55 protein-coding genes (2 of these 55 cut by a window edge) are annotated in these 54,769 nt (G+C 71.7%); 23 read left to right on the forward strand and 32 right to left on the reverse strand.

Going from position 1 to position 54,769, the window contains the following annotated elements; all coding sequences use genetic code 11:
* The 4 genes from ACTMTF_RS08115 to ACTMTF_RS08130 form a co-directional block, all read left to right on the forward strand.
* Nucleotides 1–107: the 3' portion of a DUF2945 domain-containing protein gene (locus tag ACTMTF_RS08115; RefSeq protein ID WP_441110007.1), read on the forward strand. It extends 139 nt beyond the left edge of the window; only the last 107 of its 246 coding nucleotides appear in the window; its start codon lies beyond the left edge, outside the window; it ends in the stop codon at nucleotides 105–107.
* Nucleotides 104–433, forward strand: coding sequence for a DUF3140 domain-containing protein (locus tag ACTMTF_RS08120; protein WP_441110008.1), 330 nt, complete (start codon nucleotides 104–106; stop codon nucleotides 431–433). Before ACTMTF_RS08115 ends, ACTMTF_RS08120 begins: the two co-directional genes overlap by 4 nt.
* Nucleotides 434–537: 104 nt before the next feature.
* Nucleotides 538–1,458: an NAD-dependent epimerase/dehydratase family protein gene (locus tag ACTMTF_RS08125; RefSeq protein WP_441110009.1), complete on the forward strand. Its 921-nt coding sequence runs from the start codon at nucleotides 538–540 to the stop codon at nucleotides 1,456–1,458.
* 152 nt (nucleotides 1,459–1,610) lie between these two features.
* A complete protein-coding gene (locus tag ACTMTF_RS08130) occupies nucleotides 1,611–3,074 on the forward strand; it encodes an MDR family MFS transporter (RefSeq protein ID WP_441110010.1) in 1,464 nt (487 codons plus the stop codon).
* Between the two features lie 12 nt (nucleotides 3,075–3,086).
* On the opposite strand, the gene ACTMTF_RS08135 is transcribed toward ACTMTF_RS08130, so the two are convergent.
* From ACTMTF_RS08135 to ACTMTF_RS08145, 3 genes are all read right to left on the reverse strand, one after another.
* Nucleotides 3,087–3,917 (reverse strand): carbohydrate deacetylase, encoded by an 831-nt coding sequence (locus ACTMTF_RS08135; protein ID WP_441110011.1) that lies wholly within the window; start codon nucleotides 3,915–3,917, stop codon nucleotides 3,087–3,089.
* Nucleotides 3,914–5,332, reverse strand: a complete 1,419-nt coding sequence (locus tag ACTMTF_RS08140) for an MFS transporter (RefSeq protein ID WP_441110012.1) — start codon at nucleotides 5,330–5,332, stop codon at nucleotides 3,914–3,916. Before ACTMTF_RS08140 ends, ACTMTF_RS08135 begins: the two co-directional genes overlap by 4 nt.
* Nucleotides 5,333–5,545: 213 nt before the next feature.
* Nucleotides 5,546–7,567, reverse strand: coding sequence for a SpoIIE family protein phosphatase (locus tag ACTMTF_RS08145; protein WP_441110013.1), 2,022 nt, complete (start codon nucleotides 7,565–7,567; stop codon nucleotides 5,546–5,548).
* Between the two features lie 281 nt (nucleotides 7,568–7,848).
* Between ACTMTF_RS08145 and ACTMTF_RS08150 the strand changes: the two genes are divergently transcribed.
* From ACTMTF_RS08150 to ACTMTF_RS08160, 3 genes are all read left to right on the forward strand, one after another.
* Nucleotides 7,849–8,859 carry an SDR family NAD(P)-dependent oxidoreductase gene (locus ACTMTF_RS08150; RefSeq protein WP_441110014.1) on the forward strand — a complete coding sequence of 337 codons (1,011 nt, stop codon included), beginning with the start codon at nucleotides 7,849–7,851 and terminating at the stop codon, nucleotides 8,857–8,859.
* 1 nt (nucleotide 8,860) lies between these two features.
* Nucleotides 8,861–9,022, forward strand: coding sequence for a hypothetical protein (locus ACTMTF_RS08155; protein ID WP_441110015.1), 162 nt, complete (start codon nucleotides 8,861–8,863; stop codon nucleotides 9,020–9,022).
* Nucleotides 9,023–9,157: 135 nt separating this feature from the next.
* Complete coding sequence (locus ACTMTF_RS08160; RefSeq protein WP_441110016.1) at nucleotides 9,158–10,006, forward strand: M24 family metallopeptidase; 849 nt, start codon at nucleotides 9,158–9,160, stop codon at nucleotides 10,004–10,006.
* A gap of 31 nt (nucleotides 10,007–10,037) precedes the next feature.
* Here the strand turns inward: ACTMTF_RS08160 and ACTMTF_RS08165 are convergent, their stop codons facing one another.
* Together ACTMTF_RS08165 and ACTMTF_RS08170 are read right to left on the reverse strand one after the other, a co-directional pair.
* Complete coding sequence (locus ACTMTF_RS08165) at nucleotides 10,038–11,267, reverse strand: cytochrome P450 family protein (protein WP_441110017.1); 1,230 nt, start codon at nucleotides 11,265–11,267, stop codon at nucleotides 10,038–10,040.
* A 169-nt stretch (nucleotides 11,268–11,436) separates the two neighbouring features.
* Complete coding sequence (locus ACTMTF_RS08170) at nucleotides 11,437–12,057, reverse strand: TetR/AcrR family transcriptional regulator (RefSeq protein ID WP_441110018.1); 621 nt, start codon at nucleotides 12,055–12,057, stop codon at nucleotides 11,437–11,439.
* A 165-nt stretch (nucleotides 12,058–12,222) separates the two neighbouring features.
* Between ACTMTF_RS08170 and ACTMTF_RS08175 the strand changes: the two genes are divergently transcribed.
* Nucleotides 12,223–13,047: an SDR family NAD(P)-dependent oxidoreductase gene (locus ACTMTF_RS08175; protein WP_441110019.1), complete on the forward strand. Its 825-nt coding sequence runs from the start codon at nucleotides 12,223–12,225 to the stop codon at nucleotides 13,045–13,047.
* 156 nt (nucleotides 13,048–13,203) lie between these two features.
* On the opposite strand, the gene ACTMTF_RS08180 is transcribed toward ACTMTF_RS08175, so the two are convergent.
* A complete protein-coding gene (locus ACTMTF_RS08180; RefSeq protein ID WP_441110020.1) occupies nucleotides 13,204–13,569 on the reverse strand; it encodes an SgcJ/EcaC family oxidoreductase in 366 nt (121 codons plus the stop codon).
* Nucleotides 13,570–13,640: 71 nt separating this feature from the next.
* Here ACTMTF_RS08180 and ACTMTF_RS08185 point away from each other — a divergent pair, with 71 nt between their 5' ends.
* From ACTMTF_RS08185 to ACTMTF_RS08195, 3 genes are read left to right on the forward strand one after another with little or no spacing between them, the layout of a single operon-like run.
* Entirely contained in the window at nucleotides 13,641–14,276 is a 636-nt protein-coding gene (locus tag ACTMTF_RS08185) for a TetR/AcrR family transcriptional regulator (protein WP_397012817.1), read from the forward strand.
* Nucleotides 14,273–14,980, forward strand: coding sequence for an SDR family NAD(P)-dependent oxidoreductase (locus tag ACTMTF_RS08190; RefSeq protein WP_441110021.1), 708 nt, complete (start codon nucleotides 14,273–14,275; stop codon nucleotides 14,978–14,980). Before ACTMTF_RS08185 ends, ACTMTF_RS08190 begins: the two co-directional genes overlap by 4 nt.
* Before the next feature lies 1 nt (nucleotide 14,981).
* Nucleotides 14,982–16,007 (forward strand): nitronate monooxygenase, encoded by a 1,026-nt coding sequence (locus ACTMTF_RS08195; RefSeq protein WP_441110022.1) that lies wholly within the window; start codon nucleotides 14,982–14,984, stop codon nucleotides 16,005–16,007.
* 26 nt (nucleotides 16,008–16,033) lie between these two features.
* Here ACTMTF_RS08195 and ACTMTF_RS08200 read toward each other — a convergent pair whose 3' ends face one another.
* Nucleotides 16,034–16,903, reverse strand: coding sequence for a sigma-70 family RNA polymerase sigma factor (locus tag ACTMTF_RS08200; protein WP_397012823.1), 870 nt, complete (start codon nucleotides 16,901–16,903; stop codon nucleotides 16,034–16,036).
* Nucleotides 16,904–16,984: 81 nt separating this feature from the next.
* Here ACTMTF_RS08200 and ACTMTF_RS08205 point away from each other — a divergent pair, with 81 nt between their 5' ends.
* Nucleotides 16,985–17,365 carry a DoxX family protein gene (locus ACTMTF_RS08205; protein WP_441110023.1) on the forward strand — a complete coding sequence of 127 codons (381 nt, stop codon included), beginning with the start codon at nucleotides 16,985–16,987 and terminating at the stop codon, nucleotides 17,363–17,365.
* Between the two features lie 26 nt (nucleotides 17,366–17,391).
* On the opposite strand, the gene ACTMTF_RS08210 is transcribed toward ACTMTF_RS08205, so the two are convergent.
* From ACTMTF_RS08210 to ACTMTF_RS08220, 3 genes are all read right to left on the reverse strand, one after another.
* Entirely contained in the window at nucleotides 17,392–18,996 is a 1,605-nt protein-coding gene (locus tag ACTMTF_RS08210) for an ABC-F family ATP-binding cassette domain-containing protein (protein ID WP_441110024.1), read from the reverse strand.
* Nucleotides 18,989–20,614, reverse strand: coding sequence for an ABC-F family ATP-binding cassette domain-containing protein (locus ACTMTF_RS08215; protein WP_441110025.1), 1,626 nt, complete (start codon nucleotides 20,612–20,614; stop codon nucleotides 18,989–18,991). Before ACTMTF_RS08215 ends, ACTMTF_RS08210 begins: the two co-directional genes overlap by 8 nt.
* A 222-nt stretch (nucleotides 20,615–20,836) precedes the next feature.
* Nucleotides 20,837–21,379, reverse strand: coding sequence for a TetR/AcrR family transcriptional regulator (locus ACTMTF_RS08220; protein ID WP_441110026.1), 543 nt, complete (start codon nucleotides 21,377–21,379; stop codon nucleotides 20,837–20,839).
* 154 nt (nucleotides 21,380–21,533) lie between these two features.
* Between ACTMTF_RS08220 and ACTMTF_RS08225 the strand changes: the two genes are divergently transcribed.
* Nucleotides 21,534–22,376, forward strand: a complete 843-nt coding sequence (locus ACTMTF_RS08225; protein ID WP_441110027.1) for an oxidoreductase — start codon at nucleotides 21,534–21,536, stop codon at nucleotides 22,374–22,376.
* Between the two features lie 156 nt (nucleotides 22,377–22,532).
* Here the strand turns inward: ACTMTF_RS08225 and ACTMTF_RS08230 are convergent, their stop codons facing one another.
* From ACTMTF_RS08230 to ACTMTF_RS08275, 10 genes are all read right to left on the reverse strand, one after another.
* Nucleotides 22,533–23,255, reverse strand: coding sequence for an alpha/beta fold hydrolase (locus ACTMTF_RS08230; RefSeq protein WP_441110028.1), 723 nt, complete (start codon nucleotides 23,253–23,255; stop codon nucleotides 22,533–22,535).
* Nucleotides 23,252–24,277 (reverse strand): alpha/beta hydrolase, encoded by a 1,026-nt coding sequence (locus ACTMTF_RS08235; protein ID WP_441110029.1) that lies wholly within the window; start codon nucleotides 24,275–24,277, stop codon nucleotides 23,252–23,254. Before ACTMTF_RS08235 ends, ACTMTF_RS08230 begins: the two co-directional genes overlap by 4 nt.
* A gap of 101 nt (nucleotides 24,278–24,378) precedes the next feature.
* On the reverse strand, nucleotides 24,379–27,150 hold the full coding sequence (locus ACTMTF_RS08240; protein ID WP_441110030.1) for a helix-turn-helix transcriptional regulator: 2,772 nt from the start codon (nucleotides 27,148–27,150) through the stop codon (nucleotides 24,379–24,381).
* A gap of 155 nt (nucleotides 27,151–27,305) precedes the next feature.
* Entirely contained in the window at nucleotides 27,306–28,244 is a 939-nt protein-coding gene (locus tag ACTMTF_RS08245) for a hypothetical protein (protein ID WP_441110031.1), read from the reverse strand.
* The gene (locus ACTMTF_RS08250) at nucleotides 28,241–28,732 is read right to left on the reverse strand and encodes a hypothetical protein (protein WP_441110032.1); all 492 of its coding nucleotides are present in this window, start codon (nucleotides 28,730–28,732) and stop codon (nucleotides 28,241–28,243) included. Before ACTMTF_RS08250 ends, ACTMTF_RS08245 begins: the two co-directional genes overlap by 4 nt.
* 3 nt (nucleotides 28,733–28,735) lie before the next feature.
* Nucleotides 28,736–29,950: a macrolide family glycosyltransferase gene (locus ACTMTF_RS08255; RefSeq protein WP_441110033.1), complete on the reverse strand. Its 1,215-nt coding sequence runs from the start codon at nucleotides 29,948–29,950 to the stop codon at nucleotides 28,736–28,738.
* On the reverse strand, nucleotides 29,947–30,954 hold the full coding sequence (locus ACTMTF_RS08260; protein WP_441110034.1) for a patatin-like phospholipase family protein: 1,008 nt from the start codon (nucleotides 30,952–30,954) through the stop codon (nucleotides 29,947–29,949). The genes ACTMTF_RS08255 and ACTMTF_RS08260 overlap by 4 nt, the downstream gene beginning before the upstream one ends.
* 91 nt (nucleotides 30,955–31,045) lie before the next feature.
* Nucleotides 31,046–31,885, reverse strand: coding sequence for an aldo/keto reductase (locus ACTMTF_RS08265; RefSeq protein WP_441110035.1), 840 nt, complete (start codon nucleotides 31,883–31,885; stop codon nucleotides 31,046–31,048).
* A gap of 159 nt (nucleotides 31,886–32,044) precedes the next feature.
* Entirely contained in the window at nucleotides 32,045–33,094 is a 1,050-nt protein-coding gene (locus ACTMTF_RS08270) for a radical SAM protein (RefSeq protein WP_441110036.1), read from the reverse strand.
* Complete coding sequence (locus ACTMTF_RS08275; RefSeq protein ID WP_441110037.1) at nucleotides 33,091–33,396, reverse strand: hypothetical protein; 306 nt, start codon at nucleotides 33,394–33,396, stop codon at nucleotides 33,091–33,093. Before ACTMTF_RS08275 ends, ACTMTF_RS08270 begins: the two co-directional genes overlap by 4 nt.
* 269 nt (nucleotides 33,397–33,665) lie before the next feature.
* Here ACTMTF_RS08275 and ACTMTF_RS08280 point away from each other — a divergent pair, with 269 nt between their 5' ends.
* Nucleotides 33,666–33,944, forward strand: coding sequence for a hypothetical protein (locus ACTMTF_RS08280; RefSeq protein WP_441110038.1), 279 nt, complete (start codon nucleotides 33,666–33,668; stop codon nucleotides 33,942–33,944).
* Nucleotides 33,945–33,982: 38 nt separating this feature from the next.
* Here ACTMTF_RS08280 and ACTMTF_RS08285 read toward each other — a convergent pair whose 3' ends face one another.
* The gene (locus ACTMTF_RS08285; RefSeq protein WP_441110039.1) at nucleotides 33,983–34,642 is read right to left on the reverse strand and encodes a hypothetical protein; all 660 of its coding nucleotides are present in this window, start codon (nucleotides 34,640–34,642) and stop codon (nucleotides 33,983–33,985) included.
* Between the two features lie 146 nt (nucleotides 34,643–34,788).
* On the opposite strand from ACTMTF_RS08285, the gene ACTMTF_RS08290 reads away from it, so the two are divergent.
* The 5 genes from ACTMTF_RS08290 (at nucleotide 34,789) to ACTMTF_RS08310 (ending at nucleotide 40,525) form a co-directional block, all read left to right on the forward strand.
* Nucleotides 34,789–36,825 carry a sensor histidine kinase gene (locus ACTMTF_RS08290; protein ID WP_441110040.1) on the forward strand — a complete coding sequence of 679 codons (2,037 nt, stop codon included), beginning with the start codon at nucleotides 34,789–34,791 and terminating at the stop codon, nucleotides 36,823–36,825.
* The gene (locus tag ACTMTF_RS08295) at nucleotides 36,818–37,498 is read left to right on the forward strand and encodes a response regulator (RefSeq protein ID WP_441110041.1); all 681 of its coding nucleotides are present in this window, start codon (nucleotides 36,818–36,820) and stop codon (nucleotides 37,496–37,498) included. The genes ACTMTF_RS08290 and ACTMTF_RS08295 overlap by 8 nt, the downstream gene beginning before the upstream one ends.
* A 119-nt stretch (nucleotides 37,499–37,617) precedes the next feature.
* Nucleotides 37,618–38,745 (forward strand): alpha/beta hydrolase family protein, encoded by a 1,128-nt coding sequence (locus ACTMTF_RS08300; RefSeq protein ID WP_441110042.1) that lies wholly within the window; start codon nucleotides 37,618–37,620, stop codon nucleotides 38,743–38,745.
* Nucleotides 38,746–38,843: 98 nt separating this feature from the next.
* Complete coding sequence (locus ACTMTF_RS08305; protein ID WP_441110043.1) at nucleotides 38,844–39,827, forward strand: permease; 984 nt, start codon at nucleotides 38,844–38,846, stop codon at nucleotides 39,825–39,827.
* A 5-nt stretch (nucleotides 39,828–39,832) separates the two neighbouring features.
* Nucleotides 39,833–40,525, forward strand: a complete 693-nt coding sequence (locus ACTMTF_RS08310; protein ID WP_441110044.1) for a TIGR03943 family putative permease subunit — start codon at nucleotides 39,833–39,835, stop codon at nucleotides 40,523–40,525.
* A 6-nt stretch (nucleotides 40,526–40,531) separates the two neighbouring features.
* On the opposite strand, the gene ACTMTF_RS08315 is transcribed toward ACTMTF_RS08310, so the two are convergent.
* From ACTMTF_RS08315 to ACTMTF_RS08330, 4 genes are read right to left on the reverse strand one after another with little or no spacing between them, the layout of a single operon-like run.
* Nucleotides 40,532–41,746, reverse strand: coding sequence for an MFS transporter (locus tag ACTMTF_RS08315; RefSeq protein WP_397012854.1), 1,215 nt, complete (start codon nucleotides 41,744–41,746; stop codon nucleotides 40,532–40,534).
* On the reverse strand, nucleotides 41,743–42,738 hold the full coding sequence (locus ACTMTF_RS08320) for an ABC transporter substrate-binding protein (protein WP_441110045.1): 996 nt from the start codon (nucleotides 42,736–42,738) through the stop codon (nucleotides 41,743–41,745). Before ACTMTF_RS08320 ends, ACTMTF_RS08315 begins: the two co-directional genes overlap by 4 nt.
* Nucleotides 42,735–43,529: an ABC transporter ATP-binding protein gene (locus tag ACTMTF_RS08325; protein WP_441110046.1), complete on the reverse strand. Its 795-nt coding sequence runs from the start codon at nucleotides 43,527–43,529 to the stop codon at nucleotides 42,735–42,737. The genes ACTMTF_RS08320 and ACTMTF_RS08325 overlap by 4 nt, the downstream gene beginning before the upstream one ends.
* A 2-nt stretch (nucleotides 43,530–43,531) precedes the next feature.
* Nucleotides 43,532–44,644, reverse strand: coding sequence for a FecCD family ABC transporter permease (locus ACTMTF_RS08330; protein ID WP_441110047.1), 1,113 nt, complete (start codon nucleotides 44,642–44,644; stop codon nucleotides 43,532–43,534).
* 100 nt (nucleotides 44,645–44,744) lie between these two features.
* Here ACTMTF_RS08330 and ACTMTF_RS08335 point away from each other — a divergent pair, with 100 nt between their 5' ends.
* A complete protein-coding gene (locus tag ACTMTF_RS08335; protein WP_441110048.1) occupies nucleotides 44,745–45,875 on the forward strand; it encodes a CobW family GTP-binding protein in 1,131 nt (376 codons plus the stop codon).
* Nucleotides 45,876–45,929: 54 nt separating this feature from the next.
* Here the strand turns inward: ACTMTF_RS08335 and rpmF are convergent, their stop codons facing one another.
* Together rpmF and ACTMTF_RS08345 are read right to left on the reverse strand one after the other, a co-directional pair.
* Nucleotides 45,930–46,088, reverse strand: a complete 159-nt coding sequence (rpmF, locus tag ACTMTF_RS08340) for a 50S ribosomal protein L32 (protein ID WP_441110049.1) — start codon at nucleotides 46,086–46,088, stop codon at nucleotides 45,930–45,932.
* A gap of 2 nt (nucleotides 46,089–46,090) precedes the next feature.
* Nucleotides 46,091–46,360: a 30S ribosomal protein S14 gene (locus ACTMTF_RS08345; RefSeq protein WP_441110050.1), complete on the reverse strand. Its 270-nt coding sequence runs from the start codon at nucleotides 46,358–46,360 to the stop codon at nucleotides 46,091–46,093.
* A gap of 12 nt (nucleotides 46,361–46,372) precedes the next feature.
* Between ACTMTF_RS08345 and ACTMTF_RS08350 the strand changes: the two genes are divergently transcribed.
* Complete coding sequence (locus ACTMTF_RS08350; RefSeq protein ID WP_441110051.1) at nucleotides 46,373–47,200, forward strand: class I SAM-dependent methyltransferase; 828 nt, start codon at nucleotides 46,373–46,375, stop codon at nucleotides 47,198–47,200.
* Between the two features lie 56 nt (nucleotides 47,201–47,256).
* Here the strand turns inward: ACTMTF_RS08350 and ACTMTF_RS08355 are convergent, their stop codons facing one another.
* Nucleotides 47,257–47,616, reverse strand: a complete 360-nt coding sequence (locus ACTMTF_RS08355; protein ID WP_397012870.1) for an ArsR/SmtB family transcription factor — start codon at nucleotides 47,614–47,616, stop codon at nucleotides 47,257–47,259.
* Nucleotides 47,617–47,668: 52 nt separating this feature from the next.
* On the opposite strand from ACTMTF_RS08355, the gene ACTMTF_RS08360 reads away from it, so the two are divergent.
* On the forward strand, nucleotides 47,669–49,735 hold the full coding sequence (locus ACTMTF_RS08360) for a heavy metal translocating P-type ATPase (RefSeq protein ID WP_441110052.1): 2,067 nt from the start codon (nucleotides 47,669–47,671) through the stop codon (nucleotides 49,733–49,735).
* A gap of 33 nt (nucleotides 49,736–49,768) precedes the next feature.
* Here the strand turns inward: ACTMTF_RS08360 and ACTMTF_RS08365 are convergent, their stop codons facing one another.
* Together ACTMTF_RS08365 and ACTMTF_RS08370 are read right to left on the reverse strand one after the other, a co-directional pair.
* Entirely contained in the window at nucleotides 49,769–50,611 is an 843-nt protein-coding gene (locus tag ACTMTF_RS08365) for an alpha/beta fold hydrolase (protein ID WP_441110053.1), read from the reverse strand.
* Between the two features lie 34 nt (nucleotides 50,612–50,645).
* Complete coding sequence (locus ACTMTF_RS08370) at nucleotides 50,646–51,488, reverse strand: alpha/beta fold hydrolase (RefSeq protein WP_441110054.1); 843 nt, start codon at nucleotides 51,486–51,488, stop codon at nucleotides 50,646–50,648.
* Between the two features lie 166 nt (nucleotides 51,489–51,654).
* Between ACTMTF_RS08370 and ACTMTF_RS08375 the strand changes: the two genes are divergently transcribed.
* On the forward strand, nucleotides 51,655–52,113 hold the full coding sequence (locus tag ACTMTF_RS08375; protein ID WP_441110055.1) for a MarR family winged helix-turn-helix transcriptional regulator: 459 nt from the start codon (nucleotides 51,655–51,657) through the stop codon (nucleotides 52,111–52,113).
* Between the two features lie 159 nt (nucleotides 52,114–52,272).
* Here the strand turns inward: ACTMTF_RS08375 and ACTMTF_RS08380 are convergent, their stop codons facing one another.
* Both ACTMTF_RS08380 and ACTMTF_RS08385 read right to left on the reverse strand, forming a co-directional pair.
* Nucleotides 52,273–53,322: an LLM class flavin-dependent oxidoreductase gene (locus ACTMTF_RS08380; RefSeq protein ID WP_441110056.1), complete on the reverse strand. Its 1,050-nt coding sequence runs from the start codon at nucleotides 53,320–53,322 to the stop codon at nucleotides 52,273–52,275.
* On the reverse strand, nucleotides 53,319–54,769 hold the 3' portion of the coding sequence (locus tag ACTMTF_RS08385) for an APC family permease (RefSeq protein ID WP_441110057.1). It continues 34 nt past the right edge of the window; only the last 1,451 of its 1,485 coding nucleotides appear in the window; the start codon falls outside the window, past its right edge — the gene reads right to left on this strand; it ends in the stop codon at nucleotides 53,319–53,321. The genes ACTMTF_RS08380 and ACTMTF_RS08385 overlap by 4 nt, the downstream gene beginning before the upstream one ends.

Consider the following 54,769-nt stretch of genomic DNA (forward strand, 5'->3'; position numbering starts at 1 on the left):
CCGACGACCCCCAGTACGTGGTGCGCAGCGAGAAGAGCGGCAAGAAGGCCGTGCACAAGCCGTCGGCCCTGCGCAAGGACAAGGGGAAGGGCAAGGGCTCGGGATGACCGAGGAGGAGCGGGCGGTCGCGGCCGAGTTCGGCGAGGCGGTGAACATGACCGCCAAGGAGCTGGAGCGCTGGCTGGCCACCGATGAGTCCAAGGCGGCGGGCCAGAAGAGCGACGGCGGCGAATCCACCGGGCACGAGTCAGGCCGCAGGATCGTCGGGCTGCTCCAAGCGGAGAAGTCTTCCCTCACCGAGGAGGACTACGCGCACATGCGCAAGGTGATCGGCTACGTACACCGGCACCTGGCACAGCGCCCCGCCGGTGACGTCCGGGAGACGAAATGGCGTTATTCGCTGATGAACTGGGGTCACGATCCCCTTAAATGAGCCTGCCGGCGTTCGGAAGGCGCGGCAGCGCAGCGGTGACCACCTTCGATGTTATCCTGAGTAAGTCAATTAGTTTCTCAATGAATAGGAACCGGACAGCCAGGGTGGTTCCGAATGATGACTCGTTCGTTCTGGTCACCGGGGGCACCGGATACCTCGCCTCGTGGGTTTTAACCGGCCTGCTGGAGCGCGGCCACCATGTCCGGGCCACCGTCCGTGACCTTGCCCGCGCCGGCCGGGTCCGCGACGCCGTAGCCGAACGGGTCGATCCCGCGAGGCTGTCCTTCGTCCAGGCCGACCTCACCGCGGACCACGGGTGGGATGCCGCCATGGAAGGCGTCGGCCACGTGCTGCACGTCGCCTCCCCCCTGGTGACCGACCGCTCCCAGGATCTCGTACGCACCGCGCGCGAAGGCACCCGCCGGGTGCTCGGCGCGGCCCACAGGGCCGGAGTACGGCGGGTGGTGCTCACCTCCTCGGCGGCGACGGCGCTGCCCGACCGCGACGGCATGGTGGCCGACGAGACCGTCTGGGCGAACCCGCCCGACGAACCGGCCCACCGGTACGCCCGCTCCAAGACACTGGCGGAACGCGACGCGTGGGACTTCGTGGCGACCACCGGGACCACGCTGGAACTCGTGACGATCCTGCCCTCGATGATCCAGGGGCCGACTCTCGGCCAGGACGGCGGCGGGTCGTCGGTCGAGATGGTCCGGCAGCTGCTCGCCGGCAAGATGCCCGGTCTGCCGAACATCGGCTGGTCCATCGTGGACGTTCGCGACCTGGCCGATCTGCACATCCGGGCCATGACGGCTCCGGAGGCGGCCGGCGAGCGGTTCCTGGCCGCCGGCGAGTTCCGCTGGATGCACGAGATCGCCGCGCTGCTGCGCGACCGCCTCGGCGACCGAGCGGCCAAGGTCCCGACCCGCCGGCATCTGACGCGGCCGGCGCGAGCAGCGCCGCGTGGACGCGTGCCCAGGTCACGGAGCGACTTCCCTACCCAGCCGCCGGTGAAAATCTGGTGACATTTCGCGTCACTTGCCGCAATGTGGGGCGCGGTCGATGAGTTTTGTCAGTGGGGCAGGTCAGTCTGTCCATGACCACAACGCCTTGTGCGACCGAAGGCCGGCACCCCAGCCGTGATCACGCTCCGCCCACCAACCCCGATCGAGGTACCGTGTCCAGCCCTCAGCTCGACTCACCCGCCAAGCCCGCGGCCACGCCCGCTGCCAAGGGTCGCACTCCGGCCGTGATCCGGCTGCTCGTGCTCGCCGCATTCGTGGTCATCCTCAACGAGACGATCATGATCAACGCGATCCCGGGGCTGATGAGCGCACTGCACATCAGCGAGCAGACCGCGCAGTGGCTCTCGACCGCCTTCATGCTGACCATGGCCGCGGTCATCCCGGCCACCGGGTGGTTCCTGCAGCGGGTGACCACCCGCCGCGCGTACGCCACCGCGATGGGTCTGTTCCTGCTCGGCACGGCGCTGGCGATCGTCGCGCCGTCGTTCGAGGTGCTGCTGGGCGCGCGCATCATCCAGGCGGCCGGGACGGCCGTGATGATGCCGCTGCTAATGACCACGCTGATGCGGGTGGTGCCCGAGGAGGACCGGGGCCGGGTGATGGGCAATGTCACCCTGGCCATGTCGGTCGCGCCCGCGATGGGCCCGGCGGTCTCGGGAGTGATCCTCCAGTTCGGGTCCTGGCGGATGCTGTTCGTCGTGGTGCTCCCCATCGCCGCGCTGATCACGTGGGGCGGTCTGAAGCGGCTGGAGAACATCGGCGAGCCCCAGGCCAGCAGCATCGACTGGTTCAGCGTGCTGTCGGCCGCCGCCGGCTTCGGCGGCCTGGTCTACGGGCTCAGCCGATTCGAGGGCGGTGACGTCCGCGTCGCCGTAGCGATCGTGGCGGCCGGGCTGGTCACCATCGCCGTCTTCGTCGTCCGCCAGCTGTCGTTGCAGAAGCGCGGCGTGCCGCTGCTGGACCTGCGCACCCTGCGCCAGCGCACCTACACGGTCGCGCTGATCCTGATGTCGCTGGCCTTCATGGCGATGCTCGGCTCGATGATCCTGCTGCCGCTGTACCTGCAGAGCGTCCGCGGGCTCAGCGCCCTGGAGACCGGGCTCCTCGTGATGCCGGGCGGTCTCGCGATGGGGCTGCTGGGCCCGACCGTCGGCCGCCTGTTCGACATGTACGGCGGCCGGGTGCTGGTCATCCCCGGCGCGATCGGGATCATGCTCGCGCTCACCGGCTTCACCCAGGTCTCGATGACCATGCCCTACTGGCAGATCCTCGGCCTGCACGCGCTGCTGATGGTGAGCCTGGCGGCGACCTTCACACCGGTGTTCACCCTCGGGCTCGGCGCGGTCCCCCCGCACCTCTACTCCCACGGCAGCTCGATCCTGAGCACGCTGCAGCAGGTCGCCGCGGCCTTCGGCACCGCGCTCGTGGTGACCGTCATGAGCGCGCGGGCCGACGCCCTGACCTCCGCTGGAGTCGCCGACACGCTCGCCACCCTCGACGGCATGCGGCTGGCGTTCATCATCGGCGCGGTGCTGTCCGTGGCCGTGGTCATCACGGCCCTGCTCCTCCCGGCCCGGGCGGCCAACGCCGGCGAGTTCAAGGGCATCGGTCACTGACGGGCTGACGGGTCAGGGCCACCAGCCTCCGACGACCTCGACGCCCTCGCTCTCCAGGGCGTCGAGCCACACCGGGTCACGCAGCAGCCGGGCCTCCCAGGTCCGCACGACACCGTCCGGTCCCGTGACCGCGTCCTCACTGGACGGGTGCAGGAACAGCTCGCTCGTGCCCTCGGGGAGGGCGGCGAGCCGGCGGAGGTAGTCGTCCCGGAGCCGCTCGTAGGCACCGAGTTCGGACGCCGTGCGCCTGTTCGTGGCGATCGTCTGCGGGATGGACACGCCCAGTGCGTCGGCGAGGGCCACGGCGCGCTCGTGCGCCGCCGCGAGCCCCGGCGGGAGCGGTGCGCCGACGTACGGCTCCGGGTCACGGGGTAGCCGGAAGGCGAAGCCGTGGCGCGCGCACCAGTCAAGCGCCTCGGCGAGCCAGGACCTGCCGTGCAGGCCGTAGAGGGTGCCGGCGTGGGAGTCGGCCGCCACGGGCACGAGATTCCGTTCGCGCATCCAGTGCAGCTGCGCGTCGGCCTCCCGTACGACATCGTGGGCCTCGCCGCGGGCGCCGAGAGCGAACGGATCGTCGCTGAGTGTGCCGTCCGGATCGACGAGGCTCGCCGCGCCGTCGAGGGGCCGCCAGCGTGGCAGCCCGCGCTCGCTCGTGAGCGTCACGTGCAGGCGCGGCACCACGCCGAGCTCGCGGACCCGGCTCGCGGCTCGCTCCGCGGCGGGCGAGACGCAGATGAGCGTGGTCGCGGTGACATGTCCCTCGGCGAGCAGGGCGACGATGACCTCGGTCGTCCCGGCTTCGCGGCCGAGATCGTCGGCGGTGATCACGACGCGGCGGGTCATCGGGGGCGCTCCCCGACCTGCTCGTCCACCGGGCCCGCAGGCTGCGGCCCGACCGGCTCGTCGGCGGGGCCCGGGGGTGGCGGCTCGGCGGCTTCGGGCGGCGGTTCGAGCGGGACCGAGACGAGTCGCGCGGCGACCGCGCCGATCGCCGTCAGCACGAACGGGTACACGCACAGGTACACCCGGAACGCGAGCCCGGGGTCGGTGCCGGGGTCGTCGCCCGAGTTGTAGCCGAAGAACACGCCCAGCGAGGTGAGCGCGAGTCCGGTCACGATCCCGTTGAGCCGGCCGAAGAAGCCGAACGCGGACAGGAAGAGCCCCTCGCGGTGCTCCCCGTTGCGCGCCGCGTCGGCGTCCAGCACCCGCGCGACGATGAGATCGTTCGTCGCGAGCATGCCCGACCAGCCGGCCCCGACGAGCACCCCCGCGGCGATCGCGGTGACGAGGTCGGTGGCGAAGAACAAGGCGGCGAAGCCGGCCGCGAGGACCGTGAAGGCGAGCCGCCAGGCCCACAGGGCGCCGCGGCGGGCGACGACGCGCGTCCACACCACGAGGCCGCCCGCCGTGACCAGGATGACGATGCCCTGAAGGTAGAGCGCGTTCCCGACGGGCAGCCCGAGCGAGTAGCGGACGTACAGCTGGATGCCCGAGAGCACGAGCGCCATGGCGATCCCGTAACAGGCGCCGGTGAGCCCGACCGTCCAGAACATCGGGTTGCGTACGATCGACCACACGCTTCGCAGCAGCAGCGGCCGCTCCCGCGTGGAGTAGCGGGGGCGCTCGCGCGCGCCGAGCGCCATGAACACGATCACGACGAGCGCGATCGCGCCATAGATGATCGCCGTGATCTGGAAGCCCCGGGTGGAATCCTCGGTGCCGAACACGCTCGTCGTGAGCAACGGGGTGACCGCGAGCGAGATCACCAGCGCCACGAGCTGGAAGCCCTGGCGCAGCCCATTGGCGACGGCGCGGTCGCGCTCCCTCGGGTAGAGCTCGGGGAGCAGCGCGCCGTAGTTCGCGTTGAGCATCGAGTCGAAGGCCTCGCACAGGATCGCGAACACGGCGAACCAGAGCAGAAGGCCGATGCCCTCCAGCGAGGCCGGCGCGGAGAAGAAGGCGACCATGCAGGCCACGAGCATCGGCGCGCCGACCAGCAGCCACGGGCGGCGCCGGCCGAACCGGGTTCGGGTGCGGTCGGAGAGGTGGCCGAGCAGCGGGTTGTCGATCGCGTCGATGACCGCGTAGATCACCATGACCACGCCGTACGCGCGGACGTCCAGTCCGAGGATGTCGACGTAGAAGAGGATCATCGATCCCTTGATCATGTTGATCGGGATGGACGTGCCCAGCATCCCGATGGCGTAGCGCCACGCGGGAGTGCGCCCCTGGGTGGAGGCCGTATCCGGCTGGGACACGCGATCACCTTCCTTGCCGATGCGGACGCTGTACGCGGCGTCACCTTCGCACTCGAAAGGGAACAGCGGGTGACGCGGAGCCTCGGCGCGCCTAAGAAGATGCCGACAAATGTCACATGATGTCAATGGTCAAGAACGTGTCAGTACCGGCCGGTGGTGCCAGATCGGAGGCGGGCACGACTCACGGCCGAGCCGGAGGCGATCATCGCCTGATCAACGGGTACGGGCCACCAGCAGCGCGACGTCGTCCTCGGCGCCGGTGTCGCCCACCATGCCCCGGATGATCGTCCTGCAGATCCTGTCCAGCGGGAGCGCGGCGGCGCGGGCCAGGACGCCGCCGAGACGGTCGATGCCGGCTTCGATGTCGGCCTCGCGGGTCTCGATCAGGCCGTCGGTGTAGAGGGCGATCAGGCTGCCTTCGGCGAGTTCGAGGTCGAGGGATCCGTAGGAGCCGAGCCCCAGGCCGATCGGGGTGCCGCTGGGCGGCCGGTGGAAGGTGACCGCGCCGGAAGGGGTGACGGTCGCGGGGGGCGGGTGCCCGGCGGCGGCCATGGTGCAGCACCGGGTGGCCGGGTCGTAGACCGCGTACAGACAGGTGGCTCCCGCGGCGTCCGGGAAACCGTCGGGGCCTGCGTCCTCCTCCGCCAGCCGTACCACGAGGTCGTCCAGGTGGGCGAGCAGCTCGTCCGGCGGCAGCCCGAGGTACGCGAGGGTACGTACGGCGGTGCGCAGCCGCCCCATGGTCGCCGCGGCGTTGATCCCGTGCCCGGTCACGTCCCCGACGACGAGCGCGACCCGGCCGTCACGCAGCGGGATCGCGTCGAACCAGTCACCGCCGACGCCGTCGTGCGCATCGGAGGGCAGATAGTGCGAGACCACGTCGACGGCGTCGCCGCCTGTCAGGTTGCTCGGCAGCAGGTTGCGCTGCAGCGCGAGCGCGGCGGTGCGCTCACGGGTGTACTGGCGCGCGTTGTCCAGGCTCAGCGCGGCGCGGGCGCCGAGTTCCTCCGCGAGGATCAGGTCGTCCCTCGTGAACGACTCCTGGTTGTCGGTGCGGACGAACACGGCCACGCCCAGGATGTCGCCGCGGGCCTGCAGCGGGACGATGATCAGCGTGTGCATGCCGGTGTCGTGAATGACCGCGGCCCGGTCCGGGTCCTGCTCGAGCCAGGTGCCGGAGGAGGTGTTCAGCACCGGCTCGAAGTGGGCGCGGCCCGAGGAGAGGACCTCGGTGAAGGGCGACGACGGGGGCACGAACACCGCTTGCCCCAGCGGCCAGAGGGATTCGGGGTTCCCGTCGTGGATCGAGGCCACGCCCGCACGGCGGAACACGGGGATGCTCATCTCCGTGGCGGCCAGCCGCTGCAGGGGTTCGGCGTGCGGGAAGACCGATTCGGCGAGGTCGACGGTGACGTAGTCGGCGAGGACGGGCACGGCCAGGTCGGCCAGCTCCTGCGCCGTCTTCCTGACGTCGAGCGTGCTGCCGATGCGGACGCTGGCCTCGCGGAGCAGGGCGAGCCGGTCGCGCGACCGGCTGTGGCTGATGTCCATGGTCAGCGTGCAGACGCCGAGCGACCGCCCGTCCACGCCTTCGAGCCGGAACAGCGAGGTCGACAATGTACGGTCCTCGCGCCGGTCGGGAGAGGTCCAGCGAGTTTCGCGGTCGAGGTGCGGGACACCGCTGGCGAGCACCTGGCGCGCCGTCTCCTGCATGGCCTCGGTGTGCGTGCCCGGCAGCGGTTCGGTCAGGGATCGGCCGAGCCGGTACCAGGGGAAGACCGTCCGCAGGCGCTCCGCCGCCGTGTTCAGCCATACGCAGCGCAGGTCGTGGTCCCAGATCGCCATGGCCACCGGGGTACGCCTGATGAGCGGCTCCACCCAGGAGTACGCCCGTCCCGAGGCGCCCGCGGTGGCCGGTGTCACCGCCACGAGCCAGGCGGGCTCCTCCCCCGGCGTGACCAGCCGGGTGCCCTCGACGTGCCCGAGGATCCTGGTGCCGTCGCGATGGCGGAACTCGGCGAATCCCGACCAGGTCTCCTGGCCGCCGTATTCCGCGTCCCAGGCCGCCGCGCGCTCCGGCATGATGAGCAGCGCGCCGGAACGGTTGAGGACCTCGGCCGCGCGGTAGCCGAGAAGCTCCTCCGCGCCCGGCGTCCAGCCGATCACGTCGCCCCGGGTGTCGATCACCAGGACCGCCGTGGGGGCGCTGATCGGCATGCTCTCAGATGTGGTCATGACGACATCCATCCTGCGTTCAGCGAGCTCTTTCCGGTCAGGATAAGCACCGCTGACCTGGGACGATTCTTGACCATGCCGACTCTCGCCCGCCTGCGCGCCGACGCCGGCGGCCGGGTCGTCGCCGAGGTGGGCGGGCACGAGATCGGCCAGGGCATCGGATCGGGGACGGACCCAGGGACGGATCGTCCGGGGATGAGCTGGATCTGGTTCAGGCGGGCGGCGGCGCGCACAGTTGCTCCTGATTCCGCCAGTCGGCGACAGCGAAACAGGAGCCACGCATGTCATCTTCATCCACGGGCAGCGGCACGGCCCGGACGGTCGTCATCACGGGGGGAAACAGCGGCATCGGTCTCGGCTGCGCCGCCGCGATCCTCGGTTCGCGCGACGGGCCGTGGCACGTCGTCATCGCCTCGCGGGACGCGAGCCGTTCGCGGGCGGCCGTCGACCGGCTGGCCCGCACGGCGGGTGCGGCTCATACGGTCGAGGCGATGTCACTGGACCTCGCGTCCCTCGCCTCGGTCCGCACCTTCGGGGCCGAGCTCACCGGCCGGCTGACCTCGGGCGGGCTCCCCCCGCTGTACGCCTTGGTGTGCAACGCGGGAGTGCAGGCCGGGACCACCGTGACCAGGACCGCCGACGGCTTCGAGTCCACGTTCGGCATCAACCACCTCGGCCACTTCCTGCTCGTCAACGAGCTGCTGGCGGCCCTGAAGGCGCCCGCCCGGGTGGTCGTGGTGGCCAGCGGCACCCACGACCCGGCGGAGACGGCCGGGCTGCCCGCTCCCGCGTGGAACGGCGTGCCCGCTCTGGCCCGTGGCGACCTCGGGCCCAGTGCCGCCTCCGACGGGCCCTTCGCCTTCGGTCAGCGCCGCTATGCCACGTCGAAGCTGGCCAACGTCTACTTCACCTACGCCCTGGCCCGCCGCCTGCCCGACGGCGTCACCGCCAACGCCTACGACCCCGGTCTCGTGCTGGGGACCAGCCTGCAACGCAACCACTCCGCCCCGGTCCGATTCGCCGCCACGTACGTGCTGCCCCGCGTGCGGCCGTTGCTGCGCCGGTTCCTGACGGACAAGATCTACACCATCGAGGAGTCGGGCGGCGCGCTCGCCTGGCTCGCGACCTCCCCCGAGCCGGCCGGCATCACGGGCAAGTACTTCCACCAGCGCGAGGCCATCCCCTCGTCGGACGAGTCCTACGACACCGCCCGCGCCGAGGAGCTGTGGGACGACAGCGTGAAGCTGACCGCCCTGTCCGGGTCCGCGTCATCCGAACCGGCAGGAGAGTGACATGGCGGGCCCGGCGCCGTTCGCCTACGACCTGTGGTTCACCAACGGCCGGGCCGGGACGACGGTCCTCTTCCCCCGGGACGGCGAACCGATCGCGCTGTTCCCCATGGAGATGTTCGCGATGGACCACCTCGAGTCCACGCGCAGGGGTGACATCACCTGAATCCCGCCGCAGAGCATCCGATCGCGGCGCGACTCCCGCGCGGTCGCCGACACGCTCGACCAGCTGGGCCTGGCCAAGGGGACCATCGGCGTCCTCGGCCTGGAGGCCTCTCCGCCGTGGCACCCCGAGGGCATCGTGCCGTACCGGCTGTGGGACACCGTCCTGCGGGAGTTCCCCGGCGTCGAGTTCAGGCCGGTGGCCATGGCTCTGTCCCGGCTCATGATGGTGCTGGGCCCCGAGGAGATCGCCGTCGTACGTCACTCGGCCGGCATCGGCGACGCCATGGCGCGGGCCATGGTCGACACCGCCGCCGCCGGGGTCCCCGAGAGCGAGGTGTACGCGGCCGGCATGGCCGCGGGATACGCGCGCGGAACGACTCCCGCGGCCATGCACTTCTGGTCGGGCCCCGATCCACTCGCCTCGGGCCTGCCGCAGTGGGGCTACCGCCCGCAGGCCCCCCGCGTCCTGCGGGACGGCGACATCATCTCCGCCGAGGTGTTCTGCGCCTTCGGCGGACGCCACACCCAGCACCAGGTCACCATCACCATCGGTGAGCCGCACGCGAACCTGCTGCGCGCCGCCGAGGTCGCCCGCGCGGCCTACGACGCGGGCCTGCGCGCGCTGCGTCCCGGGCGGACGTTCGGCGACGTCGTCGAGGCCATGCGCGAGCCGCTGGACGCGGCCGACGGCTGGGAGTTCGGCCCGGCGGTGCACGGGCTCAATCCGGCGATCACGCTCAGCGGCTTCCCCGCCGACGCCCGTCGCCGGGTCGCCGGCGCCGAGGCGTACCCTCCCGAGGCCGACCACCCCACCGTCAACGGCGACTTGGCACTCGAACCGGGCATGACCTTCGCCTTCGAGCCCAACTACGTCTTCGGCCGCCACCTGGCCTACCTCGGCGGCACGGTGATCGTCGGCGAGGACGAGCCGATCGAGCTGAACCCGTACACGGCGCGGATCCTGCGGGCGACCGGCCCGAGGTGATCCGCCGAGGGCCCGGGGTCGCGGGACCGCCCTACCCGACGGCGCGCAGGCGCACGGGGAGTTCCTGATGACCGTTGCTGATGAGGGTCGGGATCGGGCGCAACGCGTCGGCCGGCACCGCGAGTGACATGGCGGGGAAACGCTCGAACAGCTGGCGCAGGACCTCCGCGACTTCGAGGCGGGCCAGGGGGGCGCCGAGGCAGAAGTGCATGCCGTAGCCGAACGTCAGGTGGTCCTTGACCCTGCGGGTGACGTCGAAGGTGTCGGCGTCCGGGCCGTGCCAGTCCGGGTGCCGGTTGGCGGCCCCGTAGGCGGCGAGGATGGCGTCTCCGGCGGAGATGATCTGCCCGTCGGGCAGCTCGATGTCGGTGACGGCGAAGCGCAGCGGCAGATACTTGATGGCGGGCTCGTGGCGAAGGGTCTCCTCCACCACGTCCTCCCAGGTGGCCTGGCCGGTCCGGACGAGGTGGAGCCGGCCGGGGGACGTCAGCATCGCCACGACGGCCTGGTCGATGACGTTGACGGTCGTCTCGTACCCGGCGTTGATCATCAGAATGAGCGTGTCGCGCAGTTCGTCGTCGGTGAAGCCGGCGCCGTCCGACTCCTCGTCGCGCGCCGCGATGAGGAGGGAGGTCATGTCGTCGCCCGGGTCGCCGCGCTTGGTGGCGATCAGCTGGTCGGTGCGCTCGAACAGGCGCGCGGTGTTGGCCTTGGCCTCCTCCGGGGTGAGCGTACTGTCGAAAACGCGATCGACGATCTCCCGGAAGTCGTTCCGCTGGTCTTCCGGCACGCCCATCAGGTGGCCGATCACGTTGATGGGCAGCGGGTACGCCAGGCGCTCGCGCAGGTCCACCACCTGGCCGGCGGGCACCTCGGCGAGGTCGTCGAGCAACTCGGTCACCATGGCCTCGATGGTCGGCCCCAGCCTGGCGATGCGGCGCGCGCTGAAGGCGGGGGCGACCATCCGCCGTAACCTGCGGTGGTCGACGCCGTACGCGGTGAGCATGCTCTTCACCTCGATCCACAGGGCGAGCGGCCACGTGCTGGTCGTCTGCTGGAAGGCCGGATAGTGAGTGCGGCCGTCCTTGGAGACGTCCGAGCCGGTGAGCATGGTCTTGAGAACGGCGGGATCGGTGACCGCCCAGGCGCGCAGGCCGAGGATGTCCACGGGGGTGGCCGGACCCCGAGCCCGTAAGGCCCGGTATTCGGCGTGGCGGTCGGCGCCGGTGGGATCGATGACGAACGGGAGGGGCTGGGACATGAGTCTTCTCCTTCAGGTCACGGGCCGCCGGGCAGTGCGGTCGCAGGCGTTGAGGGACGTCAGGGCGTGATCGAGGATGCACACGGTTGACCGGGTAGCCACGCTTCGCGTGACAGGAAGCCGGATGTGACACCGGATGTGACGTACGTCTCAGCGGCTGGGCCGGCTCTCAGGCGCGGCGGTGACCGAGGGCGAGCAGGAGCAGGGCGGTGTCCGCGTCGACGTCGGACGGCGCCATCGCGCCGCTGCTCGTGGGTTCGCTGAACGCGGCTCGGGCGAGGATGAGCCCGGCCAGAAGGCGGGCCGCACTGTCGGCGGTGACGCCGGCGTCGACCTCGCCACGCGCGATCGCGCGGTCGAGCACCTTGGCCAGATGCTCCCGCATCGGGGTGAGAACTCCCGCGCGGATCATCTCCGCGAGCTCCGGGTCATGCACCGCCTCGCCCAGGAGCGCAATCAGCGTGGCGCCCGGCTTGCCGGACATCGGCAGCTGTTTCCTGGTCAGCAGCTCGCGGATGTCGCCGTCGAGGGAGCCGGTGTCGATGCCGTCGGTCTCCGACGAGGCCGCCTGCTCCGCGGCCGCCAGGATGAGATCGCGCTTGGAGGGCCAGCGCCGATAGAGGGTGGCCGTGGAGACCCCGGCCCGGCGGGCGACCGCCGCGGTCGTCAGGCGCGCGTAACCGGACTCGGCGAGCTCGTCGAGCACGGCCTCGATGATCACGGGCCCCAGACTGGCGTCCACGGGCCGGCCCGGCGGACGCGGGGTCTCGCCCGTCGATCCTCTGCTCATCGCGCCCTCGCGTATCCCGCACTGCCGGCCTGCCCCATGGTCAACCGTAGCCGGTGCGCCGGGTGGACCGGCACGAGCGGCACTTGACGAATAGATACGAAATGCTTTCGTTTCGTATTATGCTGAAGGCTCACTGACGACGCGGCCCTGTTGTAGGAGGCACACATGAAAACCATCGTCATCACCGGCGCGAGCGACGGCATCGGCGCCGCCGCGAGCGAGCTTCTCTCCCACGATGGGACGCGGCTGATCCTGGTCGGGCGCAACCCTGTCAAGACGAAGACGGTCGCGGAGCGGATCGGCGCCGAATATCACGTCGTCGACTTCGAGCGACTCGATGAGGTACGCGATCTCGCCACCGCCCTGCTGGACACCTGCGAGCGGATCGACGTGCTGGCCAACAACGCGGGCGGCCTCTTCTCCGGCCCGACCCGCACCCAGGACGGCTTCGAGAAGACCTTCCAGGTCAACCACCTCGCCCCGTACCTGCTGACGAACCTGCTGATCGAGCGCCTGCTGCACAGCCGGGCGACAGTGGTGAACACCAGCAGCGTCGGGGCACGGCTCTACGGCCGGATCGACTTCGACGACCTGAACAGCTGGCAGACCTACGACGCCAACAGGGCGTACGGCAACGGGAAGCTCGCGAACATCCTGTTCACCAAGGGGTTGCACGAGCGGTTCCACGCGCTGGGGCTGTCCTCGGTCGCGTTCCACCCGGGAGGGGTGGCGACGAACTTCGCGTCCGACACCACGAGCTACTTCCGCTGGTTCAACCACACCTTCCTGAAGCGACTCCTCGCCACCCCCGAGCAGGGCGGCGCGATCCTCGCCCACTTCGCGGCGGGAGCCCCCGGCGTGGCGTGGATCTCAGGCGAGTACTACAACAACCGACGCAGGATCGGGCGCACCAACAGGCAGGCGTACGACCCGGAGATCACCCGGCGCCACTGGGAGCTCAGCGCACAGATGCTCGGCATCCGATGGTGATGTCCGCCGCTTTCCCGGGCATGGATGGAGGTGCCGAAACTCTCCCCGGCGCACGACAGCGGACCGGTGACCCGAAGGCCACCGGCAACGGACGGGGAGTCGCCGTGGACATGAAGCCGGAGGTCGTGTCGGCGCCGGTCGCGGGCGTCGAGCCGGTCAGTGCTCGGCGCTGATCCGGGACACATGGTACTGATGGATCCGCCAGGCGCCCTCGTCCCGCCGCAGGACCAGCGACAGGTGCACCGGGGCCGCCCACCCCGTCGGGTCACGGAAGACGACGTCCGCGAACCCGCCGGCCACCTGGTCACCGATGGCGTAGGTGGTGAGGACGGTGACGTCGGCCGTGCGGTCGTCCGGCACGGCCTCGTAGTACGCGCGCACCGCGTCCCGGCCGGCGTGGACCTCGGGACCGAAGCCCTGGAAGAGGGCGTCGGGCGTGAACAGGTCGGCCATCGCGTCCACCTGATGGCCGTCGAACGCGGCCTTCCATCGGTCCAGGGTCTCGCGCATCGGGTCGGTCATGGTCTGCGGCTCTCACGGAGAAGGAATCGGCTAGTAGCCGACCGGTCTAGTAAAAGCGTACACTTGCCGGCATGGGACGCACCAGTGACGCCCGGCAGAAGATCCTCACCGCCGCGCAGGCGCTCATCGAGCTGCGCGGATACTCCGCGCTGGGCGTGGCCGAGATCTGCAAGGCCGCCGGCGTGCCGAAAGGCAGCTTCTACCACTTCTTCGAGTCGAAGGAGGCGCTCGCCCTGGCCGTCATCGACCAGCACTGGGCCGTCCAGCTCCGCGACTGGACGCGCGTCCTGAGCGGCGACGCCGAGCCTCTCCAGCGGCTGCGGCAGCTGTTCGAGGAGACCGCGGCCGCCCAGCGCGCCGGGCAGCAGAGCTGCGGCACCGTTTCCGGCTGCCTGTTCGGCAACCTGAGTCTGGAGTTAAGCAACCAGACCGAGGCCATCCGCGACCGCCTGCAGCAGATCTTCGACGCGCAGGTCGGCCTGGTCGACGAGGTCGTCGCCGAAGCGCTGGCAGCCGGCGCGGCCGACGTCCCCGACACCCGCGAGGCCGCCCGGTCCGTCGTCGCCCAGCTGGAGGGCCAGGTCCTGTTCGCCAAGCTCTACAACGACACCCGGCCGCTCGACGCCCTCTGGACCAACTGCCTGGCCCTGCTGGGCGCCCGCACCGAGGAGCGGGATCTCCCGCCTATGAGAGAGAAGACATCATGAGCACGCAGAAAGTCGCCGTCATCACCGGGGCATCGCAAGGCATCGGCGCCGGTCTTGTCACCGCCTACCGCAAGCTCGGCTACGCCGTCGTCGCCAACTCGCGCACCATCGCCGTGTCGCAGGATCCGGACGTCCTCGTCGTACCGGGCGACATCGCCGACCCCGCCACCGCGGAGCGGGTCGTCAGCGCCGGCGTCCAGCGGTTCGGGCGCATCGACAGCCTCGTCAACAACGCCGGGCTGTTCGTGGCCAAGCCGTTCACCGACTACACCGAGGAGGAGTTCGCCACGATCATGGGCGTGAACGTCGCCGGCTTCTTCCGCATCACGCAGCGGGCCATCCCGCACATGCTCGAGCAGGGCTCCGGCCACATCGTCAACATCACCACCAGCCTGGTCGACCATGCCAACTCCAGCGTGCCGTCCGTGCTGGCCTCGCTGACCAAGGGCGGCCTGCAGTCCGCGACCAAGTCACTGGCCATCGAGTACGCGACACGCGGCATCCGGACGAACGCCGTCTCCCCCGGCACCATCAAGACGCCGATGCACTCCGCGGAGCAGCACGCCATGCTCGGCGCCCTGCACCCCGTCGGGCGCATGGGCGAGGTGAGCGACGTCGTCGACGCGGTGATCTACCTGGAGACCGCCCCCTTCGTCACGGGCGAGATCCTGCACGTCGACGGCGGCCAGAGTGCCGGCCACTGAGATGACGTCCCCACTGACGGCTCTCGGGGTGAGCGCCCCGATCCTGGCCGCGCCGATGGCAGGCGGCCCCAGCACGCCCGCCCTGGTCACCGTGGCGGCCCGGGCGGACGGCCTGGGGTTCCTCGCCGGTGGATACCGGACTGCCGACGCGCTGGCCCAGCAGATCGCCGAGGTCCGCGCCGAAGGCGTGAGCTTCGGCGTCAACCTGTTCGCGCCCAACCCCGTCCCGGTCGATCCCGACGCCTTCCGCCGCTACGCCCGGGCCATCGAGCCGGAGGCCCGCGCCTACGACATCGACGTCCAGGCCGCCGGCATCGTCGAGGACGACGACCACTGGCCGGACAAGATCGACCTGCTGCTGTCCGACCCGGTGCCGATCGCCGGCTTCACCTTCGGCATCCCGCCGGCGGCGGTGATCGCCGCCCTGCGCGCCGCCGGAACCCTGGTCGTCCAGACCGTCACGTCTCCCGTGGAGGCTCGTCAGGCCGTGGAAGCCGGCGCCGACCTGCTGACCGTGCAGTCCTCCGACGCGGGAGGGCACTCCGGCACGCTCACCCCGCACCGCCTGCCGGCGTCCATCCCCCTGCCCGAGCTGGTGCGGCAGGTGCGGCAGGCGGTATCGGCGCCGCTGATCGCCGCGGGCGGGCTGGCCACCCCGGCGGCCGTGCTCGCGGCACTGCGCGCCGGAGCCGCGGCCGTCATGGTCGGCACCGTCCTGCTGCGGGCGGACGAGGCCGGCACGTCGCCCTCCCACAGGGCCGCGCTGGCCGACCCGGCACGACACGGGACCGTGGTCACCCGGGCGTTCACCGGCCGGCCGGCGCGGGCGCTGCGCAACGACTTCACCGACCGCTACACCGGCCTCGCCCCGGCCGGCTATCCCGCCCTGCACCACCTGACCAGCCCCCTGCGCAGGGCCGCAGCCGCCGCGGGCGACCCCGAACGGCTCAACCTCTGGGCCGGTACGGGCCACCGCCACGCCACGGCGGAGCCCGCCGGGCAGATCTTGCGACGACTGACCCCGTAACCGGCCGAGGCGCGACCGCACGACGGCTAGCCGGGACGTCCCGGGAGGTCCATCTCCGCGAGGCGTCCCGGATCGGTCACCGACAGGATCTCGGTGATCCGGCCGTCGACCACGGTGCACGCCATCACGCTCGCCGGCCTGCCGCTCGCGTTCCACGCCACGATCCCCGGCTCCCCGTTGACGAGGACGGGGCGGGTGGTCGCCCTCGCGTGCATCGCGTGCCTGGCCTTACCGGCCACCTCGGTCGCCCCCAGCCTGACGACCACGCCACGCGCGGTGTGGCTGCGCCAGGTCACGTCCGGGTCGAGTACCCGCAGCAGCCCCTCGAAGTCGCCGCTCCGCGCCGCCGCGAGGAACGCGTCGACCACCGCCCGCTGCCGCCGCGGCTCGTCGGCCGGACGACGCGTGCCCTGCACCTTCCGGCGGGCCCGGCTGGCGAGCATCTTGGTCGCGTCCGCGGACCTGCCGATGATCTGACCGATCTCCTCGAAGGGCACCGCGAACATGTCGTGCAGCACGAAAGCCAGCCGCTCGGCCGGCCGCAGGCTGTCGAGCACCACGAGCAGTGCGAGCCCGACCGAATCGGCGAGCAGCGCGTCCTCCTCGGGCGCCCCGCCGCCGTCCCCGGTCACCACCAGCTCGGGCAGCCGGTCGTCGTACGACGCCTCGGGCCTGGCCTTACGCGAGCGCAGCAGGTCCAGGCAGACCCGGCCCACCACGGTGGTCAGCCAGCCGGCGAGGTTGTCGATCGCGTCAGCGTCCTGCCGCGCGAGCCGCAGCCAGGCCTCCTGCACCGCGTCCTCGGCGTCGGCCCGCGATCCGAGCATCCGGTAGGCCACCGCGACGAGTCGCCCGCGCTGCTGCGCGAAGGCTTCGTCGATATTTGGTGCGGTCATGTCGTTACCTTCCCCGAGCGAGTTCCGTCATGGGTTGATGACGGGCCCGGAAGGGCCAAGGTAACCGGCAAGGAGAAACTCATGAACCTCGCTCTGTGGATCAGCACCGGCCTGCTGGCCGCCGTCTTCCTCTTCGCGGGCGCCAACAAGCTTCTCATCCCCCGGGAGAAACTGGCCAAGGCTCCCGGCGGCGGATGGGCCGGCGACTTCGGCGCCGGCTTCATCAAGGCCCTCGGAGCGGTCGAGATCCTGGGCGCCATCGGTTTGATCCTGCCCGCCGTGCTCGACGTCGCGCCGGTTCTGGTGCCGCTGGCGGCCACCGGGCTAGCGATGATCATGGTCGGGGCGGCGGTCGTGACCTTCCGCCGCCGAGAGCCCGGGCACGCGCTGCTGAACCTCGCCTACCTCGCCCTGGCCGTCTTCGTGGCGTGGGGCCGCTTCGGTCCCGGGTCGTTCGGGTGATCTCGCCTGCCGGGACCCGCACGGGCTCATGGCAGGCGGATGTGGCGGCCCTGCCAGCGGGCACGCAGCCAGCGGTCGTGGCTGGCGATCACGATCGCACCTGGACCGGCGGCTCCCAGGGCCTCTTCCAGCTCGTCGGAAAGGCGGGGTGAGAGGTGGTTGGTGGGCTCGTCGAGCAGGAGCAGCCCAGGTGGGTCCGCCATCAGCAGCGCCAGCGCGAGCCGGCGGCGCTGGCCGACCGACAGCTCCCCCACTCTCAGGTCCAGGTCACGCCGCCCGATCAGGCCGAGCGAGCGCAACGGTACGGACGCGGCACGCTCGGGACCGAGCGCCCGCTCGTACGTCTCCCGCACCGTGCGGTCCGGCCGCTCGAACGCGGTGTCCTGGGCCAGCAGGCCGACGGTCAGTCCGGGCCGTCGCCGTACCTCTCCCCGCGCCTCCAGCCGTCCGGCCAGCACCGACAGAAGGGTGGACTTGCCCGCGCCGTTCGGGCCGGTGACCAGCAGCCGCTCCTCCGGCGCCACATCGAGCCGGTCGATCGCGAGCCGTCCACGCACCCGCACCTCCCGCAGGGACAGCAAGGGCTCGTCGCGGGGCTCGCCGGAAACGGCGGCGAGCGGCGAGCGGAAGCGGAGCGGGGGCGGCGGGGCGGGGACCTGCTCGCGTTCGAGCTCGGCGAGCCGGCGGGCGGCGTTGCGCACCCTGCGGGAGATCTGGTGCTGCACACGTCCGCCGCGGTGTCCGTACCCCATCTTCTCGTTGTCGCGCCGCAACCCGTCCAGCGCCACCTGCCGCGCCGTCACCGCGACGGCGCGGCGCAGCTCGCCGAGCTCCTCCTGCTCCTCGGCGTGGCGGCGCTCCCAGCGCGCACGTTCGGCGCGCTTGTCGGCCAGGTACGCGCCGTACCCTCCCCCGTACCGGACGGGCCCGTCCAGCGACGGGTCGAGGTCGACCAGGTCGGTGCAGACCGCGTCCAGGAACGCCCGGTCGTGGCTCGCCACGACCACCACCCCGGTCATGCCGCGCAGCTGCTCCTCCACGAACCCGGCCGCGTCGTCGTCCAGGTGGTTGGTGGGCTCGTCCAGCAGCAGCGCGGCGGGCCGCCTGATCAGCAGCGCCGCCAGGGCGAGCCGCCCACGCTGCCCGCCCGACAGCGACGCGAGCGGGCGGCCGTGCGGCACGCCACCCAGGCCCAGCCGGTCGAGAACGATCTCCGCGCGCCGGTCGGCGTCCCAGGACTCCCGCTGTCGCGCCTGGTCGAGCCGGGCCCCGTACGCTTCGAGCAGCGCGGCGTCGTCCGGGGCCTCGGCGAGCGCGCGGGTGAGCCGGTCGAGCTCGGCCAGGTCCGTACGGGCCTCGCGCAGCGCGTCGTCGAGCACGTCGGCGAGCGTGGCGTCACCCGCGAACGGCATCTCCTGATGCAGGAAGCCCAGGTCGGCGGGCCGTGCGACGGTCCCGGAGTCCGGCTCGTCCGCTCCGGCCAGCAGCCGCAGCAGGGTGGACTTGCCCACGCCGTTCTCGCCGATCAGCCCGATCCGGTGGCCGGGCGCAGCGGTGAGCGAGACGCCGTCGAGCACGCGCCGCGTGCCCAGCGTCCGTACGAGATCGCGGGCGAGCAGCGCGTCACTCACCGGCGGGCCCTCCCGTCTCCAGCAGCCGCCCGCCGGACAGCTCCAGCCAGCGCTCCACCCCGATCTCCACCAGGAACCGCTCGTCGTGGCTGACCACCACGAACGCCCCCTCGTACGCGGCGAGCGCGCTCTCCAACTGCGCCACGCTGACCAGGTCGAGGTTGTTGGTCGGCTCGTCCAGCAGCAGGAGCTGGGGCGCCGGCTCGGCGCACAGCACGCAGGCCAGCGTGGCGCGCAGCCGTTCGCCGCCCGACAGCACGCCCACCGGCAGGTGGGCGCGGGCGCCACGGAACAGGAAGCGGGCGAGCAGGTTCATCCGCTCCGCCTCCACCATGCCGGGGGCGAAGGCGGCCAGGTTCTCGGCCACGGTCCGCTCGACGTCGAGCAGGTCGAGCCGCTGCGACAGGTAGGCGACCCGGCCGTCGGCCCGCCTGGTCGTGCCGCCGTCGGGCTCCAGCTCGCCGCTGATCAGGCGCAGCAGGGTGGACTTGCCGGCGCCGTTGGGACCGGTCAGCGCGATGCGCTCGGGCCCGCGGACCGTCAGGTCCAGGCCCGGCCCGGCGAACAGGCCACGGGCCTGAAGACTCTCGCCCTGGAAGACCGTGCGCCCGGCGGGCACGTTGGTGCCCGGCAGCTCCAGCGCGATCCTCTGGTCGTCGCGCAGCGCGCGCCCGGCCTCGTCCAGCCTGGTCTTGGCGTCGCTGACGCGGGCGGCGTGCATCTGTCCCGCCCGCCCGGCTGACTCCTGCGCGCCCCGCTTCATGTTCCCGGCGAAGATCCGCGGCAGCCCGGCGTTCTTGAGGTTGCGGGCGGCGTTGCCCGCCCGGCGCTCGGCCCGCTCGCGGGCCTGCTGCATCTCCCGCTTCTCGCGCTTGAGCTCCTGCTCGGCGCTGCGCACGCTCCGCTCGGCGGCCTCCTGCTCGGTACGCACGGCCTCCTCGTAGGCGGTGAAGCCGCCGCCGTAGAAGCGGATCTCGCCCCGGTCGAGCTCGGCGATGCGGTCCATCCGGTCGAGCAGGGCCCGGTCGTGGCTGACCAGGAGCAGGCAGCCGGTCCAGTCGCCGAGCACGTCGTAGAGCTTGCGGCGGGCGGCGAGGTCGAGGTTGTTCGTCGGCTCGTCGAGCAGCAGCACGTCGGGCCGCCGGAGGAGCTGCGCGGCCAGGCCGAGCGAGACGACCTGGCCGCCGCTCAGCGTGCCCAGCACACGGTCGAACGCGAGCTCGCCGAGCCCGAGCCGGTCGAGCTGGGCACGGGTGCGTTCCTCGATGTCCCAGTCGTTGCCGATGGTGGTGAAGTGCTCCTCACCGGCGTCGCCCGACTCGATGGCGTCCAGCGCGGCGATCACCGGGGCGATGCCGAGCACCTCCGCCACGGTCAGGTCGCCGGTGAGGGGCAGGCTCTGGGGGAGATAGCCGAGCACGCCCTCGACGGTGACGCCGCCGCCGGTGGGCCGCTGCTCGCCGGCGATCAGCTTGAGCAGCGTGCTCTTGCCAGCGCCGTTCGGCGCGACCAAACCGGTACGGCCACCGCCCACGCTGAAGGACAGGTCATGGAAGACCGGGGTGTCGTCGGGCCAGGAAAAGGACAGGTGGGAACAGATGATGAGGGAGTCAGACATGTGAGAAGACCTCGTAGGAACGCACGGGCGCGCCGAAGCCGCCCAGTCAAGGGAACAGGGATTCGGGGAACGACGAACAGGCCACATTGGCGGCGGTCATCCGCGCCTGCCGGGGCCTGTCAACTTCCGGTATCACCCGGAGATGTCGTCGTCGCCTACCACGTCTGGTCTCCTAGTTCGGTCTCAAGCGTCTTTCACCCTAGCAGCTGCCGGGAGCAGCGCTCAGGGGGCGCCGACGCCTCGCAGGAGGGTGTCGACCACCACGTCGGCGGCCTGGGCGGCGGTCAGGTCGGCCAGTCGTTCGGCGGCGTGCAGCATGAGCGGCGGCAGCAGCGCGGACACCCAGCCGGGCGGCAGGTCGGAGCGCAGCAGACCCTCGTCGGTGGCGCGCCGCAGGAAGAGGTCGACCTCGTCGATCAGCTGCCGGCGGCGGTCGCGGATCGCCTCCTCGGCCAGCATGCGGCTCTTTTCCACCGGCCATTCGCGGTTGACCGCGATGATGCCCTCGACGTAGCGGTGCAGTGCGACCGCGACGGGGGCCTCGCGCAGCCGGGCGGCCTCGATGACCTCCTCGACCGCGTCGTACCGCGCTTGGTAGACGGCGGCCAGCAGTTCTTCGCGGGAGGCGAAGCGCCGGTAGACCGTGCGGCGGTCCACTCCCGCCGCGGCGGCGATGGCGGCGATGCTCACCGAGGGATCGTCGGCGATCAAACGGGCGCCCGCACTCAGGACACGTTCCAGGTTGCGTGTCGCGTCTGCTCTCACCGTGTCAATATACCCATGAACATGGCAGATAGAGCCACATTTAGCGCCTTGATAGGTCAGGTAGTTATTTTTCTGACACATGATGATGAAGCACATGAAATGAAGTGCTACGGTGAAGTGACAGTTAAGGTACGACAGAACGGAGGAACGACCGATGGAAAGGACATGGTTGATCACTGGGGCGTCGCGCGGCTTCGGGCGGCGGCTCACCGAGTCCGTCCTGCAGATGGGCGACCAGGTCATCGCCACCGCGCGACACCCTGAGCAGCTGGACGACCTGGTGGCCCGGCACGGCAGGCAGGTCCGGGCGGTCGCCCTGGACGTCACCGACGCCGCCGCGGCCTCCCGTGCCGTTCAGGAGGCCGTCGACGTCTTCGGCGGGCTCGACGTGGTCGTCAACAACGCCGGCTACGGCAACAGCGCGGCGATCGAGGAGATGCCCGAAGACGACTTCCGCGCACAGATCGAGACCAACTTCTTCGGCGTCGTGAACGTCACGCGGGCCGCGCTCCCCGTGCTGCGCGCGCAGCGGTCGGGAGTCTTCGTGCAGTTCTCCTCCATCGGAGGGCGCGTCGGCGGCACCCCCGGGATGGGCGCGTACCAAGCGGCGAAGTTCGCGGTCGAGGGCTTCTCCGAGGTGCTGGCCAGCGAGGTCGCGCCGTTCGGCGTGAAGGTCGTCATCGTCGAGCCGGGCGCGTTCCGTACCGACTGGCAGGGCTCCTCGATGCGGCTCCACCCCGTCGGCCCCGACTACGAGGAGACGGTGGGCGCCATCCACCGCTACCGGCAGGAGACCGACGGCACCCAGCCCGGCGACCCGGCCCGCGCCGCCGAGATCATCATCGACCTGGTCGGCTCGGACGACCCGCCGAGGCGGCTCCTGCTCGGCAGTGACGCCGTCGCCTCGGCCCAGCAGGCCGCGCGGCTACGCGCCGCCGAGACCGACAAGTGGGCCGACGTGAGCCGCTCGGCCGACTACCCCGCCGACGAACGCTAGGCCACCGCCACCGCCACCAGCGACCCGCGTCCTGGCAGGCGGCCACCGCGGCCGATTCAGCCGGACGGCCGGTGTTCTGCCGGCGTAACGGGATGTCCCCGGCCGTTGGCCGCCGGCCCCGGCGTGCACCCGCCGGGATCGGCAGCAGAGCCCCGTTCAGCCCCGTGCGTGCTCGGCGGCGTCGAGGATGGTGGTGGCCACGGCGACCGGCCGGGACACCGCGATCGCGTGCGAGGCGCCCGCGATCTCGCTGGTGCCGCGCGCGGAGGCGCGTTCGGCCATGAACCGCAGGGCCGCCGCCGGGATGTTGAGGTCCCGCTCGCCGAAGACCGACCAGGACGGCGTGGTACGCCAGCCTGGCTCGCCCGCCAGCCCGTCGGTCAGCGCCCGCTCGGTCACCGGCCGCTGCGTCGCCGCCATCAGCGCGGCCTCGTCCGCGTCCAGGTCGGCGCAGAACTGGTGGTGGAACTTGGCCTCGTCGATGCGGAACTCGTTGCCGCCGGAGGCCACCGGGTAGGCGTTCAGCGCCTCGCCGAGGCTGCTGCCCTCGAACTTGGCGGACAGCAGCAGCGCGCTCTCGCCCGGCTCGGGAGCGAAGGCGGCGACGTAGACCAGGGCCCGCACGGCCGGGTTGCCGGCCGCCGCCCGCGTGATCACCATCCCGCCGTAGGAGTGGCCCACCAGGACCACCGGCCGGCCGATCCCGGCGATCACGTCACGCAGGTACGTGGCGTCGCCCTCCACGCCGCGCAGCGGGTTCGCCACCGCGACCGCCGCCAGCCCATGGCCGTGCAGACGCCGGATGACGCCGTTCCAGCTCGCCGACTCGGCGAAAGCGCCGTGCACCAGGACGATGACGGGCTGCTCCGTGGTGGTCATGACTGTGCCTTTCCGGTGGTCAGGGCGGTCTTGATGACCTCGATGGCCTGGGCTGTCGCGGCCCGCGCGGCGTGGGTGCCGCGGACCGGGTCGAGCATCATGAAGTCGTGCAGGGTGCCGTTGTAGCGGACGCTGGTGGTGGGGACCCCGGCCGCCGTCAGCTTGCGGGCGTACGCCTCTCCCTCGTCGCGCAGCACGTCGTTCTCGTCGACGATGACGAACGCGGGCGGCAGCCCGGCCAGCTCCTCCAGCCCGGCGCGCAGCGGTGAGGCGGTGATCTCCGCGCGCTGGGCGGGGTCGGTGGTGTAGGCGTCCCAGAACCACGCCATGGCCTTGGCCGTCAGGTACGGGCCGTCGGCGAACTCCCGGTAGCTCCCGGTGTCCTGGGCGGCGTCGGTGACCGGGTAGTACAGCGACTGGTGCGCGAACCGCACGTCGCCGCGCCGCTTGGCGAGGATGGTCAGCGCGGCGGTCATGTTGCCGCCGACCGAGTCACCGGCGACCGCCAGGCGGGACGCGTCCAGGCCCTCCTCGGCGCCGTGCCGGGTGATCCACTGGGCGGTGGCGTAGGCCTGCTCGATGGCCACCGGGTACCGCGCCTCCGGTGAGCGGTCGTACTCCACGAAGACGACCGCCGCGCTCGCCCCGACGGCGAGTTCGCGGACGAGCCGGTCATGTGTGCCGGCGTTGCCGAGAACCCAGCCGCCGCCGTGCACGTACAGCACGACGGGCAGCACGCCGGTGACGCCGGCGGGCTTGACGATCCGGACCCGCACCTCGCCGGCCCCGGCCGGCACGGTGATCCACTTCTCGGCCACCGCCGGCTTGTCCACCGGCCCGGCCTGCAGGTCGTCCAGCACCTTACGGGCGCCGTCGGGCCCCAGCTCGTACGGGAACGGGGGCTTGGAGGTCGCCTCGGCGAGCTCCTGGGCCGCCGGTTCAAGGACGTGCTCGTTCCTGCGGACGTTCTCCGTCTCCTGGCCGATTCCCCGTTCGGGTTTCGAGCCACCGGTTGCTCTCATGATCCACCTCTCCGTGCGGACTCGTTTGCGTGCCACACTGGTGACCGGGCAGCCACCCGATTCGTGACAGCGCCGTCTCGTCCGAAGCGAGGGCGACCGGATCAGGCCGTGGCCGCCGTGCCTTCGAGCAGGGTGGTACGGATCTGCCTGCGGGAGGCGATGCCGAGCTTCGCGAAGACCTTGCGCAGGTGCCATTCGACGGTGTGGGGGCTGATGAACAGCTGGGCCCCGATCTCGGGGTTGGTCAGCCCGTCACCGGCCAGGCGGGCTATCTGCGCCTCCTGGGCGGTGAGGGTGGTGTGCACCTCGGCGGTGCGCTTGCGCACGGTCTCGCCGGTGGCCTGCAGCTCGCGCCGGGCGCGTTCGGCGAACGCCTCGGACCCCATCCGGCTGAGCATCTCGTACGCGATGCCCAGCTGCTCGCGCGCGTCGACGCGGCGGTTCTCCCGGCGCAGCCACTCGCCGTAGAGCAGCCGGGCGCGGGCCAGCGATGTCCGGACCTCGGTGCGGCCGAGCCGCTCGATCGCCTCGCGGTAGAGGGTCTCCACGGCCGGTCCGTCGCTCACCTGGGCGCGGGCGCTCGCCGAGGTGCCGAGGGCCCAGTCGGTGCCGCTGGCCTGGGCCATCTCGTCGAGTTGCCGGGCGGCTTCGGCGGCGCGGGCGGGCCGGCCGCTCCGGGCGGCGGCCTCGACGAGCTCGATCAGGGATCTCATGAACGTTCCCCCGAGCTCCTGCGGGTGCTCGGAGCCTCGCTCGGCCGCGTTGTAGGCCTCCTCGTAGCGGCCGAGGCCGTTGTAGAGCACCGCGTTCGCCCATTGGGTGGCGGTCTGGACCTTGCCTTCCCCTTGCAGGGTCATGTCGCGGGTGACCGCTTCGCTCGCCTGACGCGTCGCGGCTTCCCGGCCCCGCCACGGCTCCAGCACCAGGGACGCGTACTGGGCCAGGGAGCGGCTGCCCGTGACCTCCCCGATCGTCATCGCCTCGGCGACCAGCGCCTCGGCCACGGCGAACTCACCGGCGAGGACCCGGTTCGACACGAGCATGTGCAGCGCAGGCGACAGCACCGACAGCGCCCCGGTCTCGCGGGCCAGGTCTGCCAGCCTCGCGGACAGGACGGACCAGCTGTCGAAGTCCCAGGCGTTGTGGGCCATGCGGCACGCGAGCGGGAGCCAGCCGAGGCCCTCTTCCCTGGAGACCCCTTCGGCGCGGAAGGCGTCCAGGGCCCGCAGCACCAGGGGCACGCCCGCCGCGTAACCCTCGGTGGCCAGCACGGCCACGCCGTTCAGCAGCAGATCGTTGCGCTGCGGTGGCGGACCCGGCGGTGCGGCGAGCGTCGCCTCGGCGATGTCGGCCATCTGCGCGCCGCTCGGCAGGCGGCCGGCGGCCATGGCCGCGTTCAGCGCGTCACGGTAGGTCTCGCGGGCCAGCCCGGCGTCCAGCGGCTCCAGCCGCCTGGCCGCGCCGAGCAGGAGCGGCAGGGCGGCGCCGGCACTCGTGGCGGCGAACACGACCCGGCCGCGCAACAGGCCGACCTGGGCGAGACTGCGTTCGTCCAGGAGACTGAGCTCGGCCGCGTCCAGCAGCTCCAGCGCGGCGTCGTAGCCTCCGGCCTGGTATTTGGCCCGGGCCGCCGCCAGCGCTCTGGCGCCTCGGCGGGCGGGATCGGGGGTCAGCTCGGCCGCCCGCTCGTGGAACGCGGCCGCCGCGGCGACGCCGCCGCGTGCCTGCGCGCGGTCGGCGGAGCGCTCCAGCTCGACGGCCACCGTCTCGTCGGGGCTGGCCGTCGCGTTGGCCAGATGCCAGGCCCGGCGATCGGGATCCGCCTGTGCGTCGGTCGCGTCGGCCAGCGCGCGGTGCACGTCCTGCCGGTCCTGCGGGGCCGCCACCCGGTAGGCGGCCGAGCGCACCAGCGGATGGCGGAACCGCACGCGCGTCCCGATGGAGATCAGCCCCGCCGCTTCGGCCGACGACGCGGCGGACGCCTCGATGCCGAGCTGCTCCGCCGCCCGGGTCAGCAGGGTCACATCGCCGACCGGCTCGGCCGCCGCGATGAGCAGCAGCCGCTGCGTCTCGGCGGGCAGCGACTGGACCCGCCGCAGGAAGCTCTGCTCGATCTGGCTCGCCAGCGGCCGCGCGTCGGGCCGGCCGAACCCACCCGCCAGCTCCCCCGGCGTCAGCCCACGGGGCAGCTCCAGCAGGGCCAGCGGGTTTCCCTGCGTCTCGGCGACGATCCGATCCCGTACGTGCTCGTCGAGCCGCCCCGGAGTGACCGAGTCGAGCAGGGCGCGGGCGTCGCCGTCGCTCAGCCGACCCACCTCCAGCTGCTCCAGCCCCGCCAGCTCGGCTTCGAGACCGGGCTCGCGCACCGCCAGGACCAGCCCGATCGGCTCCGCGAGCAGCCGCCGCGCGACGAAGGCCAAGGTCTGCGCGGAGACCTCGTCCAGCCACTGGGCGTCGTCGACGAGGCAGATCAGCGGCCCCTTCTCCGCCGCGTCGGCGAGCAGGCTGAGCACCGCGAGCCCGACCAGGAAACGGTCCGGCGGAGCTCCCGCCCTCAGGCCGAACGCCGTCCCGAGCGCGTCACGCTGCGGCTCCGGCAGGCGGTGGAGCTGGTCCAGGAACGGGGCGCACAGCTGGTGCAGTCCGCCGAAGGCCAGCACCATCTCCGACTCGACGCCCGCCACCCTGGCGATCCGGCAGCCGGACGCGCTGCGCCGTACGTGCTCCAGCAGCGCCGTCTTGCCGATGCCGGCCTCGCCGCGCAGCACCAGGACCGAGCTGCGACCGGCCTGCACGCTCGTCACCAGCCGGTCCAGCGTCTCGCACTCGAGCTGCCGCCCGCGCAGCTGCGACCCAGGATTCCTGCTTGCCATCGGCACCGCCCCTCGCCGACCGTATGCCTGCCGGCCAGCGAACTGGCTAGGGGAGGAGTCGACCGGCACTACGTCTCGCGTCGGCCAGCAGCCTACCTCTCCCATGTCGATCAGCGCGCCCGGGCAGACGGGCGGCGGCGGCTCGGCCGGCCCTCTCATCGCACCGGATCGGTTCGCGCGGCCATCGCGCCGCGCTGGGCGCGGATGACCGCGATGACGGTGCCGGCGGTGCGGTCGAGGTGGCTGCGGCCGTCGGGCAGCAGCTCCTCCGGGCTGATGTAGCTGCGCCGCCCGACGTGGGTGGCCGGGTCGAGCCGGTGCACGGTGATCTTTCCGGCGCGGTCGGCCCGGTTCCAGCCGCTGCGCCGGAACAACCGCCAACGCTGGGGGAACATCCAGATGCCGACCCGCTCGATCCGGTCGCCCGCGCTGGTGAGCTGATGCAGGTGATGGGCGTAGGTGAGATCGTTGGCGCCGTTGTGGAACCCGCCGATGGTGATCAGCAGGAGCGGGGCGCGCAGTTCGGTGTGCAGTTGCTCGACCGCGCCGGTGGCGACCTGGGCGCCGCCGCTGTAGCTGAGCAGCACCACGGGTATGCCGCTGTCCGGCCGGTAGCCGGCCAGGCGCAGCTGGTGGGCGATCTGCGCGCCCACCGCGCGGTTGTACAGGGGACGGTACCTCCGGTCGGCCGCGACGAAGATCTGCATGACGTTGTGCAGGAACAGCAGGAGCCCGATGCGGCGGCGCAGCCAGTCCCACACGGGCCGGTCGACGAGCGGGTCGGCCAGCGGGGAGTACGGCTGCACCTGCCCCAGCACGCGCAGCTCCGGCGCTCCGGCGATCAGGGCCTTGACCAGCTGACCCCCGTCGCGGGTGTCGCGGAAGCGGCGTTTCCCGATGCCGTCCAGGTAGACCAGGTAGGCGTCCGGGGGACGGTCGGGGTCCGCGCCCCGGGCGTACGGCATGCCGTGCGGAAGCTCGGCGGTGGGCGTCCGCCAGCCGGCGGTGTACGCCATCACCTCGTAGCGGGCGAGCAGGGCCTCAGCGAGCAGGACCGGACCGAGGACCAGGACGAGAAGCGGGAACTCGGTCATGTGAGCGACTCCTGTACCTCGGCGACACTGATCCGCACGACCAGTCGCCGTACGACGTCGACGGCGGCGGCGAGGCCGACCCCGGCGACGGCGACGCAGCCTGCGGCGGCCCACCACCCCAGCCCGGTCATCGCGGCGAGCGAGGTGGCGAGGCCGGCGCCGACGCCCACGAGGAGCAGCAGGTGCAGCAGCGGCCCGAGCAGCGGGAACGCGATGACGGCGGTGAGAACCAGCGGGGTGATCTGGGCGGGCGTCCAGGTCAGCGTGGCGACGCCGGACACCGGAGCGGACAGCGTCAGCTCGGCCACGGTCCATGCGGACAGCGGCCACAGCGCGAACACGGCGCCCTCGACCACGGCACCGGTCAGCAGGAGCCTGATCGCGTGCGACCGCGACACGCTGGATCGGCGAGCCACCAGGGGCAGGATCCGCCCGGCGGACTCGGACAGCCCGGCGACCAGCAGCAGGACCACGACGAGGGGTGACATCGGTCAGCGCTCCTGCGGCACATCGGCCAGCGGGCTGACCTTGCGCAGGCGGCGCAGATAGTGCTCCAGCTCGTGGGCGGCGCGCCGGTAGCCGCCGGCCTCGCGCTGGGCGATCCGCATGGTGGCCGCCGCGGCCCGGAAGCGCGGCTCGTCGAGCAGACGCCGGGCGAGGGCGTTCACGCTTTCCGGGGAGGCGTCCTCGGTACGGAGCGACAGGCCGGTGCCGACCTCGACGACGCGCCGGGCCACCAGGGGCTGATCGGCGCCCTGAGGGACCACCAGCATCGGCACCCCGGCGTGCATGGCCTCGTTGACGCTGTTCATCCCCCCGTGCGTGACGAACAGCGAAGCGCGGGCCAGCACCTCCGGTTGCGGCACGGAGTGGCGGGCGATCACGTTGGCCGGCAGCGGCTCCAGCGTGGCCGGATCGGTGTGCCCGGTGGAGACGATCACGGTGCCGCCCAGCGGTGCGAGCGCGGTGGCGAAGGTGCGCAGCAGGTGCGGGCCGGCGTCGAACACCGTGCCCAGCGAGGCGTACAGCACCGGGCCTCGCAGGTCGGCCGGGAACGTGGGGTCGGCGGGACGGGCGCCCAGGCTGGGGCCGACGAACTGGTAGGAGTGGTCGAAGGCGTCCACGCCGGGCTGGAACGCGCGCGAGGTGAAGACCAGGTTGAGCGGCTGGCGGATGTTCAGGAGGTCGAAAAGGGGCAGGCCACGGGTGGCGTAGCGGCGGCGCAACTCCCACCGCGACCGGAGGTAGCCCTGGGCGACGCGGAGCCGGGTCGCCGCCGAGGCCAGCAGCTCCCACGAGGCGCGGGTGGGGCTGAGCGCTTCCCGGTTGAACGCGAACGTGGTGAACGTCGCTGCCGCCGGCACCCCGAGCACGCGGGCGGCGACCGCCCCCCAGGGGCAGGCGGCGTCGTGCACGATCAGGTCGGGCCGGGCGCGCCGCAGGTCGGAGAGCACGGCGGGCAGCAGGCCGACGGCGGTGCGCGCGAGCCCGTCCAGCAGCGTGATCGGCATCGGCGGATCGGGGAGCGGCTGGTCGCCCCCGGCGTAGAGGTACACGCTCGCGCCGGTGGCCGCGATCTCCTCCGAGAACGCGGGCGAGGTGTGGTAGGTGACGGTGTGGCCACGGCGGACGAGCTCGGCCACGACCGGCAGCGTCGGATTGATGTGCCCGTGCATGGCGATGTTGAGGAACGCGATGGTGCTCATCGGGCGACCCCCGAGACGAAGGCGGTCCGTGCCCTGCCCAGGCCGGCCGATGGCGCGGGCGAACCGTCGATCCGGTACAGTCCGGGCCCGCTGATGCTCAGCCCGTCGAGGAAGCGGCCCGCCGCGAGCGAGGCGGTGGCGATCAGCCGCCGGGACTGGCCGAAGTCCCACGGCGCGGGCCAGGTCTCGACCCCGGTCGGCAGCACGACGGTCGGGATCCGTTCGGACACCTCGTGCAGGTCCCGCTCGATCTGATCGTGCCAGAGCAGCAGCCCCGCCCTGGCCGCGACCGCGCCGGCCCGCCGGGGCGGGATGATCGGGCGCAGCGGCCAGCTCGTCGGCCCGGTCGACAGCACCAGCACGCTGGCCGCACCTGCCCGCAGGGCCGCCCGCACCGGGACCAGGGCGATCACCCCGCCGTCGACCAGCGTGCGGCCGTCCCGGTCCACCGGGGGCAGGACCCCCGGGATGGCCGCGCTCGCCAGCAGCGCGGACTCGAGGTCTCCGTGGTCGAGCAGCGCCTGAGCGCCGGTGGCCAGATCCATGGCCACCGCGGTGAAGGGGATGTCCAGCTGCTCGATCCGCGACGGCAGCCCGGCCCGGGCGATCAGCCTGCGCAGGCCGCGATCGGCGAAGATGCTGGCCCGCGAGGACAGGAAGCCGAGCGGGAACACCTCACGGCGACGCGCCTGGGTCCACACGCGATCCAGCCAGGGTGCGGCCGTGCCGGGGTGGGCGGCCGCGATCGCTCCGTTGAGTGCGCCCACCGAGGTCCCGACGATCAGATCCGGTACGAATCCGCGCTGCTCCAGCGCGTACCCGATGCCGACCTGCGCGGCCCCGAGCACTCCCCCGCCGCCGACCACCACCGCCACCGGACGGGGCAGGGTGCGCAAGCTCGCCGGTGACGGGGACCGCGTGCCGCCCATCATGGCCTGACGCTCCCGCTCGCCGAAGTCGTCGGGAGCCGGGGAGGCCGATCTCCGGCTGTATGTGACACTCATGATCAGTCCTCTCCACCACGGCGGCGCATCGAGGCCTTCCTCAGCTAAGACAGGGCAGCCGGCCCATCTGTGACACCCTCGGCGTCGCTGGTCAGGCGAGGTCGGCCAGGTCCTCCTGGGTGAGGCTGATCGACCGGGCGGTCAGGTTCTCCTCCAGGTGCGCCACGGAGCCGGTGCCCGGGATGGCCAGGGTGACCGGCGACAGCGCCAGCAGCCAGGCCAGGGCGATCTGCTGAACGGTGGCGCCGTGCCGTTCGGCCACCTTGACCAGGCCGGGGTCGTTGATGTCGGCCCTGCCGCCGCCGAGGGGGAAGAAGGGGACGAAGGCGATGCCGGCCTGCGTGCAGGCGTCCAGGACGGCGGTCTCGTCGCGATGGGCGATGTGGAAGTTGTTCTGGACGGCCGCGACAGGGGCGATCGCGCGGGCCTCGGCGAGGTGGCCGGTGTCGACGTTGCTGATGCCCAGGTGGCGGATCAGGCCCTCCTCGCGCAGCCCGGCGAGCACCTCGAAGCGTTCGGCGAGCGACTCGCCGCGCGGGGGTTCCACCGTGCCGATGCGCAGGTAGACCAGGTCGAGGTGGTCCACGCCCAGGCTTTCGAGGTTGGCTTCGACCTGGGGCCGGAGATCGGCGGCGGTGCCCTGGCCGGGACCGCCGGGACCGAAGACGGGGCCGACCTTGGTGGCGATGACCAGGGCGTCCGGATACGGGGACAGGGCCTCGCGGATCAGGGTGTTGGCGCGCACCGCGCCGTTCTCGCTGCGGTAGAAGTCGGCGGTGTCGACGTGGTGGACGCCGAGCTCAACGGCACGGCGCAGCACGGCGCGGCCGGACTCGGGGCCGCGGGCCGGCCCTGCTTGGGGCAGGCGCATGGCGCCGAAGCCGAGCCGGTCGATCGTCAGGTCGCCGCCGAGGCGGAACTGGTCGGTCATGTCTCTCCTCGTGATGGGTGGCCGCGAGGAACCGTCGTTTCCGTCGGCGCCGAAGCGGGGGCTCCCCTGCCACACGAGCCGGGAATCCGCCCGCTTCTTCACGCGTCTACCACCGTTACATTCACGACAGTATCATTCGATACCAAATGGGAGGACATGTCAGTCCCGCGCATCGCCCGCCAGCACGCCTGCCACCGCCTGAGAGCCAGGACGTTCTGTCAGCTGGAGCAGCTTCGGGCCCTGCCGGGTGAACGCCTCATAGGGACAGGCGGTCAGCTCGGAATCCCGCAGCTCCCAGCCCCGCAGCCACTGGCGGAACTTCGGGTTGTCCACCTCGAGCGAGCCGTCCGGAAGCAGACGCCCGACGGTGTTGGCCGGCTCCGACAATCCGACGGTGCACTTGCCGAGACGCCCGTCCGCGCGCACCATCAGCGAGTTGGCGCGGGCGGCGTAACACACCTCCTCCGGCTCGAACAGGCTCTCGCCTGGCCCGACCGCGCGGACGATCTCCTCCAGCGCGGCGATCCTCTCGTCCTCGGCGTCGAGTACCTCCATCGACGCGTCGTTGGCGCCGCCGAGGCGTACCACGCGCTTGAGAAACACCCGAAATCTGGGATCGTCCAGGAACGCGTCCCTCAACCGGGTAAGGAACGCCGGCATCACGGCCAGGTTGCCCGGCGTGAGGTGGACCCGCAGCAGCACACGAACGTCTGCCGAACCCTCCCGGATCGACGACAGGTTCCGCCAGATCCGATCGAACGTCCCCTGGCCGTCCGCCCGCACGCGCGTGTGGTCGTGGTGCTGGGCAGGCCCGTCCAGCGACACCTGAAACCTGCGGATCCCCAGCCCGGCCAGCCTCTCCGCCGCCGCGTGGTCGAGCAGGTAGCCGTTGGTGGTCATGTCACTGTCGTACCCGAGTCCCGGTGTGCGCCGCTGGACCTCGATCACATGGGAGGCCACCTCCTCGACGACCGATCGCGCCAGCATCGGCTCCCCGCCGAACCACGAGATCTGCAGATGCGTCAGATCACCGCGACGCCGATCGATGAGGTTCTTCACGCCCTCGACGACCTCGGAACGCATCCGCCCGATCGCGAAATCCTCATAACAGTAAGCACACCGGAAATTGCACTGCTCGGTAGGAAAAAGAATGAGATGGAGCCGGTCTCCACGGAACGAGGCCACCATCTCCCGATCGAACAGGCTCATCGGGGGGCGCAACCCATGGAGCAGTTGCCTCCGAAGCAGTTGTTGGCGACGTGACCCGAGTGGCCCGGATGCGGCGTCAGCTCCAGATCTCGAGCCAAGGCCGTCAGAGCCTGAGCGATTTCGGGATTGTCGATCGTGACCCTGCCCTCGTCGTCGACGCTCACGTCCTTCGCCCGGACGTGCACGGAGGATTCCTCATCGGCCATCGTGATCTCCTCGTTGATGTCAACCGATCTCACGACGGCTGCGGAATCGCCGAGCACGCGTAGTCCGGTAGTGTCACCTGCGGTTTCGCGAAGCATGTACCCGAGGCGGTCGCGGGGGATAGCAAAGACACCGCCAAAACGACCAGCTCTCAGTGCTCACCATCGGTGTCACCACACCCGCCGCACCCGCCTCTACCCTCGATGACGACAGCGGCCGGGGGTTGTGGCTGGTGGACACGCTCGCCGAAGAACGGGGATCCCACCAGGACGATACCGGCCGGTCGGTTTGATTCCGGCTGACCGAGCGCGATTTGACCTCTGAATTCGCCAGGCGACACTCATGATCAGTCGCCGACCGCGACACCGTGGAGATCGTCTGGCGTGGCTACGAGCTCGCCCCGGACGAGGGCCGGATCCCTGGCCCCGCCGCCGTCGAGGCCATGGCCGGATGGTGGGGCGACCGGGCGACGGCCCGGATCGCCCGAATCCAGTCCCTGGGACCGCGGAGGGCCTGGAGCTCAGCCTGCGTCTGGGTGGAGTCAGCCGATGGCCTTCGCCGTGACCCGGTCGCTCCTGCCGAACCAGCGTTCGATCAGCTCGCCGAGCGTGACCGGTACCTGCCGGTCGGGGCGCGGAAGTCGTAGGCGGTGAGGCGGCTGTGCCCGGCCGGGGAACGCTTCGATCAGCGCTCGTCCCGCGGCAGGACCAGCTCCGGGCGCAGGGCGAGCAGCACCCCGAGGGTGGCGTAGCCGAGCAGCAGGTGACCGCCGCCGACCCACCGCGCGCCTTCCTCTCCCGCCAGGATGTACAGCGGCACCGTCACCACGCCCCAGCTCTCGGCGATCATCGGCCACCAGCGCAGCGGCCCCCGCCACCGCCCGGCCACCGCGAGCTTGACCCCGATCACCAGCATGCCGAGCATGGACAGCGGCCAGAACACGTCCAGGACGGCCAGGGCCAGGCTGTCCTGCGCGGGGGCGGGCAGCACGCCGTGCAGGAGCGACCAGACGCTCGCCAGGCCGAGCAGCACCAGCTCCACCTTGAGCATGATCCGCGAGGCCCGCGAGGCACCTGTCGCCCGGGTCCTGATCTGCACCGCCAGCAGGGCGAACACGCCCGCCTGGAAGACCAGCCCGGTCAGGTCGCCGACGCGCTGCTCGAAGCCGGTGTTCACGGTCCCGTACAGGAAGATGCTCGCCGCCCAGACGAGCGTGCCCGTGGTGAGGGCGAGGCCGAGCCGGCGGACGCTGCTCGGCGTGATGGGCGGGCCGCCGTGGGTGAGCCGATCAGCGGCTACGTCCGTGCGGGCCCGGGCCGGGGTGGTGCTGACATGGGGATCCATGATGCTCCTCTCGTCGTCGTGGAGCCCCAGATTGTCGGCGGGAAGCCCTGGGCGGACAGAGGCGGATGTCCCGTTCCGTCCCGGGACCCAGGTCCCGGGACCCAGGTCCCGGGACAGACGCCCATGAATCAGATGTAATGCGTGGCGTGACGAGCAAGGGACGGGTCGCCCTGCCGGCGACGCTGGCCGCCGCCGCGGCGGCCATCATGGTCGCGACGGTGGCGCTGGACATCGGGACGGCAGGAGCGCCGATCCCGGCCGCCGCCGAGCTGGAGCCCGGGTGGCTGTCGGGTCTGTGCGGGCTGGCGCAGCTCGTGCCCGGCGTCCTGCTGCTGCGACGGCTGCCGGGGCATCCGGTGGCGTGGGTACTGACGGTGTTCGGGCTGCTGTGGCTAGTGGACGGAGTGGCGGCCAGCTGGGCGGCGTACGCCGTCTACGTCTCGCCGGGCTTGCCCGGAGCGTCGGCCGGTTACTGGTTCTACTCGCGTTTCGGCGCGGCACTGCTGCTCGGGCTGCCGCTGCTGATCCTGCTGTTCCCCGACGGGCGGCTGCCCGCCGGACGGGTCTGGCGGCCGGTGTCGATCGCGAGCCTGGCGCTCACCGGGCTGCTGACCGTGCTGCTGGTCACGGCGCCCGTGGCGGTGATGGTGCGCTTCCACTCGGCGCCGCTGCCGCCCGAGATCACGCGGCTGAGCCTCGACCCGTTCTCGGTCGCGCTGCCGTACGCGTTCTGGGAGCCGGCGCTGCGGGTGGCCTACCTGTCCGTACTGGTGAGCCTGGTGGTGCCGTTCGCGGCGATGGTACGCCGCTATCGGGCCGCCGATCCTGAACGGCGAACCCAGATCAAGTGGCTGATGTGGGCCGCGCTGGTCGACATGGTCGTGCTGCTATTGCCACTCAGGGTGCCGCCGGAACTGCCCGCCGTGCTGCTGGCGCTGACCGTCGGCCTCACCGCGGCGGCCGTGGTGGTGGCGGTCACCAAGTACCGGCTCTACGACGTCGACCGGCTGCTGTCGGCGACCGTCGCCTATGGCGTGCTCGCGGCGCTGGTCGTCCTGGTCGACGTGGCGGTGTTCACGCTGGCGGGCAGCGTGCTCGGCGAGCGGGACTCCGCGCTGGCCGCGATCGCGATCGTCGCGGTGGCCTACGCGCCGCTGCGCACGTGGCTGAGTCGCATGGCGCGGCGGCTCGTGCGGGGATCCGGTCACGATCCGTACGCCGCTGTCTCGACGCTGGCCGAGCGGCTGGAGCTGGCGACCGATCCGGACAAGCAACTGGTCGCGGTCGCCACGACCCTGACCGAGGCATTCCGCCTGGCCTACGTGCGGGTGGAAATCGAGCGGCCAGGGGGCGAGCGTTCGGTGGTGGAGCGCGGCTCGCCGCGCGGCGCCTCAGTGTCGCTGCCGGTGGCCTACAGGGGCGAGGTCGTCGGACAGCTGACCCTGTGCCGGACCGACCTGACCGAGCGGGACCAGCGCCTTCTCGGCGACCTCGTACGGCAGGCCGCGGCCGCGGCGAGGGCCGGCGAGCTCAGCACGGCCCTGCAACACATCCGCGCCAGGCTCGTCCTCGCCCGTGAGGAGGAGCGCCGCAGGTTACGGCGGGACCTGCATGACGGGCTCGGCCCCAGCCTGGGCGCGGTGGCGCTGCGCATCGAGGCAGCGCGGAACCTGGCGGCCGCCGCCCCCGACCAGGCCGACCGGATACTGGAGCAGACGGCGTCCGAGGTCAGCGGCGTGCTGGACGACGTCCGCAGGCTGGTGCACGACCTGCGCCCGCCCGCGCTCGATGAGCTGGGTGTGCTGCGCGCCATCGAACAGCAGGCCGACGGGTTCCGCTCGGCCGCCCTCGACGTGCACGTCACCGGCGACGGCGCCCTGGACACGCTGCCCGCAGCGGTGGAAGTGGCGGCGTACCGTATCGTGTCCGAGGCGCTGGCCAACGTCGTCAGGCACGCGGGCGCGGCCCGTTGCGACATCAGCCTGAGCGTGCGGGACGGGAGACTCGAGGTGGCTGTGCGCGACAACGGCATCGGCATCGGCCCCGACGTGGCCGCGGGCGTGGGCATGCTCTCACTCCGCGAGCGCGCCGCGGAGCTGGGCGGCGACTGCCAGGTGAGCTGCCCGTCAGACGGCGGCACCCTGGTCACCGCACGACTCCCCCTGGAGACCGCCGGTGTCTGACGAGCCGATCCGGGTGTTGCTCGCCGACGACCACCCGGTTTACCGGGACGGCCTGGCCATGCTGCTCGGGTCCATACCGGGCATCGAGGTGGCGGCCACCGCCGCGAACGGCACGGAGGCCATCGGGCGCACCGCCGACCTGCAACCTGACGTGGTCGTGATGGACGTGCGGATGCCCGGGCTCGACGGCATCGAGGCCACCAGGCGGATCGTTGCCGACAGCCCGCATGTCGGCGTCGTCGTGCTGACCATGGCGGAGGAGGACGCGACGCTGTTCGCCGCCATGCGCGCGGGCGCGCGCGGCTACCTGCTGAAAGGGGCCAACCAGGGGGAGATCGTGCGCGCGATCACCGCCGTGGCGCACGGCGAAGCCATCTTCGGCCCAGCCGTCGCCCGCCGCGTCGCCGACTTCTTCGCCGGCACCGCGACCACGTCGGCCGAGCCCGCCTTCCCCCAGCTGACACCACGCGAGCGGGAGATCCTCTCGCTGATCGCGGCAGGCCGTGCCAACGCGCAGATCGCCTCGGCTCTCTTCCTATCTCCGAAGACCGTGCGCAACAACGTCTCGAACATCTTCGCCAAACTGCACGTCGCCGACCGAGCCGAGGCGATTGTACGGGCTCGGGAGGCAGGGCTGGGGCGCTCCCGGCCCGGCCCCGCCGACCAAGGCTGACGCTCATCGATCATGTGAGGCCACGGCCTGACGAGATGGGCAGTACCTACGAAAGTCGCGGGTGCCGTGTGACTTTCGCCGGGGACGGTCCGGCGGGGTCGCGCGGCATGGTTGAGCGCATGAAGAAGATCATGGCCGCCAGCGTTCTCGCGCTCTCCGCATCACTCCTGACCCCCCTCGGCACGACCCCGGCCCAGGCCGCCGCGCCCAGGACCGCCCTGCCGGCGCCGACCGGCGATCTCCCGGTCGGCCGGACCGACCTGCACCTGATCGACTCCAGCCGCCCCGACCCCTGGGTCGCCGACCGGAACGTACGCGAGCTGATGGTCACCCTGTGGTACCCGGCGCGTAAGACCAGGGGCAAGACCGCGCCCTACCTCACGCCGAAGGAGTCTGAGCTGCTCATGAGAAGCGAGCCGCGACTCGACGACCTGCCCGCGGACACGCTCGCCAAGGTCCCGACGCACGCCCGCGCCGGAGCGCCCGCGGTGACGCGGAAGGGCGGATGGCCCCTGGTCGTGCTGTCCCCCGGCATGACCATGCCGCGCGCGACCATGACCTCGCTGGCGGAGGAGTTCGCCAGTCGCGGCTACCTGGTGGCGGGGATCGAGCACACCTACGAGTCGCTGGGGACGACCTTCCCTGACGGCCGGACCGTCACCTTCGAGGCCGGAAAGGCCGGTCAGACCCCGGAGACGGGGGCGAAGGTGGCCCGGGTGCGGGCCGCCGACACCGAGTTCGTGCTCGACCGGCTGGGCAGGAGCAAGCGCTGGAACCGGCTGATCGACGAGCGGAGGATCGCGATGGTGGGACACTCGGTCGGCGGCCAGAGCGCCGCCCACCTGCTGCCCGTCTCCAAGCGGATCAAGGCCGCGGTCAATCTCGACGGCACCTACAACCCCAAGACGCCGGCCGAGCCGGTGGACAAGCCCTTCATGATGATCGGCAATCCCCGGCACGCGCCGGAAGCCGGCGGCAAGGACGGCTCATGGGACGCGTTCTGGCCGCACGTGACCGGCGACTGGAAGCGCCGGCTGACCGTCACCGGCGCCGAGCACATGAGCTTCGTCGACTACGCGGTGCTCCTGCCGCAGCTCGGGCTGCCCGTGGCGCCGATGGACGGCAAGCGCTCCATCGCGATCACTCGTGCGTACGTCACCGCCTTCCTCGACCTGCACCTCAAGGGCAAGCGTCAGCCTCTGCTGGACAAGCCGTCGAAGGACTATCCCGAGGTGAAGTTCGGCTAGACCGCGGTGGCCGTGTGACACCCGATGCACGGTTGAATTCGGTTATCAGACCCGCGAAACAGCTGATTTGTCGGGTCTGAACCTGCCAGGATGTGCCAATGTCTGCTCCGCCCTCCCTGGAGGCGCCACCCGCCCCGGCGGATCGCACGGAGCGGCCGCGCATCGCCATGCCCTGGCTGCTCCTGGCCGTCGTCCTGCTTCTGCTGGCCGGCCGTTTCCTGATCGGTCCCCAATCCGCCTCCCCCGCCGTGCAAACGTGGGCCACGATCTTCGTGGCGATCTGCGTCCAGGCGCTGCCCTTCCTGGTGTTCGGCGTCGCCATCTCGGCGGCGATCTCGGCCTTCGTGCCCGCGTCCTTCTGGACCAGGGCGCTGCCGAAGAAGCCGGCGGTCGCGGTGCCCGTCGCCGGGCTCGCGGGAGCCGTGCTGCCGGGTTGTGAGTGCGCGTCCGTGCCCGTCGCGTCCGGGCTGATGTCGCGTGGCGTGGCACCGGCGGCGGCGCTGGCGTTCCTGCTCTCCTCCCCGGCGATCAACCCCATCGTGCTGGTCGCGACCGCGGTTGCCTTTCCCGGCCAGCCGCTGATGGTGGTGGCCAGGTTCGGCGCCTCGCTGCTGGTGGCCGTCACGGTGGGGTGGCTGTGGCTGCGCTTCGGCAGGGCGGACCTGTTGAAGATCCGTAAGCCTCATCACGACTCGTTCGTCGACGCCATGCGGCACGACCTCCTGCACGCGGGCGGCTTCCTCATCGTCGGCGGGATGGCCGCCGCGACGCTCAACGTCGTGGTCCCGCGCGAGTGGCTGACCACGGTGGCGGACGTGCCCTGGCTGGCGATCCTGGTCCTGGCGCTGCTGGCGGTGCTGCTGTCGATCTGCTCGGAGGCGGACGCGTTCGTGGCCGCGTCGCTGACCGCCTTCTCCCCGACGGCGAAGCTCGCGTTCATGGTCGTCGGGCCCATGGTGGACCTCAAGCTGATCGCCCTGCAGGCCGGCACGTTCGGCAGGGCGTTCGCGATCCGGTTCGTCCCGCTCACCTTCGTGCTCGCCGTGGCGGTCAGCGCCGTCGTAGGAGGGATCCTGCTGTGAACCGGATGTCGCAGAACCTCGTGCTCATGCTGCTCGGCGGGCTGATGCTGGGCATCTCCGCCTTCTCCACGGAGTACGTGAACTACGTCAAGGAAGGCTTCCGCCCGTTCCTCATCGCGGCCGGCGCGATCATCGTGCTGATCGGCGCGATCGGGCTCGTGCAGGATCTACGGGGACCGAGCGCCGAGCACGGCCATCACCACAGGGGACCTCGCGTGGCCTGGCTGCTCTGTCTCCCGGCGTTCGTCGTGCTCATGATCGCCCCGCCCGCCCTCGGCTCCTTCGCCGCGAGCCGTACGGAAGCCCCTCCCCCGATCCGGCCTCCGGACGTCATCGAAGCCCTCGATCCGGTCAAGGCCGCCAAGGGCGCGAAGCCGATCGATCTGCCTCTCGGCGAGTACACGTACCGGTCCTGGGAGAAGGGCGGCAAGTCTCTCGCGGGCAAGACGCTGCGGCTGGTCGGCTTCGTCACCCCGTCGAAGAAGACGAACCGGTGGTATGTCACGCGGATGCACATGAACTGCTGCGCGGCGGACGCGTTCGCGATCAAGGTGGCGGTGCTGGGCGTGCCGCAGCCGGCGGCGGACTCCTGGATCGAGGTGACCGGCACCCCGATCAAGATCAAGCCAGACCAGATCCCGCAGATCACCGCCGCCAGCGTACGGCCCGTCGCCCAGCCCGAATTCCCCTACGAGTAGGCCGGCTCACCGGGAGAAGCCGCGACTGGTGGGCACCAGAGCCGCCGCGGCGGGGGCCAGGAAGCACACCAGCGCGCAGGCCGCCAGCACCGGCTCCCAGCCGAAGGCGTCGAGCGCGGGCGCGAGAAAGGCCAGACCGGCGGGGGCCAGGCCGTAGGAGACGAGGAAGTCCAGCGACGACACCCTGGCGAGCAGGCGCGGCTCCACCTCGCGCTGCGTGGCGGTGAACCACGGCACGTTGAACAGCTCGATGCCCAGCCCGGCCAGCGCGTACGCGGCGAACACCACGGCCGGGTGCACCGGCAGCAGCAGGCTGAGCGGAGCCAGCCCGTACAGGGCGAGACCGGCCAGCGCGACCCGCCCCGGCGCGCGCGGCCGCCAGCGCGCCATGAGCGCGGCGCCGGCCAGCGCGCCGACGGTGTACGCGGTGAGCGCCGCCGCCAGCACCGCCTCGGTCCCGTAGCGATCCCGGCTGACCAGCGGCAACGCCACCCCGGTGACCGAGTAGCCGGTGAAGATGACGGCGGCCAGCGCGGCCAGGCCCGCGAGGAACCACGGATGCCGCCGCGCCTCCCGCACGCCCTCGCCGAACTCCGCCACGAACCGGACCCTGCCTCCCACCGGCACGGCCTGGCGTACCCCGCGCGGCGGAAGGAGCGCGGCGATCAGCCACAGCAGGCCCGTACCGGCCAGCAGCGCCCAGGTGTCGAGCACGACCGCCAGCAGCGCGGTGGCCGCCGGCGCGACCAGGGTGGTGACGCGCACGGCCAGGGTGATGGCGGCGTTGGCGCGCTGGCGCTGATCCGCGTCGACCACTTCGGCGGTCAGCGCCTGGAAGGCGGGCCGGCACGCGCCCTGACCGGCGCCGACGACCGCGGCCGCCAGGCTCATGACCAGGACGGATCCGCCGAGACCGAGCGCGATGAACGGGGTGGCCAGGGCGGCGGCCAGGCCGGACCACAGCACCACCGCCCGGCGCGAGTAGCGGTCGGCCAGCACCCCGCCGACCGGTACCGCGACCAGGAAGCCCGCCGTTCTGGCGGCCAGCGCGAACCCCAGCCCGGTGGCGGTGAGCGTCCGGTCGAGAACCGCCAGGCCGAGGATGAACGGCAGCGCCCAGGTCGCCAGGCCGGACGCGGTGGTGCCCGACCACAACCGCAGGAAGGCGGAGTCCCGCAGGACCGATCGGCCGCCGGCAGCGGTCGTGGCCCTGCCGGTCACTTCTTGAGCTCGCGCAGGTACGTGGCGAACCCTTCCAGGCCGTCGATGTTGCGCGGCCCGCTGATGCCCTCGTTGTAGTCCAGGATGTGGAAGCGGTCGTTGACGACGGCGGGCAGCTTGCTGGTGGTGGGGAACTCCTTCAGGAACTTGATCTTCTCCTGGGCGGGCTTGTCCCCGTAGTCGAGGATGATGATGACCTCGGGCTCGGCCTCGACGACGGCCTCCCAGGTGACCTCGCTCCAGCGAGCGTCCAGGTCGCCGAAGACGTTCCTGCCGCCGGCGAAGCGGATGATGTCGTTCGGCGGCACCTGGCCGGCGGCGGTGAAGGGCTTGTCGGTGCCCGAGTCGTACAGGAACACCGGCACCGGCTCGCCCTTGGGAGCCTGGGCTCGCACGGCCTCGACGCGTTCGCGGTAGTCGGCGACCAGGGAGCGGGCCCGGTCCTCGACGCCGAAGATCTTGCCGAGGCGTTCGAGATCGGTGTAGAGGCCCTCGAAGGGCGTCACGCGCTCCGGGTGGCCCGGGTAGTTGAAGCAGGATTCGGTGTGCATGAAGCTCTGGATGTTCAGGCCGTCGAGAATGGCCGGGGTGATGCCGCGCTGGTCGCTGAAGCCCGAGCGCCAGCCGGCGACCACGAAGTCGGCCTTGGCGTCGACGACCAGCTCGCGGTTGAGCAGGTCGTCGCTGAGAAACCTGACCTTGGCGTACTCGGCCGCCCAGGGAGACTCCTCGACCGGCGGGTTGGCCGGCGGCATGACATAGCCGTGGACGTGCCGGGTGAGCCCGAGCGCGAACATCTTGTCCGCGCTGCCGCCCTCGTACACCACGGCCCGCTGCGGGAGGGTGTACGCGACCTCCTGCCCGCACCTCTTGACCGTCACCTTCGCGGCGGCGGCGGAGCCGCCCTCCACCTGAGCACCGCACCCGGCGAGCAGCAGCGTTCCCGCCAGGATCGAGGCGGCCAGCGGGCGGGGACGAAACAGAGTGATCACGCGGGGGTTCCTTCCATGGGTTCGGCCGAGCTCAGGTCGTAGAGCACCTGGGGGACTCCGGTCAGCGGATGCGGGACGACCGTCGCCTCGACGCCGAAGACGTCGCGCAGGAGTGTCTCGGTGAGGACCTCCCGCGGCGTCCCGGAGGCGACGAGGCGTCCCTGGGACAGCACGGCCAGCCGGTCGCAGGCGGAGGCGGCGAGGTTGAGATCGTGCAGCGTGACCAGCACGCTGAGCTCGCTCTCCCTGAGCATCGCCAGCAGCCGGATCTGGTGGTGCAGGTCGAGGTGGTTGGTCGGCTCGTCGAGGATCAGCACCTGCGGCTCCTGCACCAGGGCGCGGGCCACCAGGACCCGCTGGCGCTCGCCGCCCGACAGCGACAGCACGCCGCGCCCGGCCAGGTGCAGGACCTCCATGCGGGCCATGGCCTGACGGCACAGCTCTCGCTCGCGGGCGGTGAGCGCCTGGTTGCCGCGCAGGTGCGGGGCACGGCCGAGAGCGACGATCTCTTCGACGGTGAAGTCCAGGTCGGCGCTACCCTCCTGGGTGAGCGCGGCGATCAGCCGGGCGCTGTCGCGCAGCGGCATCCGGGCCAGGTCCGCGCCGTCGATCCGGACCGCACCGCCCGTCGGCCGTAACGCCCGGTAGACGCACCGCAGGGCGGTCGTCTTGCCCGACCCGTTGGGACCGATCAGTCCCACGATCTGCCGCGTGTCGACCGCCAAGCGCAGATCGTGTACGAGGGCGGCGCCGTCGATGGAGACCGAGATCTCGTCCAGCAGCAGGCGCATGGTCAGCGTCCTCCGAACAGGTAGCCGCGGCGGCGCAGCAGCGTGACGAACACCGGGACGCCCACCAGCGCGGTGATCGCGCCGATGGGCAGCTCCCTGGGCGCCACCAGGGTCCTGGCCACCAGATCGGCCCACACCATGAAGATGGCCCCGACCAGCGGCGCGATCGTGAGCACGCGCACGTGCGCCGCGCCGACCCACAGCCGCACCAGGTGCGGCATCACCAGGCCGACGAAGCCGATTGCGCCGCTGACCGCGACCATCGCCCCCGTGGCCAGCGAGGTCAGCACGAACAGCCCCCGGCGCAGCCGCGCGGTGTCGACGCCCAGGCTGAGCGAGGTCTCATCCCCCAGCGCCAGCACGTCCAGGCTGCGGCCGAGCCGGCGCAGCACCACGGCGGAGACGACGACGGCGGCCGTCACGACGGGCAGCGATCCCCAGGTCGCCGCCCCGAACCCGCCCATCGACCAGAACAGCACCGTGCTGGTGGCCTCACCGTCGGGCACGAAATAGACGATCACGCTCATCACGGCCTGGAAGCCGAACGCCATCGCCACCCCGGTCAGCACCAGCCGCAGCGGCATCAGGCCACCGGCGCCCCGCGAGGCCAGGTAGACCAGCGCGGAGACCAGCAGCGCCCCCAGGAAGGCGCCGGCCGACACGGCGTAGATCCCCAGCACGGTGAGCGCCCCGGAGACGCTGACCGCCACCGCCCCCGCCGACGCGCCCGAGGACACCCCCAGCACGAACGGGTCGGCCAGCGCGTTGCGCACCATGGCCTGGATCGCCACGCCGACCGCGCTGAGCCCCGCGCCGACCAGCACCGCGAGGATCACCCGCGGCGTGCGGACCTGCCAGATGATCTGGTAGGCGGTCACCTCATCGGCCTTGATGGACCCGCCGGTCAGAGCCGCCCACAGGTAGCGCAGCGTCTCCCCGGGAGGCACGGCCGCGGCGCCCAGGCCGATCGCCAGCAGCACCGACACCCCGAGGACGCAGACGAGCAGGACGACGATCAGGGGCAGCGGCCATGCCGTGGATCGAGGGCCTTCGGTGCCGGGGCCGGCGGGGTGCGGTTCAGCCGCCGGAGGGGCTGCCGCGGAGAACGATCTCAAGGACGACTCCGATAACGAGAATCATTTTCGTAGACGATAGCACCCTCCTTTATGCGAGGATGACGACAATGATTTTCATTTCATATCAGAGGAGGCCCTCGTGCCCATCCCCGTCGCCCTGATCGCGGGCCTGCACGGCAACGCCCGGACCGCCGCGGTCGATCGGCTGCTGCGGCGCCATCCGGGAGCCGTCGCGATCCACCACGACCTGCGCTCCATCGGCGCGGGCCGGGTCGAGCGCGTGGTCCGGGACGTCTCCGGCGTGCTGGACCTGGCCCGGGTACGCCTGCCGCACGGCTGCGTGACCTGCGCCGTGCGCGAGGACCTCCTGCCCGAGCTGCTGCGCCGCGCCGCCACCGCCTCCCTGCTGATCGTGGACCTGTGGGACTCGGTCGAGCCGCGCCCGGTGGCCGAGGCGCTGGCCGGGCAGGAGGTCTCCGAGCGGCTCCGGCTGGCGTGCGTCCACACCGCGCTGGACGCCGAGCACCTGCCCGTGGACATCTGCCGGGGCGACCGGCTCAGCGAGACCGGCCACGCGGCGGGCCGCGACCGGCGCTACCTCGCCGAGGTGCTGGCCCGGCAGATCGAGTACGCCACCAGCCTGTCCCTGCACGGCGGCGACGCCGAGGACACCGAGCTGTCGGCCGCCGTGCTGGGCCACCTGGCGCCGCACACGCCGATCCGCCCCGGACCCGAGATCTCCGATGCCACGCTCCTCGTGCACGAGCTGGCCGAACGCGTCGCCCCGGCCACCGCCCAGCTCCCGGCGGACGCCCGGACGGGCGAGATCACCACGGTCGTCTGGCGCCGCCTGCGCCCGCTTCACCCGGGACGGCTGTTCGACGCCATGGACGAGCTGGTCACCACCACGGTTCGCTCCCGTGGCCGGTTCTGGCTGGCCAACCGGCACCAGCGCATGCTGGCCTGGGACGCCGTGGCCGGCGCGATCTCCGTCGAGGACGCGGGGCCGTGGCTGGCCGCGCTGCCCGAGGCGGCCTGGGACCTCATCGCGCCGGCCCGGCGCGCCGCCGCCGCCCTGGACTGGAACCCGATCATCGGCGACCGGGTCCAGCATCTCGTCCTCACCGGACCCGACCTCGACCGGGACCGCATCGTCTCCCTGCTCGACTCGTGCCTGATCGGCCGCCACGATGCCCTGCCCGGCGCCGCTGAGTGGGCCGTCCTCGACGACCCGTTCGGCCCGCTGCTCGACCTGAGCGAGAGCTCGTGAACCGTGCGCGCGGCCTCCCCGAGTGCGGGTTTGGCCACGGCCGCCGGGGCCTCATCAGGGCGTGATCAGTCCCCGCTGGTAGGCGCGGACGAGGCGGCGGGGCACGAGTAGCTCGCGTCCGTTCAGGGTGATCGGCACCAGGGCGGTGGCCTTCCATTGGCTGCGGCGGTGGCGGGTGTTGCTGCGTGAGGTCTTGCGCTTGGGTACGGCCATGGTCACCAGCTCGCTTTCGTGATGCCGGGCAGCTCTCCTCGGTGGGCCATCTCGCGGAAGCGCACCCGGGAGAGCCCGAATTTGGTCAGGTGCCCGCGCGGCCGTCCGTCGACGGCGTCGCGGTTGCGGACACTTGTCGACGGTCTTGATCCCTCTGGCGCTGAGGGTGAGCCGCACGTAGCGGCCCTCGCCGGGGATTCCAGTTTCGAGTTCCGGTGATGAGACTGTGCCATGATGACGACAATGGTTTTCATTGCAAGGCTAGGCTCCATGGAGGCATCCTCATGACATCTGCCGGCATCGGCACGGTCTTCGACAGCGCCGCCGCCGAGTACGCCGAGGTCTCACCGTGGCTGTGGGACCGCATCGGAGAGGCGGCGGTCACGGCCGCCCGGATCCGGCCCGGCGAACGCGTGCTGGACCTGTGCTGCGGCGTGGGCTCCTCGGCCATCCCGGCCGCGAAGGCGACCGGGCCGCAGGGGCACGTGGACGCCGTCGACCTCGCCGGCGAGCTACTCGCCCACGGCCGGCGCCGCGCGGCGGGCGAAGGGCTGCGCAACACGCGCTTCGTCCAGGCCGATGCCACCGCCTGGGAGCCCGGCCAGGGCAGCCTCTACGACGTGGTGCAGTGCGTTCACGGCGTGTTCTTCCTGCCGGACATGGACGCGGCGGTCTCCCGTCTGACCAGGCTGCTCCGCCCGGGAGGACGCCTGGCCATCACCACGTGGGCCGAAGGCGCGATGGAGGGCTTCGGCCGGCTGCTCGCCGAGGCAGTCTCGCGCGTACGGCAGACCCCCGTAGGTCCGCCCGGCGGCAAGCAGGCCGCGTCCCGGATCGACACCGAGGAGGAGCTGGCCGGATGGCTGACCGCGCGGGGGCTGACCCGGGTCACCGTCACCAGGTCGCCTCTGCGGGTCCCCCTGGACGCCGCGCTCGCCTGGCGGATCGCGCTCGGCAGCGGCTTTCGCGGCATGCTGACCGGCCTGCCCGAGCCCACCGTCGAACAGGTGCGCACGACCTTCGTGCACCTCCTCGGCGAACGCCGAATGGACGAGCTCGACGCCACCTCACTCATCGGGACGGGCACTCCCGCCACGCCCCCACCCGCCTGAATCTCATCACCGGCCCCACCCGCCTGACCTCGTCACCGGCCCCGCCCGGCGTGCCGTCAGGAGGCGGCCGTCTCCTCTGCCGTGCGCGATGGCTGGTCGCGGTCGAAGTGATCGGCGTGGAACAGCCCTTCCGACAGCAGGCGGCGTACGTGCTCGTCGGCGGCGCTGTAGTAGACGAAGGTGCCCTCGCGGCGGCCCTTGACCAGACCCGCCAGGCGCAGCTTCGCCAGGTGCTGGCTGACGGCGGTGGGCGCGGCGTCGGCGAGCTCGGCCAGGCAGGCCACGTTGGACTCACCCTGCAGCAGCGCCCACAAGATCTTGATGCGGGTGGGGTCGGACAGCAGCCGGAACGACTCGGCCGCCAGGTGCACCTGCTCCTCGTTCGGCATGTCGAGGTCCGGCAACGACGTGTGCATGCCCCAAGCCTACTCCTTCCTATCTGCGCAGATGCGCATATACGCTGATACGGTGACAACGAAGCTGAGCACCCCCATCGGCAGTGATCTCGCCGCGCCGCCACCCTCACGAGCCCTGTCGTCGTGGCGGGCGGGGATGTGGTCGCTGCCCGAGGTGCGCTGGGCGGCCATCGCGACCGTGCTGTTCGCGGCCGGTGGCATCAGTCAGCTGGCCGGCGCGCCCGCCTGGCTGTGGTGGGGCCTGTATCTGGCCTGCTACGCCGCCGGCGGGTGGGAGCCGGGACTCGCGGGCGTGCGGGCGTTGCGCGAGCGCACGCTGGACGTCGACCTGCTGATGGTCGCCGCCGCGATCGGCGCGGCCTCCATCGGTCAGGTCTTCGACGGCGCGCTGCTCATCATCATCTTCGCCACCTCCGGCGCGCTGGAGGCGCTGGCCACCAAGCGCACCGAGGACTCCGTACGCGGGCTGCTGAATCTGGCCCCCGAGCAGGCGAGCAGGCTGAGCCCCGGCGGGCGGGAGGAGGTCGTCGAGGCGGCCGTCCTCCAGGTGGGTGAGACGATCCTGGTCCGGCCCGGGGAACGGATCGGCGCCGACGGCCAGGTGCTGTCCGGCGCCAGCGCCGTGGACCAGGCCGGCATCACCGGCGAGAGCCTGCCGGTCGACAAGCAGCCTGGGGATGAGGTCTTCGCCGGGACGGTGAACGGCACCGGCGCGCTTCGGGTGCGGGTGACGCGACCGGCGAGCGAGACGGTGGTCGCCCGGATCGTGGCCATGGTGGAGCAGGCCAGTGCCACCAAGGCGCGCACCCAGTTGTTCGTCGAGAAGATCGAGCAGCGCTATTCGATCGTCATGGTCGCCGCCACTGTGGCATTGTTCGCGCTGCCGCTGCTGTGGGGCACGCCGGTGCAGGACAGTCTGCTGCGCGCGATGACCTTCATGATCGTCGCTTCGCCCTGCGCGGTGGTGCTGGCCACCATGCCGCCGCTGCTGGCCGCCATCGCCACCGCCGGGCGGCACGGCGTGCTGGTCAAGTCGGCGGTGGTGATGGAGCAGCTGGGCACCGTCACGGCGGTCGCCTTCGACAAGACCGGCACCCTGACCGAGGGCCGCCCGCACCTGACCGGCGTGCACGTCCTCCCCGACGCCGGCCTCACCCCCGACCGGCTGCTCGCGCTGGCCGCCTCCGCTGAGCAGGATTCGGAGCACCCGCTGGGCCGCGCCGTGGTGGCCGCCGCCCACGCGGCGGGGCTGCCCGTGACCCAGGCCCACGAGTTCGCCTCCGAACCCGGACGCGGCGTGCGGGCCCACGTCGAGGGCCTCCACATCGAGATCGCCAGTCCGGCACACCTCCTCACCGGCAGCGAGGACACCCGTCCAGCACGCCTGCTCCCCCGTAGGGAGGACGGAGGTGTCGGCCCGCACGGTGCGGACGGAGGCGTCGGCCGGCTGGTCGATGAGTTGCAGGGGGGTGGGCACACGGTGGTGGTCGTGCGGGTGGACGGTGTCCCGGCCGGGGTGCTGGCCCTGGCCGATCGGATGCGGCCCGGCACCGCCGAGGCCGTGGCGCACCTGACGGAGCTGACCGGCTCCGCGCCGGTGCTGCTGACCGGCGACAACCCGAGGGCCGCGGCCAAGCTGGCCGCCGAGGCCGGAATCGGTGAGGTCCGCGCGGACCTGCTCCCGGAGGACAAGGTCAGCGCGGTGCATGAGCTGCAGGCGGCCGGCTGGCGGGTGGCGCTGGTCGGCGACGGCGTCAACGACGCCCCCGCGCTGGCATCCGCCCACGTGGGCATCGCGATGGGCCGCACCGGGTCCGACCTGGCACTGGACACCGCCGACGCGGTCATCACCCGCGACGAACCGGCCACCGTCCCGGCCGTCATCGCGCTGGCCCGGCGGGCTCGCCGGCTGGTGATGGCCAACCTCGCCATCGCCGCCACCTTCATCGCCGTGCTGGTGGCCTGGGACCTGTTCGGCGATCTGCCGCTGCCGCTGGGCGTGGCCGGGCACGAGGGTTCGACCATCATCGTCGGCCTCAACGGACTGCGCCTGCTGCGCGACGCCGCCTGGCGTCGCGCAGCAGGCACGAGGGAAAGCCGCACTCGGACCCGCCGCTGAGATCTTCGTGCACGCTCCGTACCGGTGTTTCGCTCAGTTCCGCAGGAAGGTCAGCAGTGCCTCGTTCACCTCGGTGGCGTGCGTCCACAGCAGGCCGTGGGGCGCGCCGTCGATCTCCACATAGGTGGCGGCGGGGAGCATGGCGTGGAAGGGGCGGGCGGTGGCGTCGATGGGCAGGATGCGGTCGGCCGTCCCGTGCACGATCAGGGCGGGCACACCGGAGCGGGCCAGCGCGGCCACGTCCGCCCGGAAGTCGGTGGTCCAGGTCGGCACCGCCGCGACCGAGGCGTACGCCGACGCGCCGGCCGCGACGTTCCAGCTCTGCCGCAGGGCCGCCTCGCTGATCCGGCTCCCGAGCGTCTCGTCGGTGTTGTAGAAGTCGGCGTAGAACGCGTCGAAGTAGGCGTAGCGGTCGGCGGTGACGGCGGACAGGATGCCGTCGAAGACCGACTGGTCCACGCCGGTCGGATTGTCGCCGGTCTTGAGCAGGAAGGGCTGCAGCGCGCCCAGGAAGGCGACCTTGCCGACCCTCTCGGTGCCGTACGTGCCGACGTATCGGGCGACCTCGCCGCTGCCCATGGAGAACCCGGCGAGCACGACGTCGCGCAGATCGAGGGTGCGGAGCAGGATGTCCAGGTCGGCGGCGAAGGTGTCGTAGTCGTAGCCCTTCGTCGGCCCGCTCGACCGGCCGAATCCGCGCCGGTCGTAGGTGATCACCCGGTGTCCGGCGTCGAGGAGTGCCGCGACCTGCTTCTCCCAGGAGTGTCCGTCGAGCGGATAGCCGTGGATGAGCACGATCGGCCGGCCGGAGCCGTGGTCCTCGTAGTAGAGCCGGATCGGCGTGGTGTTCTCGGTGCCTACGGTGATGTGAGCCATGGTCGTACGAGCCTTTCGGGAAGAGGTGGGCGGGTCAGCGCTGAGCGGCCGCGCGCTCGATCAGGTCGGCCACGGCGTCGCTCCTGGAGACCAGGACGGCGTGGGAGGCGTCCTTGACCTCGACGACCGCGCGGGCGTCGGCGCGCTTGGCCATGAAGTGCTGGGCGGCGGCGGGGATGTTCTTGTCCCCGGTCGGGATCAGCGCCCAGGAGGGAATGTCCTTCCAGGCCGGGGCCGCGGAGGCCTCGTTGAGCGCGGCGGCGGTGATGGGACGCTGGGTGGCGGCCATCAGGCGGGCGGTGCGGGCGGGCACGTCATGGGCGAACTGCTTGCGGAACTTGCTCTGCTGGACGTAGAGGTCGGTTCCGCCGCCGGCCAGCGGGACCTCGTGCAGGGTCTCGCCGAGCGTGCTGCCGGGATACTTGCCGGCCAGGTCGGCTGCGCTCTCACCGCTTTCGGGGAGGAAGGCCGCGACGTACACCAGGGCCTTGACGTTGTCGTTGCCGCGCGCGGCGTTGGTGATGACCGCGCCGCCGTAGGAGTGTCCGGCCAGGACGACCGGGCCCTTGATGCTCTTGAGCAGATCGGCGGTGTAGGCGGCATCACTGGCCAGGCCGCGGAGCGGGTTGGCCGTGGCGATGACGGTGTGGCCGCGGCGCTGCAGGCGTTCGGCCACACCGTTCCAGCTGGAGGCGTCGGCGAACGCGCCGTGCACGAGCACCACGGTGGGCTTGGCCGTGCTCGGTGTCGCGGCGGACGCGGCGGTCGTGGTGTTCGTGGCTGTCGTGGCCGACGCGGCGGGCGCGGCGGCTGCGACGGCGAGAAGGGAGACCGCGCCTGCGAGCAGGGCGGTGACGGGGCGGCGGAAGCGGGCCATGACTGGGCTCCTCGAGTTGTCCTGCGCTTCGGAACACGATGAACCCTAGCCGATTGAATCGTGTGCGAGGTAGTCGTATGCGATGTGCTCTCGCTCACAATGGGCGTGGTCGTTTTAATCGCCTGCGATTTAGTCGGGCGGGCCCGATCTCGGCTAGGCTCACGTCATGGGACCTGATACCGAGGACGACACCGGGCCGCTGGCGGCGATGCTCTGCTTCGACCTGTACGCCGCTTCGCGCAGCGTCACGTCCGTCTACCGCACCCTGCTCGACCCGCTCGGCCTGACCTATCCGCAATATCTGGTGATGGTCGTCCTGTGGCGGCACGAGGAGTGCACGGTCCGCGAGATCCTGCAGGAGCTTCAGCTCGACTACAACACCGTCTCCCCGCTGCTCAAACGGCTGGAGATGCGCGGCCTGCTGATCCGGCGCCGCCGCCCCGACGACGAACGCTCCGTCACCGTGGCCCTCACCGACGAGGGCCGGGAGATGCGGGAGCGGACCCGCCACATCCCGGAGATCATCGGTGAGGCGATGGGGATCGACGGTCCCACGATCACCAGGCTGCAGCAGATCCTGCGCACCATCACCACCTCCGCCACCGCCCGCGCGGCAGCGAGCTGACTCACCCCGCGGTCCCGTTCTACTGGTGGAGACGGCGCATCCCGGCGCGTCCGTGCACCGGGGGCGGCATTCCGTCCCGTTCCACCGTGGGAGAACGGCGCGTCTCACCGCGTTCTGTGCTGCGGAGGGGGACGGCGGGGCCCGCCGTCCCCCTCCGGGTCAGGCGAAGGCCGGCATGATCTGGTCGTGGATCAGCCGGAGCTGGGTGTCCACGTCGGCCACCTCGGGCAGTTCCCGGCCCATGAACTGCTTGACCAGCGTCGCGTCGGTGACGGCGAGGATCATGTGGTTGACGCCCGACGGCTCGATCTCGCGCTTGATCTTGGCCACGCACTCCTCCGGCGTGCCGGCGATGGACAACCGCTCCCCCAGCTCGGGAGTGGTCAGCTCGATCGCCCTGGCCAGGTCGCCGGCGCCGAGGGCGTCGACGATCGGCTTCATCGCGCCCGGGTCGACGCCGTTGCGTTCGAGCTGCTCGGCGGGCATGGACGAGGCGTAAAGGCCCACCATGCTGCGAGCTGCCTCCTTGGCCACGGCCGAGTCCGGGCCGGTGGCGAAGACGACCCAGGCGCCGATGTCCATCGACGAGGCGTCCTTGCCCGCCCGCTCCGCGCCGGCCGTGAAGTGCTGGACGAGGTAGTCGTAGGCCTCGCGGGTGTAGCTGAGCGCGTGGTGCACGCCGTCGGAGTGCTCGCCGGCCGCCTGGAAGGAGCGCGGTCCACGCATCGCGCCGAGCTTGACCGGCACGCGTTCCTGCACCGGACGGGCGAAGGTGAACAGGCCGGTGTACTTGAAGAACTCGCCGTCGAACGTGATCGCGCCGTCGTCCAGCAGCGTGCGCACCACGTACGCCGCCTCCTTCACCCGCGACAACGGCTTGGTGACCGTCCAGTCGATGTTGTACTGCGCGAGCAGCCCGAAGTTGCCGCTGGACAGCACCACCTCGGCGCGCCCGTCGCTGAGCTCGTCGAGGGTGGCCGCCGCCTGGGCGATCAGGGTCGGCTCCCGCAGCACCACCGACGACACGCTGGGCCCGAACCTGATGCGGGACGTCTGCTGCGCCGCGGCGGCGAACAGCAGCCACAGGTCCTTGTGCCAGGTCTCGTCGGCCGCGTAGCAGGCGTGGAAGCCGAGCTCGTCGGCCAGGCGAATGGACGCCAGCGAGTCCCGCAGCGGATAGTCCGGCAGCATCACGTAACTGAACTTCATCGTGCGACCTCCTGAGGGATGGCGTCGCCCGAGGGGGCGTCGCCCTTGTCGTGCGGCTTGGCGACCAGCAGGTAGATCAGCCCGGCGGCGACCACCACCAGCCCGGACAGAGCCACCAGGTAGTCGTCGTACCAGGGGGCGTCGGGCGTCCTCGGCCAGGCCATGTTGACGATGGCGAGCACCCCGTAGAGCAGCGCGGCCACGTTGACGGCGAGGCCCGCGCGCCCCAGCGTGAACGGTCCTGACGGGCGCCAGCCGCGTAACCTGGCCCGCAACGCCGCCAGCACGACCATCTGGAAGCCCAGATAGATGCCGAGCACCGCGAAGGAAATGATCTTGATGAGGGCGTCCTCCGACACGATGGAGCCGAGCACGACCAGCGCGGGCACCACGGCGGCGGCCAGGAGCGCGTTCGGCGGGATGCGCCTGGCCGGGGAGAACCTCCTGAACGCGCGGCTGCCCACGATCATGTCGTCGCGGGCGTAGGAGTAGAGCAGCCGGCTCGCCGCCGCCTGCAGGCTGAGCGCGCACGACAGGAACGACAGCAGCACCACGCCGAGCACGACCTTGAGGCCGGTGGCGCCGAACGCGGTGGTCAGCACGTTCGTGACGGGGTCGGCGTCGGCGCCGGAGACGACGACGGCGAAGTCGGGCACCGCGAGCAGCAGCGCCAGGCAGACGAACGTCGCGGCGGCGCCGCCCACGTAGATGGTCATGCGCATGGCCTTGGGGATGCGCCGGGTCGGGTCGGGCACCTCCTCGGCCACATCACCGCACGCCTCGAACCCGTAGTACTGAAATATCCCAATAAGTCCGGCGGCCAGGAATGCCACGAAATATCCGGACTCTGACCCTGCGCCGAACGAGTCGAACAGCACCCCGAGCCCGTGGTGCCGCTGGGTGAGCAGCAGCCACCCGCCCACGGCCAGCGCCCCGACCAGCTCGGCGGTGAACCCGATGATCGCCGCCAGGGCCAGCGCCCTGGTCCCCGCCAGATTGATCGCCAGCGCGACGCCGAGAATGATCAGGGCGCAGAGGATCGTGTTCCCTGAGCTCACCTCGATCCCGAGAAGGGCGGACAGGTACGGTCCCGCCCCGTACGCCACACTCGCGATCGTGACCAGCAGCGCGACCAGGTACACCCAGCCTGTCATCCAGGCCCACCGCCGCCCCCACAGCCGCCTGGCCCAGGGGTAGATGCCGCCGGTCAGCGGGTACTGCGAGACGATCTCACCGAAGACGAGCGCCACCAAGAACTGCCCGGCGCCCACGATGACCAGGCTCCAGATCATCGGCGGCCCGCCGAGGGCCAGCGACGAGGCGAACAGGGTGTAGATCCCGACCACGGGAGACAGGTACGTGAAGCCGAGGGAGAAGTTGGCCCACAGGCTCATGTCCCTGCGGAACTCGGAGGTGTAGCCGAGGTCGGACAGCCGGGAGTCGTCCG

The sequence above is a fragment of the Nonomuraea sp. ZG12 genome (genome assembly GCF_052068115.1).
GTDB lineage: Bacteria > Actinomycetota > Actinomycetes > Streptosporangiales > Streptosporangiaceae > Nonomuraea.

Excerpts from the sequence above, each read along its gene's own strand:
- ACTMTF_RS08120 (WP_441110008.1), top strand. The coding sequence starts at position 104 with ATGACCGAGGAGGAGCGGGCGGTCGCGGCCGAGTTCGGCGAGGCGGTG.
- ACTMTF_RS08135 (WP_441110011.1), bottom strand. The coding sequence starts at position 3,917 with ATGACCCGCCGCGTCGTGATCACCGCCGACGATCTCGGCCGCGAAGCC.
- ACTMTF_RS08145 (WP_441110013.1), bottom strand. The coding sequence starts at position 7,567 with ATGACCACATCTGAGAGCATGCCGATCAGCGCCCCCACGGCGGTCCTG.
- ACTMTF_RS08150 (WP_441110014.1), top strand. The coding sequence starts at position 7,849 with ATGTCATCTTCATCCACGGGCAGCGGCACGGCCCGGACGGTCGTCATC.
- ACTMTF_RS08155 (WP_441110015.1), top strand. The coding sequence starts at position 8,861 with ATGGCGGGCCCGGCGCCGTTCGCCTACGACCTGTGGTTCACCAACGGC.
- ACTMTF_RS08165 (WP_441110017.1), bottom strand. The coding sequence starts at position 11,267 with ATGTCCCAGCCCCTCCCGTTCGTCATCGATCCCACCGGCGCCGACCGC.
- ACTMTF_RS08170 (WP_441110018.1), bottom strand. The coding sequence starts at position 12,057 with ATGAGCAGAGGATCGACGGGCGAGACCCCGCGTCCGCCGGGCCGGCCC.
- ACTMTF_RS08175 (WP_441110019.1), top strand. The coding sequence starts at position 12,223 with ATGAAAACCATCGTCATCACCGGCGCGAGCGACGGCATCGGCGCCGCC.
- ACTMTF_RS08180 (WP_441110020.1), bottom strand. The coding sequence starts at position 13,569 with ATGACCGACCCGATGCGCGAGACCCTGGACCGATGGAAGGCCGCGTTC.
- ACTMTF_RS08185 (WP_397012817.1), top strand. The coding sequence starts at position 13,641 with ATGGGACGCACCAGTGACGCCCGGCAGAAGATCCTCACCGCCGCGCAG.
- ACTMTF_RS08190 (WP_441110021.1), top strand. The coding sequence starts at position 14,273 with ATGAGCACGCAGAAAGTCGCCGTCATCACCGGGGCATCGCAAGGCATC.
- ACTMTF_RS08195 (WP_441110022.1), top strand. The coding sequence starts at position 14,982 with ATGACGTCCCCACTGACGGCTCTCGGGGTGAGCGCCCCGATCCTGGCC.
- ACTMTF_RS08200 (WP_397012823.1), bottom strand. The coding sequence starts at position 16,903 with ATGACCGCACCAAATATCGACGAAGCCTTCGCGCAGCAGCGCGGGCGA.
- ACTMTF_RS08205 (WP_441110023.1), top strand. The coding sequence starts at position 16,985 with ATGAACCTCGCTCTGTGGATCAGCACCGGCCTGCTGGCCGCCGTCTTC.
- ACTMTF_RS08215 (WP_441110025.1), bottom strand. The coding sequence starts at position 20,614 with ATGTCTGACTCCCTCATCATCTGTTCCCACCTGTCCTTTTCCTGGCCC.
- ACTMTF_RS08225 (WP_441110027.1), top strand. The coding sequence starts at position 21,534 with ATGGAAAGGACATGGTTGATCACTGGGGCGTCGCGCGGCTTCGGGCGG.
- ACTMTF_RS08230 (WP_441110028.1), bottom strand. The coding sequence starts at position 23,255 with ATGACCACCACGGAGCAGCCCGTCATCGTCCTGGTGCACGGCGCTTTC.
- ACTMTF_RS08235 (WP_441110029.1), bottom strand. The coding sequence starts at position 24,277 with ATGAGAGCAACCGGTGGCTCGAAACCCGAACGGGGAATCGGCCAGGAG.
- ACTMTF_RS08240 (WP_441110030.1), bottom strand. The coding sequence starts at position 27,150 with ATGGCAAGCAGGAATCCTGGGTCGCAGCTGCGCGGGCGGCAGCTCGAG.
- ACTMTF_RS08245 (WP_441110031.1), bottom strand. The coding sequence starts at position 28,244 with ATGACCGAGTTCCCGCTTCTCGTCCTGGTCCTCGGTCCGGTCCTGCTC.
- ACTMTF_RS08250 (WP_441110032.1), bottom strand. The coding sequence starts at position 28,732 with ATGTCACCCCTCGTCGTGGTCCTGCTGCTGGTCGCCGGGCTGTCCGAG.
- ACTMTF_RS08255 (WP_441110033.1), bottom strand. The coding sequence starts at position 29,950 with ATGAGCACCATCGCGTTCCTCAACATCGCCATGCACGGGCACATCAAT.
- ACTMTF_RS08260 (WP_441110034.1), bottom strand. The coding sequence starts at position 30,954 with ATGAGTGTCACATACAGCCGGAGATCGGCCTCCCCGGCTCCCGACGAC.
- ACTMTF_RS08265 (WP_441110035.1), bottom strand. The coding sequence starts at position 31,885 with ATGACCGACCAGTTCCGCCTCGGCGGCGACCTGACGATCGACCGGCTC.
- ACTMTF_RS08270 (WP_441110036.1), bottom strand. The coding sequence starts at position 33,094 with ATGAGCCTGTTCGATCGGGAGATGGTGGCCTCGTTCCGTGGAGACCGG.
- ACTMTF_RS08275 (WP_441110037.1), bottom strand. The coding sequence starts at position 33,396 with ATGCTTCGCGAAACCGCAGGTGACACTACCGGACTACGCGTGCTCGGC.
- ACTMTF_RS08285 (WP_441110039.1), bottom strand. The coding sequence starts at position 34,642 with ATGGATCCCCATGTCAGCACCACCCCGGCCCGGGCCCGCACGGACGTA.
- ACTMTF_RS08300 (WP_441110042.1), top strand. The coding sequence starts at position 37,618 with ATGAAGAAGATCATGGCCGCCAGCGTTCTCGCGCTCTCCGCATCACTC.
- ACTMTF_RS08305 (WP_441110043.1), top strand. The coding sequence starts at position 38,844 with ATGTCTGCTCCGCCCTCCCTGGAGGCGCCACCCGCCCCGGCGGATCGC.
- ACTMTF_RS08310 (WP_441110044.1), top strand. The coding sequence starts at position 39,833 with ATGTCGCAGAACCTCGTGCTCATGCTGCTCGGCGGGCTGATGCTGGGC.
- ACTMTF_RS08325 (WP_441110046.1), bottom strand. The coding sequence starts at position 43,529 with ATGCGCCTGCTGCTGGACGAGATCTCGGTCTCCATCGACGGCGCCGCC.
- rpmF (WP_441110049.1), bottom strand. The coding sequence starts at position 46,088 with ATGGCCGTACCCAAGCGCAAGACCTCACGCAGCAACACCCGCCACCGC.
- ACTMTF_RS08345 (WP_441110050.1), bottom strand. The coding sequence starts at position 46,360 with ATGGAGCCTAGCCTTGCAATGAAAACCATTGTCGTCATCATGGCACAG.
- ACTMTF_RS08350 (WP_441110051.1), top strand. The coding sequence starts at position 46,373 with ATGACATCTGCCGGCATCGGCACGGTCTTCGACAGCGCCGCCGCCGAG.
- ACTMTF_RS08355 (WP_397012870.1), bottom strand. The coding sequence starts at position 47,616 with ATGCACACGTCGTTGCCGGACCTCGACATGCCGAACGAGGAGCAGGTG.
- ACTMTF_RS08365 (WP_441110053.1), bottom strand. The coding sequence starts at position 50,611 with ATGGCTCACATCACCGTAGGCACCGAGAACACCACGCCGATCCGGCTC.
- ACTMTF_RS08370 (WP_441110054.1), bottom strand. The coding sequence starts at position 51,488 with ATGGCCCGCTTCCGCCGCCCCGTCACCGCCCTGCTCGCAGGCGCGGTC.
- ACTMTF_RS08375 (WP_441110055.1), top strand. The coding sequence starts at position 51,655 with ATGGGACCTGATACCGAGGACGACACCGGGCCGCTGGCGGCGATGCTC.
- ACTMTF_RS08380 (WP_441110056.1), bottom strand. The coding sequence starts at position 53,322 with ATGAAGTTCAGTTACGTGATGCTGCCGGACTATCCGCTGCGGGACTCG.